The 57,148-nt window shown below is 64.8% G+C and carries 50 protein-coding genes, 1 tRNA gene and 1 pseudogene (1 of these 52 cut by a window edge); 29 read left to right on the top strand and 23 right to left on the bottom strand.

Translation table 11 applies throughout. The features are described from left to right. From VQ044_RS11005 to VQ044_RS10995, 3 genes are all read left to right on the top strand, one after another. Window positions 1-119, top strand: the final stretch of a protein-coding gene (locus VQ044_RS11005) for a hypothetical protein (RefSeq protein WP_327647168.1). It extends 721 nt beyond the left edge of the window; only the last 119 of its 840 coding nucleotides appear in the window; its start codon lies beyond the left edge, outside the window; its stop codon occupies window positions 117-119. Continuing rightward, window positions 116-490, top strand: coding sequence for a DUF2019 domain-containing protein (locus VQ044_RS11000; protein WP_327647169.1), 375 nt, complete (start codon window positions 116-118; stop codon window positions 488-490). Before VQ044_RS11005 ends, VQ044_RS11000 begins: the two co-directional genes overlap by 4 nt. An 83-nt stretch (window positions 491-573) precedes the next feature. Next, window positions 574-945 (top strand): DUF2019 domain-containing protein, encoded by a 372-nt coding sequence (locus VQ044_RS10995; protein WP_327647170.1) that lies wholly within the window; start codon window positions 574-576, stop codon window positions 943-945. Between the two features lie 5 nt (window positions 946-950). Here the strand turns inward: VQ044_RS10995 and VQ044_RS10990 are convergent, their stop codons facing one another. Beyond that, window positions 951-1,628, bottom strand: a complete 678-nt coding sequence (locus VQ044_RS10990) for a DNA-3-methyladenine glycosylase I (RefSeq protein WP_327650923.1) — start codon at window positions 1,626-1,628, stop codon at window positions 951-953. Window positions 1,629-1,840: 212 nt separating this feature from the next. On the opposite strand from VQ044_RS10990, the gene VQ044_RS10985 reads away from it, so the two are divergent. Then, entirely contained in the window at window positions 1,841-2,659 is an 819-nt protein-coding gene (locus VQ044_RS10985; protein WP_327647171.1) for a L,D-transpeptidase, read from the top strand. 126 nt (window positions 2,660-2,785) lie between these two features. Next, complete coding sequence (locus tag VQ044_RS10980) at window positions 2,786-3,508, top strand: L,D-transpeptidase (protein ID WP_327647172.1); 723 nt, start codon at window positions 2,786-2,788, stop codon at window positions 3,506-3,508. A 78-nt stretch (window positions 3,509-3,586) separates the two neighbouring features. Here the strand turns inward: VQ044_RS10980 and glcF are convergent, their stop codons facing one another. From glcF to VQ044_RS10955, 5 genes are all read right to left on the bottom strand, one after another. Continuing rightward, entirely contained in the window at window positions 3,587-4,930 is a 1,344-nt protein-coding gene (gene glcF, locus VQ044_RS10975; protein WP_327647174.1) for a glycolate oxidase subunit GlcF, read from the bottom strand. Window positions 4,931-4,932: 2 nt separating this feature from the next. Further along, entirely contained in the window at window positions 4,933-6,168 is a 1,236-nt protein-coding gene (glcE, locus tag VQ044_RS10970; protein ID WP_327647175.1) for a glycolate oxidase subunit GlcE, read from the bottom strand. Beyond that, window positions 6,165-6,755, bottom strand: a complete 591-nt coding sequence (locus tag VQ044_RS10965) for a Uma2 family endonuclease (RefSeq protein ID WP_327647177.1) — start codon at window positions 6,753-6,755, stop codon at window positions 6,165-6,167. Before VQ044_RS10965 ends, glcE begins: the two co-directional genes overlap by 4 nt. Window positions 6,756-6,757: 2 nt before the next feature. Next, window positions 6,758-8,251: an FAD-linked oxidase C-terminal domain-containing protein gene (locus VQ044_RS10960; protein ID WP_327647179.1), complete on the bottom strand. Its 1,494-nt coding sequence runs from the start codon at window positions 8,249-8,251 to the stop codon at window positions 6,758-6,760. An 83-nt stretch (window positions 8,252-8,334) separates the two neighbouring features. After that, entirely contained in the window at window positions 8,335-9,633 is a 1,299-nt protein-coding gene (locus VQ044_RS10955) for a DUF3422 family protein (RefSeq protein ID WP_327647181.1), read from the bottom strand. Between the two features lie 182 nt (window positions 9,634-9,815). Between VQ044_RS10955 and VQ044_RS10950 the strand changes: the two genes are divergently transcribed. The 3 genes from VQ044_RS10950 (at window position 9,816) to VQ044_RS10940 (ending at window position 12,828) form a co-directional block, all read left to right on the top strand. Continuing rightward, a complete protein-coding gene (locus VQ044_RS10950; RefSeq protein ID WP_327647183.1) occupies window positions 9,816-10,616 on the top strand; it encodes a (Fe-S)-binding protein in 801 nt (266 codons plus the stop codon). Window positions 10,617-10,723: 107 nt separating this feature from the next. Then, entirely contained in the window at window positions 10,724-12,157 is a 1,434-nt protein-coding gene (locus VQ044_RS10945) for a LutB/LldF family L-lactate oxidation iron-sulfur protein (RefSeq protein WP_327647185.1), read from the top strand. Continuing rightward, a complete protein-coding gene (locus tag VQ044_RS10940) occupies window positions 12,154-12,828 on the top strand; it encodes a LutC/YkgG family protein (protein ID WP_327647186.1) in 675 nt (224 codons plus the stop codon). The genes VQ044_RS10945 and VQ044_RS10940 overlap by 4 nt, the downstream gene beginning before the upstream one ends. Window positions 12,829-12,876: 48 nt before the next feature. Here VQ044_RS10940 and VQ044_RS10935 read toward each other — a convergent pair whose 3' ends face one another. After that, the gene (locus VQ044_RS10935) at window positions 12,877-13,458 is read right to left on the bottom strand and encodes a Uma2 family endonuclease (protein WP_327647188.1); all 582 of its coding nucleotides are present in this window, start codon (window positions 13,456-13,458) and stop codon (window positions 12,877-12,879) included. A 218-nt stretch (window positions 13,459-13,676) separates the two neighbouring features. On the opposite strand from VQ044_RS10935, the gene VQ044_RS10930 reads away from it, so the two are divergent. Beyond that, complete coding sequence (locus VQ044_RS10930) at window positions 13,677-14,309, top strand: LysE family translocator (RefSeq protein ID WP_327647189.1); 633 nt, start codon at window positions 13,677-13,679, stop codon at window positions 14,307-14,309. Between the two features lie 17 nt (window positions 14,310-14,326). After that, complete coding sequence (locus tag VQ044_RS10925; RefSeq protein ID WP_327647191.1) at window positions 14,327-15,073, top strand: 16S rRNA (uracil(1498)-N(3))-methyltransferase; 747 nt, start codon at window positions 14,327-14,329, stop codon at window positions 15,071-15,073. Between the two features lie 61 nt (window positions 15,074-15,134). On the opposite strand, the gene VQ044_RS10920 is transcribed toward VQ044_RS10925, so the two are convergent. Continuing rightward, window positions 15,135-15,461, bottom strand: coding sequence for a helix-turn-helix domain-containing protein (locus VQ044_RS10920; protein WP_327647193.1), 327 nt, complete (start codon window positions 15,459-15,461; stop codon window positions 15,135-15,137). Continuing rightward, entirely contained in the window at window positions 15,430-15,825 is a 396-nt protein-coding gene (locus VQ044_RS10915) for a type II toxin-antitoxin system RelE/ParE family toxin (RefSeq protein ID WP_327647194.1), read from the bottom strand. Before VQ044_RS10915 ends, VQ044_RS10920 begins: the two co-directional genes overlap by 32 nt. Before the next feature lie 310 nt (window positions 15,826-16,135). Here VQ044_RS10915 and VQ044_RS10910 point away from each other — a divergent pair, with 310 nt between their 5' ends. The 3 genes from VQ044_RS10910 (at window position 16,136) to VQ044_RS10900 (ending at window position 20,124) form a co-directional block, all read left to right on the top strand. Continuing rightward, complete coding sequence (locus VQ044_RS10910; RefSeq protein ID WP_327625418.1) at window positions 16,136-17,509, top strand: glutamate--cysteine ligase; 1,374 nt, start codon at window positions 16,136-16,138, stop codon at window positions 17,507-17,509. Window positions 17,510-17,658: 149 nt separating this feature from the next. Further along, the gene (locus VQ044_RS10905) at window positions 17,659-18,603 is read left to right on the top strand and encodes a hypothetical protein (RefSeq protein ID WP_327625419.1); all 945 of its coding nucleotides are present in this window, start codon (window positions 17,659-17,661) and stop codon (window positions 18,601-18,603) included. A 180-nt stretch (window positions 18,604-18,783) separates the two neighbouring features. Next, complete coding sequence (locus VQ044_RS10900) at window positions 18,784-20,124, top strand: hemolysin family protein (protein ID WP_327647195.1); 1,341 nt, start codon at window positions 18,784-18,786, stop codon at window positions 20,122-20,124. 104 nt (window positions 20,125-20,228) lie between these two features. Here VQ044_RS10900 and VQ044_RS10895 read toward each other — a convergent pair whose 3' ends face one another. Further along, the gene (locus VQ044_RS10895; protein WP_327647196.1) at window positions 20,229-20,711 is read right to left on the bottom strand and encodes a DUF1127 domain-containing protein; all 483 of its coding nucleotides are present in this window, start codon (window positions 20,709-20,711) and stop codon (window positions 20,229-20,231) included. On the opposite strand from VQ044_RS10895, the gene VQ044_RS10890 reads away from it, so the two are divergent. From VQ044_RS10890 to VQ044_RS10875, 4 genes are all read left to right on the top strand, one after another. Continuing rightward, window positions 20,685-21,635 carry a LysR family transcriptional regulator gene (locus VQ044_RS10890; RefSeq protein WP_327625422.1) on the top strand — a complete coding sequence of 317 codons (951 nt, stop codon included), beginning with the start codon at window positions 20,685-20,687 and terminating at the stop codon, window positions 21,633-21,635. The two genes, VQ044_RS10895 and VQ044_RS10890, sit on opposite strands and share 27 nt — an antisense overlap. A gap of 106 nt (window positions 21,636-21,741) precedes the next feature. Further along, window positions 21,742-22,248 carry a DUF6194 family protein gene (locus VQ044_RS10885; protein ID WP_327625423.1) on the top strand — a complete coding sequence of 169 codons (507 nt, stop codon included), beginning with the start codon at window positions 21,742-21,744 and terminating at the stop codon, window positions 22,246-22,248. 208 nt (window positions 22,249-22,456) lie between these two features. Then, window positions 22,457-22,669 (top strand): cold-shock protein, encoded by a 213-nt coding sequence (locus VQ044_RS10880; protein ID WP_206452965.1) that lies wholly within the window; start codon window positions 22,457-22,459, stop codon window positions 22,667-22,669. Between the two features lie 141 nt (window positions 22,670-22,810). Next, window positions 22,811-23,086, top strand: a complete 276-nt coding sequence (locus tag VQ044_RS10875; RefSeq protein WP_327625424.1) for a hypothetical protein — start codon at window positions 22,811-22,813, stop codon at window positions 23,084-23,086. Window positions 23,087-23,243: 157 nt separating this feature from the next. Here VQ044_RS10875 and VQ044_RS10870 read toward each other — a convergent pair whose 3' ends face one another. Beyond that, on the bottom strand, window positions 23,244-24,011 hold the full coding sequence (locus tag VQ044_RS10870; RefSeq protein ID WP_327647197.1) for a pentapeptide repeat-containing protein: 768 nt from the start codon (window positions 24,009-24,011) through the stop codon (window positions 23,244-23,246). A 153-nt stretch (window positions 24,012-24,164) separates the two neighbouring features. Between VQ044_RS10870 and xseA the strand changes: the two genes are divergently transcribed. Then, window positions 24,165-25,787, top strand: a complete 1,623-nt coding sequence (gene xseA, locus VQ044_RS10865; RefSeq protein WP_327647199.1) for an exodeoxyribonuclease VII large subunit — start codon at window positions 24,165-24,167, stop codon at window positions 25,785-25,787. A 20-nt stretch (window positions 25,788-25,807) separates the two neighbouring features. Here xseA and VQ044_RS10860 read toward each other — a convergent pair. Continuing rightward, window positions 25,808-25,884 (bottom strand) — tRNA-His (locus VQ044_RS10860). 171 nt (window positions 25,885-26,055) lie between these two features. Beyond that, entirely contained in the window at window positions 26,056-26,520 is a 465-nt protein-coding gene (locus VQ044_RS10855; protein WP_327625427.1) for a phasin, read from the bottom strand. Window positions 26,521-26,791: 271 nt separating this feature from the next. On the opposite strand from VQ044_RS10855, the gene VQ044_RS10850 reads away from it, so the two are divergent. From VQ044_RS10850 to VQ044_RS10840, 3 genes are all read left to right on the top strand, one after another. Then, window positions 26,792-30,634 carry a histidine kinase dimerization/phospho-acceptor domain-containing protein gene (locus VQ044_RS10850; protein WP_327647201.1) on the top strand — a complete coding sequence of 1,281 codons (3,843 nt, stop codon included), beginning with the start codon at window positions 26,792-26,794 and terminating at the stop codon, window positions 30,632-30,634. Between the two features lie 250 nt (window positions 30,635-30,884). Further along, the gene (locus VQ044_RS10845) at window positions 30,885-32,042 is read left to right on the top strand and encodes a Fe(3+) ABC transporter substrate-binding protein (protein ID WP_331827668.1); all 1,158 of its coding nucleotides are present in this window, start codon (window positions 30,885-30,887) and stop codon (window positions 32,040-32,042) included. Window positions 32,043-32,224: 182 nt separating this feature from the next. Further along, complete coding sequence (locus VQ044_RS10840) at window positions 32,225-33,916, top strand: ABC transporter permease (RefSeq protein ID WP_327647204.1); 1,692 nt, start codon at window positions 32,225-32,227, stop codon at window positions 33,914-33,916. A gap of 41 nt (window positions 33,917-33,957) precedes the next feature. Here VQ044_RS10840 and chrA read toward each other — a convergent pair whose 3' ends face one another. Then, the gene (chrA, locus tag VQ044_RS10835) at window positions 33,958-35,367 is read right to left on the bottom strand and encodes a chromate efflux transporter (protein WP_327647205.1); all 1,410 of its coding nucleotides are present in this window, start codon (window positions 35,365-35,367) and stop codon (window positions 33,958-33,960) included. 142 nt (window positions 35,368-35,509) lie between these two features. After that, window positions 35,510-37,462: an acetoacetate--CoA ligase gene (locus VQ044_RS10830; protein ID WP_327647207.1), complete on the bottom strand. Its 1,953-nt coding sequence runs from the start codon at window positions 37,460-37,462 to the stop codon at window positions 35,510-35,512. 162 nt (window positions 37,463-37,624) lie between these two features. Between VQ044_RS10830 and VQ044_RS10825 the strand changes: the two genes are divergently transcribed. Both VQ044_RS10825 and VQ044_RS10820 read left to right on the top strand, forming a co-directional pair. After that, window positions 37,625-39,448 carry an AsmA family protein gene (locus VQ044_RS10825; RefSeq protein ID WP_327647208.1) on the top strand — a complete coding sequence of 608 codons (1,824 nt, stop codon included), beginning with the start codon at window positions 37,625-37,627 and terminating at the stop codon, window positions 39,446-39,448. Window positions 39,449-39,541: 93 nt separating this feature from the next. After that, window positions 39,542-40,708: a hypothetical protein gene (locus tag VQ044_RS10820; protein WP_327647209.1), complete on the top strand. Its 1,167-nt coding sequence runs from the start codon at window positions 39,542-39,544 to the stop codon at window positions 40,706-40,708. Window positions 40,709-40,714: 6 nt separating this feature from the next. Here VQ044_RS10820 and VQ044_RS10815 read toward each other — a convergent pair whose 3' ends face one another. From VQ044_RS10815 to VQ044_RS10780, 8 genes are all read right to left on the bottom strand, one after another. After that, complete coding sequence (locus VQ044_RS10815; protein WP_327625834.1) at window positions 40,715-41,533, bottom strand: ABC transporter permease; 819 nt, start codon at window positions 41,531-41,533, stop codon at window positions 40,715-40,717. Beyond that, on the bottom strand, window positions 41,533-42,471 hold the full coding sequence (locus VQ044_RS10810) for an ABC transporter permease subunit (RefSeq protein ID WP_327625833.1): 939 nt from the start codon (window positions 42,469-42,471) through the stop codon (window positions 41,533-41,535). Before VQ044_RS10810 ends, VQ044_RS10815 begins: the two co-directional genes overlap by 1 nt. Window positions 42,472-42,475: 4 nt before the next feature. Continuing rightward, window positions 42,476-43,630 (bottom strand): ABC transporter ATP-binding protein, encoded by a 1,155-nt coding sequence (locus VQ044_RS10805; protein WP_327625832.1) that lies wholly within the window; start codon window positions 43,628-43,630, stop codon window positions 42,476-42,478. Window positions 43,631-43,688: 58 nt separating this feature from the next. Beyond that, the gene (locus VQ044_RS10800; RefSeq protein ID WP_327647210.1) at window positions 43,689-44,792 is read right to left on the bottom strand and encodes a polyamine ABC transporter substrate-binding protein; all 1,104 of its coding nucleotides are present in this window, start codon (window positions 44,790-44,792) and stop codon (window positions 43,689-43,691) included. 144 nt (window positions 44,793-44,936) lie between these two features. After that, on the bottom strand, window positions 44,937-45,413 hold the full coding sequence (locus VQ044_RS10795; protein ID WP_327647212.1) for a GNAT family N-acetyltransferase: 477 nt from the start codon (window positions 45,411-45,413) through the stop codon (window positions 44,937-44,939). A 490-nt stretch (window positions 45,414-45,903) separates the two neighbouring features. Continuing rightward, the gene (locus VQ044_RS10790; RefSeq protein ID WP_327647214.1) at window positions 45,904-46,698 is read right to left on the bottom strand and encodes an aspartyl/asparaginyl beta-hydroxylase domain-containing protein; all 795 of its coding nucleotides are present in this window, start codon (window positions 46,696-46,698) and stop codon (window positions 45,904-45,906) included. A 119-nt stretch (window positions 46,699-46,817) separates the two neighbouring features. Next, complete coding sequence (locus VQ044_RS10785) at window positions 46,818-48,239, bottom strand: helix-turn-helix domain-containing protein (protein ID WP_327647216.1); 1,422 nt, start codon at window positions 48,237-48,239, stop codon at window positions 46,818-46,820. A gap of 88 nt (window positions 48,240-48,327) precedes the next feature. Further along, window positions 48,328-48,477 (bottom strand): hypothetical protein, encoded by a 150-nt coding sequence (locus tag VQ044_RS10780; RefSeq protein WP_327647218.1) that lies wholly within the window; start codon window positions 48,475-48,477, stop codon window positions 48,328-48,330. 391 nt (window positions 48,478-48,868) lie between these two features. On the opposite strand from VQ044_RS10780, the pseudogene aceA reads away from it, so the two are divergent. The 6 genes and pseudogenes from aceA to VQ044_RS10750 all read left to right on the top strand — a co-directional run bounded on the left by aceA (window position 48,869) and on the right by VQ044_RS10750 (window position 56,376). Further along, window positions 48,869-50,174, top strand: a pseudogene (gene aceA, locus VQ044_RS10775) (isocitrate lyase). A 114-nt stretch (window positions 50,175-50,288) separates the two neighbouring features. Beyond that, entirely contained in the window at window positions 50,289-50,549 is a 261-nt protein-coding gene (locus VQ044_RS10770) for an SMc00767 family acetate metabolism repressor (RefSeq protein ID WP_253962678.1), read from the top strand. 234 nt (window positions 50,550-50,783) lie between these two features. After that, window positions 50,784-52,106: a phenylacetate--CoA ligase family protein gene (locus VQ044_RS10765; protein WP_327625824.1), complete on the top strand. Its 1,323-nt coding sequence runs from the start codon at window positions 50,784-50,786 to the stop codon at window positions 52,104-52,106. A gap of 193 nt (window positions 52,107-52,299) precedes the next feature. Then, window positions 52,300-53,403 (top strand): hypothetical protein, encoded by a 1,104-nt coding sequence (locus tag VQ044_RS10760; protein WP_327647220.1) that lies wholly within the window; start codon window positions 52,300-52,302, stop codon window positions 53,401-53,403. Window positions 53,404-53,659: 256 nt separating this feature from the next. Further along, window positions 53,660-55,090: a glutamine synthetase family protein gene (locus VQ044_RS10755; protein ID WP_327625839.1), complete on the top strand. Its 1,431-nt coding sequence runs from the start codon at window positions 53,660-53,662 to the stop codon at window positions 55,088-55,090. Window positions 55,091-55,092: 2 nt separating this feature from the next. Continuing rightward, a complete protein-coding gene (locus VQ044_RS10750) occupies window positions 55,093-56,376 on the top strand; it encodes an NAD(P)/FAD-dependent oxidoreductase (protein WP_327647222.1) in 1,284 nt (427 codons plus the stop codon). The last annotated feature ends 772 nt before the right edge of the window (window positions 56,377-57,148 follow it).

Below are 57,148 nucleotides of genomic sequence, written 5' to 3'. Positions count from 1 at the left end.
AACGGATCAATCCGAAATTCGGCCAACAGTCTCCGCGCCAGTATCTTCGGGGCAAGAGCTGGGAGGAAAGGCTACAGTTTGGCATCGACGCGCTACGAAATGCGAAGGCTCTGAAATGACGATCGTCCCCCAACTTACCGAACTCACGGTCGACGAAATCGTCCGAGAGTACATCGCGATCGGCCTCGCCCAGGACAAGGCGATAGAAGCGGACGACACCAGCACGTTCAATCGGCTGGCGCGCCGCCAGTTCGCGTATGAGAAAGAACTGAAACGCCGCGAAGGCGATCAGCGACGGGCGCTGGTTCCGCTGCTCGAACATTCCAACGCGCAAATCCGGTTGAACGCGGCCCATGCGACGCTCGTTGTGGCACCGCTCCTGGCGCGCGAGACGCTGGAAGCCGTCGCGGAATGGGAGTCCGGCCCCCAGGCTCTCGATGCGGGAATGGCAATTCAGATGCTCGACGATGGACGGTTCGTTCCGGAGTAAGGCTCGCAATGCGCAATGGGAGCTGACAGACGCGATTTGTGGATCGGCCTCGCCAGGCTCTGGAACGAAGGGATTCTCAAGCCGTGAGACCGATCAATCTGACGACCGCGAGCGTCGCCGATCTCGTCGCCTATTTTGCCGAGCTGGGAGTGGCGGAGGACGAGGCGGAGTTGCGAGCCGCCCAAACGACGATCAACCGGCTGGTGCGGCGGCGATTTGCCGTGGAGAACGAATTGAAGGCGCGCGCCGGCGACCAGCGGCGCCAGCTCAGCCGCTATTTCAACCATCCGAATATTCAGGTGCAGCTGAACGCGGCGACCGCGACGCTCGCATTGTTTCCGGCGGAGGCGCGGCGCAAGATCGAGGAGATCGCGAGTTGGAAGGTCGGACCCTATGAGCTGGAGGCTGGCATGCGATTGGCCGCTTTGGACGACGGAACCTTCATCCCGCAGTAGCGATCCTACGTTCGCACCTGCCGCGCGAAGGCGGCGCGCTCGGCCGCGCAGGCGTCGCGAACGCAACAGCCCTCGACATGGTCGTTGACGAAGCCCATCGACTGCATGAAGGCATAGACCGTGGTCGGGCCGACGAAGCTGAAGCCGGCCTTCTTCAGAGCCTTGGACAGACGCGTCGAAGCCAGCGTCACCGGGTTGGCGGCAAGCCAGGCGCCGGTCAGTGCGCCCGGCCGTTCGTCGGAACCGGGTTCATGCGCCCACAGGAAGGCCGCGAGCGAGCCGTGTTCGGCGCGGATCGCGGCAGCCCGCTGGGCGTTGTTGATCGCCGAGACGATCTTGCCGCGATGCCGGATGATGCGGGCATCGAGAACCAGGCGTTCGACGTCGGTCTCGGTCATTGCCGCGACCCGGTCGATGGAAAAGCCGTGAAAGACCTCGCGAAAGGCATCGCGCTTTCTGAGGATGGTCAGCCAGGAGAGCCCCGCCTGAAACCCTTCCAGGCAAAGCTTTTCGTAAAGCCGGTCGTCGTCGGCCGAGGGGCGGCCCCATTCGCGGTCGTGATAGGCGCGATAGGCCGGGTCGCCGCCGTGCCAGGCGCAGCGCAAGAGGCCATCCTCGCCGCGGATCAGGCCGGCGGGAACGGGTGCGTCGAGGGCGGACGGCTGCGAAACGGTGGCGTTCATCGGGGCAGTCATCGCAGCCCTCATTGTGGGGGGCAAGTACGCTCTTGTGCGCTCCTGCCAACCTACGGCGATAAGGAAGCATTAACCCTACCGCGATCTTGCTGAGCGTCCGCATTCGATCCGTCCGCGAATTTACGGTTTTCTCGTTCTTTCCCGCCAGTCTGGGCATCAAGGGGCCTCGTGCCCCGCGACCGATCAACGGAACGAGTCCCATGAAGCGAACGAAAGCCTGCTTGATTCTCGCGGCCTTGGTGGGGGCGTTGGCGGCCCCTTCGACCACCCTGGCCCATGACAGCTATCACGATCTGGCCGCCGTGCCGCTGCCGCCGCATCTCAGCGCCGAGCGGGTGTTGCAGCTAACGCCGGGCAGCGGCGTCGTACCGGGCTATTATGGCGCCGCCGTGCGACGCCCGGACGTCGCCCGCTCCGGCGTCATTCTTGCGACGACGCCGGTGCTGATCGAACAGCCGGTGCGGATACCTACCGTCTACGCCGCGCCGGGGGCGGTCGCCGCTCCGCAGGGAGTGGTTCTAGCGCACGCCCAAGGTCGACCCGTGGCGCCGCAGCGCGCGCTCGACCCCGTGTATTTGCCGCAGGACGTCGCCTATGGCGGCAAGGAGGCGCCCGGCACGATCGTCATCGATACAAAATCGAAATTTCTCTATCACGTCGGCAAGAACGGCAAGGCCCGCCGCTACGGCGTCGGCGTCGGCAAGCAGGGCTTTAGCTGGCGCGGCACCGAAAAGATCAGCCGCAGGGCCGAATGGCCGAGTTGGACGCCGCCGAAGGAAATGATCACCCGCGAACGCAAGAAGGGCCGCATCCTGCCGGCGCGCATGGAAGGCGGCGAGGCCAATCCGCTCGGCGCCCGCGCGCTCTATCTCGGCTCGACGCTTTACCGCATCCACGGCACCAACCAGCCCTGGACGATCGGCAAGGCCGTCTCCTCCGGCTGCATCCGCATGCGCAACCAGGACGTAGTGGAGCTCTACAGCAAGGTAAAGGTCGGCACCAAGGTCATCGTCCGCTGACCGGACGGCCGGCGCGCAGGCACGGATCCGTGTAGCGCTCTTTCCGAAACAGCACCGAATAACATAACGTAGCGGCAGGGATCCGCTTGGGACGCGGCATCCGCGCTGGAAGAGGGAACGCAAGCAATGAACAAATGGACGCAATGGGCGGCAGCCGGCCTGGGAGCGGCCTTGGCGCTGGTGCTGACCGTCGAGGCCGGCGCACAGGAAACCCGGCGCTACGATTACGCCACCAACTCCTGGGTGACGGCAAGCGCTGCCACGCCCCAGGGCCGGCGACTTTCCCAGCGCCGCCCGGCGGCCAAGTTCGAGCGGACGCAAGTGCGCATCGAAACCAAGGAAAAGCCCGGCACGGTGATCGTCGATTCGAGCAAGAAGTATCTGTATTTCGTCGAGGGCAACGGCATGGCGACCCGCTACGGCGTCGGCGTCGGCAAGGAAGGCTTCGGCTGGTCCGGCCGCATGAGCGTTGGCCGCAAGGCGGAATGGCCGGGCTGGACACCGCCCGCCACGATGATCGCGCGTGAGCGCAAGAAGGGGCGCATCCTGCCTGCCTACATGAAGGGCGGCCCGGCCAATCCGCTCGGCGCGCGGGCTCTGTATCTTTATCGCGGCGGCCGCGATTCGCTATTCCGCATCCATGGCACCAACCAGCCGTGGACCATCGGCCAGAACATGTCGTCGGGCTGTATCCGGATGATGAACGAGGATGTCGAACACCTCTACAGCCGGGTGCCGAGCGGCTCCAAGGTGGTCGTCATCGGCCCTCGCGGCGAGGGATCGAAGGGCGTTTATGCCGAGCGCGGCGCGGTCAAGACCGACGTCCTCTCGGCGCTGTTCGGCGGCTGATCGCCGGACCCGATCCCGGTCGGAATATCTCGGCCCGCCGGCGACGGCGGGCCGTTTCGCGTTCGGCGACAACGTTTCTTATTCAGCGGCCTGCAGAGCGGGCTCGACGCGTGGCTCGACGCCGGCAAGGCTGACCGGTTTCTCGCCGCCGAACGCCCAGTCCAGCAGTTCGACCGTGTGCAGGATCGGGATTGGCGTCGCTGATCCGATCTGCGTCATGCAACCGATATTGCCGGTCGCGATCGCTTGCGGTGCGAGACTCTCGATGTTCTTCACCTTGCGGTCGCGCAACGTGGCGGCGATCTCCGGCTGCAGGATGTTGTAGGTGCCGGCCGAGCCACAGCACAGGTGCCCTTCCGGGACATCGCGAACCGTGAAGCCGGCTTGGGCGAGCAGCACCTTGGGCGCCTGGGTGATCTTCTGGCCATGCTGCATCGAGCAGGCCGAGTGGTAGGCGACGACGAGGTCGGTCGCGTTCACCGGCAGCGGCAATGCGAGGTCCGACAGAAATTCGGTGACGTCCTTGGCCAGCGCCGAGACCTTCGCGGCCTTTTCGGCATAGGCGGGGTCGAGTCGCAGCATGTGGCCGTAATCCTTGATCGTCGTGCCGCAACCGGACGCCGTGATCAGCACCGCGTCGAGCCCGTCTTCCTCCGCGGTGCGCGTCCAGACATCGACATTGCGACGGGCGAAGCCGAGCGCTTCGTCCTCCTGGCCCATGTGATGGACGAGGGCGCCGCAACAACCCTCCCCCTTCGGCACCACGACCTCGACGCCGAACCGGTTGAGCAGCCGCACCGTCGCCTCGTTGATCTTCGGGTCGAGCACCGACTGAGCGCAGCCGGTGAGCAGCGCGACGCGTTTTTGCCGGGGTCCCTCGGCGGTGTGGACGGCCGGATCGTTGATCGCCGCTTTCGCCGGCACGCTGGATGGCGCGAGCCTGAGCATCGCGGCGAAGGGTTTTAGCGGCTTGATCGCGGCAAAGACCGGCGCGAGCGGGCGGCCGAGCCGCGCCATCGTCAGGCTGGCGCGGAAGCGCGCCGGATAGGGCAGCGTCATCGCCAGGACGCGGCGGATCATCCGGTCCATGAACGGCCGGCGATAGGTCTTGGCGATATGCACGCGGGCATGATCGACCAGATGCATGTAGTTCACATCGGCCGGGCAGGTGGTCATGCAGGCAAGGCAGGACAGGCACCGGTCGATATGGGTGACGGTCTTTGCGTCCGCCGGCCGGTCGTTCTCCAGCATCTCCTTGATCAGGTAGATGCGGCCGCGCGGGCTATCGAGCTCGTTGCCGAGCGTGACATAGGTCGGGCAGGTCGCGGTGCAGAAGCCGCAATGCACGCATTTGCGAATGATCTGTTCGGAATGCGCGACGTCGGGATTGTCGAGCTGGGCGGGTGTGAAGGTGGTTTGCATGGTTATCCCATCTTGCCCGGATTGAGCACGCCCATCGGGTCGAACTGCTCCTTCAGCCGGCGCGACAGCGCGGCGAGCGGACCGGGCTGCGGCTGGAACACCTCTGTCGCGGTCCTGACGCTGTCGGATGCGCGCACCAGCGTCGCGTGACCGCCACCAAAGCGGGCGATTGTCTCGCGCACCAGCGCCGCTGCGGGCTCGCCCTCCAAGCGCATCCAGACGAGACCGCCCTGCCAGTCGTAATAGGCGTCGATGCCAGTTTGCATCCGTAGGCTCATGACGATCTCATGGCCGCGCGTCGGCATGACCGACAGGCGCCAGACCGGCTTGGTCGTGCCGTCGACGAAGGGCCGCACGTCCCGGACGTCGCGCCAGACCGCGCGGGATGCCTCGGCCTCGAGCGTCTCCAACGGCGCCACCTTGGCAAGCGCCGCGCCGAGATAGGCGGCGCGCGCCTTGACCGAAGGGCCGAAGCCCTCGAGCCGGATCAGCGTCGCCGCGTCCTTGCCGAGCGCCCCGCCCGCGACGCGCCCCGCCACATAGGCCGGCAGATGCGCGGCCCCCGATGCCTCGGCGGAGGAGCCCATCGCCGCCGCCATCGCTCCGGCCGCCGCGTCGTCGTCGAGACCGCGCAGCATCAGCGTCGTCTCTGTCTCGGTTTTCGGCAGCACCTTGATCGTCACGTCGGTCAGCACCGCGAGCGTGCCGTAGGAGCCCGTCAGCCCCTTGGACAGATCGTAGCCGGTGACGTTCTTGACCACCCGGCCGCCGGACTTGAACATTTCGGCGCGACCGGAGACCGCGTGAACGCCAAGGATGTGGTCCCGCGCCGCGCCCTGTTTCAGGCGGCGGGGACCGGCAAGATTGCAGGCAATGACGCCGCCGATCGTCCCCTGCCCCGGCTCCAACCCGTGCAGCGGGCCGTAGTCCATCGGCTCGAATTCGAGGCGCTGGTTGTTGTCGTCGAGCAGGCGCTCGATCTCGGCCAGCGGCGTGCCGGCCCTGGCCGACAGCACCAGTTCCTCGGGCTCGTACAAGGTGACGCCGGTCATCCTGGCCAGCGACAGCGTGCGCGCCGCCTGCACGGGACGGCCGAGGCCGCGCTTGGAGCCGGTACCCTCGACGACGAGAGGCGCTTCGGCCGACACCGCCGCGGCGACGATGTCGCGGAGATCGCCGGGCGTTTCGGGGCGCAGAACCCGCTCGTCGGATTGGGAGGCGGATTTCATCTTGCTCATCGGATCGAGGTCCGGGCGTAGAGATCGCCAACGGCGCAGGAAAAGCCGAACTCGGGCAGTTCGATACGATCGTCGGGCGAGCGGAAGATGCGGCCGCGCCAGTCGTCGGACCGAGACCAGACTTCGACGGCCATGTCCGTCTGCGAGAGGATCAGGATGTGCAGACAGTCAGGATGGTCGGCATAGCGCAGGCGCTTCGTGTGGATGTATTCATGTGTATTGGAATCCGACAAGACTTCTGCCACCAAGTGAAAGCGCTCGGCGAAATAGGGGTTGGCGCCGATGTCGTCGATCACCGCTACGTCGGCCTGTGGGCGAAAATTGGGATGCCCCTCGACCGCCAGGCCAATTTCACGGATGGCGAAAAGCTTCGAGCCCTTCGCCTCAAGAGCATCGTTGAGCCGCCGCTCGAGGTTTTGCCCGATCACCTGATGCTTCAAACTCGGCGGATGCATCATCTGGATCGGCTCCCCATCGATCAACTCCCATCGTTCGTCCTCCGAACGTGCCTCCAGAAATCTGAGGAAGCGCGCCTCTTCCATCGGCGGGTCGTCTTTCAGCGACGGCAGCATTTCGATCGCGCCCATGATCAGAACCTCGGCAGGTCGGGGAAAGCGACCTGCCCCTTGTGAACATGCATGCGGCCGAGTTCGGCGCAGCGGTGAAGAACGGGGAACATCTTGCCCGGGTTGAGCAGGTGCTTGTTGTCGAAGGCGCATTTGACCCGCTGCTGGTGCTTCAGATCGTCCTCGGAGAACATCTCCGGCATCAGATCGCGCTTTTCGACCCCGACCCCATGCTCACCGGTCAAGACGCCGCCGACTTCCACACAGAGCCGCAAGATGTCGTTGCCGAATTCCTCGGCCCGGTGCAGTTCGCCCTCCTTGTTGGCGTCGTAGAGGATTAGCGGATGGAGGTTACCGTCGCCGGCGTGGAAGACGTTGGCGACACGCAGATCGTATTTTTCCGACAGCGCCTTCATGCCGGCGAGCACCCTCGGCAGCTGCTTGCGGGGGATGGTGCCGTCCATGCAGTAATAATCCGGCGAAATCCGCCCGACCGCCGGGAAGGCCGCCTTGCGCCCGGCCCAGAAGGCCGTGCGTTCTTCTTCCGACTGCGAGACCTTGGCGGTGACCGCACCATTGGCCTTGGCGATCGCCTCGACCTCGACAAGCAGATGGTCGACCTCGGCGGCGGGACCGTCGAGCTCGACGATCAAGAGCGCCTCGACATCGCGCGGGTAGCCGGCATGAACGAAGTCTTCCGCCGCATTGATGGCGAGGCGGTCCATCATCTCCATGCCACCGGGGATGATGCCCTTGGCGATGATCGCGGCAACGCATTCGCCGGCCTGTTCGGAGGTCGGGAAGCCCAGCAGCACGGCACGCGCCGTCTCCGGGCTTTGCAGGATGCGCACGGTCACCTCGGTGACGACGCCGAGCAGGCCTTCCGAGCCGGTCATCAGGCCGAGCAGATCGTAGCCTTCAGCGTCGAGATGCTTGCCGCCGAGGCGCATCACTTCGCCCTCGATGGTGACCAGTTCCACCCCGATCACGTTGTTAGCCGTCAGCCCGTATTTGAGGCAGTGGACGCCGCCGGAGTTCTCCGCGACGTTGCCACCGATCGAACAGGCGATCTGCGAGGACGGATCGGGCGCGTAGTAAAAGCCCTGGCCCTCCACGGCCTTGGTGATGCCGAGATTGGTCACGCCCGGCTGCACGACCGCGCAGCGATTGTCGTAGTCGACCTCGAGGATACGGTTGAATTTCGACAGGACCAGCAGGACGCCGTCCTCGAGCGGCAGCGCGCCGCCGGAGAGCGACGTGCCGGAGCCGCGCGGCACCACCGGGATATCCTCGGCGTGACAATATTTCAGGACCCTGGCGACCTGATCGACCGTCTCCGGCAGCACCACGACCAGCGGCATCTGACGATAGGCGGTCAACCCGTCGCTTTCGAAAACGCGCATCTCGTTCGCGGCATCGACGACGCCTTCGCCGGGCACGATCGCCCTGAGCGACGTAACGATCGCGGCGCGGCGATCGAGGATCGCCTGGCTCGGCTTCGGCATCATGACCGACATGGACGGAACTCCCTAAACTGCGGCCCGAAGGTAAGCCCGCGGCGGCGCCTCGTCCACCGCGGCAGCCTTCCTGTCCCTCGTTCTCAATGATCAGCGGCGGAACGGTTCATATGCCGCTTGCGGATGCGGCGCACGACGAGCCAGACGCCGAGCAGCGCGACCGGCACGAAGGCGGCGATTAACACCGGCTGGGCGATCGGGAAACCTTCGTATTCCAGACCCTTGGCAACATAAGCGAAGAGGCCGACCACGTAATAGCCGATCGCTGCGACCGACAGGCCCTCGACCGTCTGCTGCAGGCGCAGCTGCAGCTGCGCGCGGTTGTCCATCGAGCGCAGGAGATCGCGATTCTGGTGCTCCAGTTCGACGTCGATGCGGGTGCGCAGGAGGTTGGCCGCCCGCGCCAGCTTTTTCGACAGCGTCGCCTGGCGCTCCTCAAGCGAACGGCAGGTACGCATCGCCGGCGCCATGCGTCGTTTGAGAAACGCCGACCAGCTTTCCTGTCCCGGGATCGGCTGTTCCACCAATGCGTTGAGCCTTTCGCGGACGATTTCGTCATAGGCCCGGCTCGCCCCGAATCGGTAGAGAACCGAGGCTGACGACGCTTCGACCTCGGCCGCGGCGAGAGTGATCTCCTGAAGCAGCGAGCGGCTGTCCTCGCCGCCCTCCCGCATCTCCTCGGTGATGCCGGCGAGCCGCGCCTCCAGCTGCGTGACCACCGGGCCGATGGATTGCGCCAGCGGCAGGCCAAGCAGCGCCAAGGTGCGGTAGATCTCGATTTCCACCAGCCGCATGGCGAGCGCGCCGGCACGTGCGGGCGGCAGGCCGTCGTCGAGCACCAGGATGCGGGTCAGTCCATCGCCGTCCTGACGAAAGTCGGTCGCGGCATGGGCCAGCCCGCCATCCATGATGGAATAGCAAAAGCTCGCCTTGTCGAAGCCGGCGAGCGAGGCCTCGCCGGCCTCGTCATGGGGTCGGATTTCCAGGCGAACGCCGGCGATGAAGGGACCGGGCGCGCGAAACTCGGCGCCGAAGGGATGCCCCTCGAACGGATCTCCGAAGCGCGCGGGCGGCGGCCCTTCCCAGGAATAGGTCGAAAACTCGGTGTGACGCTCCCAACGCAGCCGGCCCTTGCCGAAGTCGAAGGAGTGGGTTCGGGCACCGGAGGCGGGCGGCGCCACGCCTCGGCGCGTCGACATTTCGGAGAGGATCGCGATGTCGCGTTCGCCTTGATCTTCCATCATGAAAGCCAGAACGATCAGCGCGCCGGGCGTCTCGATCAGCGGGAACGGGCGCGCGTGCAGTTCACCGAGTACCGCCGCGCGGCGCGGATCAGGCTCGAACGTCTCGAAGGCGCTTTGCTTGAATGTCGTATTAGCCATCATCCCTTGCGCCTTTCGTGTCGCGAGCGTGCTAGCCGAAACGAGAGATGAACGGAAGCCGCCGAGCGCGGGAAGATATTGCAGCGCAGACGAAACGAGCCCAAAAGGAGCGGAATGGGCGTCGAGGCGCCGGGAGCTTGGCAGGCGGCTCATACGCCGCGGAAAATCATCTGGGAGAGGGCATGGCCGACATCGACCATACAACCAATCGCAACGAAGAGCGGTCCACCACGCCCGAGGTCGCGCTCTTCGTCACCTGCCTGGTCGATTTGTTCCGGCCGAGCGTCGGCTTCGCGGCGATCAAGCTGATCGAGGATTCCGGCTGCCGGGTGAGCGTACCGACGGCGCAGACTTGCTGCGGCCAGCCCGCTTATAATTCCGGCGACCGGGCCGATACGCGCGCGATCGCCGAGCAGGTGATCGCGACGTTCGAGGGCTTCGACTATGTCGTCGCGCCGTCCGGCTCCTGTTCGGCGATGCTGAAGAAGCACTATCCCGAACTCTTCGCCGGCGATGCGAAATGGGAAGCGCGGGCGGCGGCGTTTTCCGACAAGGTCCACGAGCTCGTCAGCTTCCTCGCCGACGTCCGCGGCGTCACCGCCGTCGAAGCCAAGGTCCAGGGCACGGCGACCTATCACGATTCCTGTTCGGGCCTACGCGAACTCGGCGTCAAGGCGCAGCCGCGAAAGCTGCTCGAATCGATCGAGGGGCTCCAACTGACCGAACTGAAGGAAGCCGAGGTCTGCTGCGGCTTCGGCGGGACCTTCTGCGTGAAATACCCCGACATCTCCAACGCCATCGTCACCAAGAAGGCCAAGCATGTCGCCGCCAGCGGCGCCGACATGCTGCTGGCCGGCGATCTCGGCTGCCTGATGAACATGGACGGCAAACTGAAGCGCGAAGGCATCGCCGTGGAAGTGCGCCATGTGGCCGAGGTACTGGCCGGCATGACCGACACGCCGCCGATCGGCGGCAAGCTGTGACACGGATCGTCAACGGCGAAGCCCGCCTGCCCCTTTCCAAATGTCCCGCCGAATGCCCCTATACGATCGAGCAATCGCGCGATCACGACTGGATGTCCGAGTAACCGATGCAGATCACCTCCCAGACCTTCAAGGCCAATTCCGTCAAGGCGCTCGCCGATGTCGAGCTGCAGCGCGCCCTCGGCAATGTCGAGCGCGGCTTCATTGCCAAGCGACAAAAGGCCGTCGACGCTCTTCCCGAGTTTGACGCGCTGCGCGACAAAGCGCGCGAGATCAAGAACCACACGCTGAAGCACCTCGATCTCTACATCGAGGCCTATGTGGCGAAGGTCGAGGCATCCGGCGGCATTGTGCATTTCGCCGAGGATTCCGAGCACGCCCGGCGGATCTTCCTCGACATCGCCAAGCGGCGGAAGGCGAAGACCGTCACCAAGGGCAAGACGATGATCTCCGAGGAGATCGGCCTGAACGAGTTTCTCGAAGCCAATGGCATCACTCCGGTCGAGACCGATCTCGGCGAATACATCATCCAGCTTCGCGGCGAGCATCCGAGCCACATCATCGCCCCCGCGGTTCACGTCAACCGCGACCAGGTCGAGGCGGATTTTCGCCGCGTCCATGTCGATCTGGACCCGAAACGCGACCTGACCGCGCCTGAGACGCTGCTCGGCGAAGCCCGGCAGATCCTGCGCCAGAAATACGGCGAGGCCGACGTCGGCGTCACCGGCGCGAACTTCCTGATCGCCGAAACCGGTTCCTCGGTGATCGTCACCAACGAGGGCAATGGCGACCTCACCCAGCTTCTGGGCAAATGCCACGTGGTGCTCGCCTCGATCGAGAAGCTGGTGCCGACGCTGGAAGACACCGCCCAGATTCTGCGCGTTCTCGCCCGCTCCGCCACCGGCCAAGACATGAGCGTCTACACCACCTTGTCGACCGGGCCGAAGCGGGCGGAAGACCCGGACGGGCCGGAGGAATACCACGTCATCCTGCTCGACAACGGCCGCTCCAACATGCTCGGCACCGAGTTCGAGGAGATGCTACGCTGCATTCGCTGCGGCGCCTGCATGAACCACTGCCCGGTCTATCACGCCGTCGGCGGCCACTCCTATGGCTGGGTCTATCCCGGCCCGATGGGCGCCGTGCTCACCCCGTCGCTGATCGGCGTCGACAAGGCCGGGCATCTGCCAAATGCCTCGACCTTCTGCGGCCGCTGCGAGAGCGTCTGCCCGATGCGGATTCCGCTGCCGAAGATGATGCGGCACTGGCGCGAGAAGGAATTCGAGAGCCATCTGCAGCCGACCACTCAGCGCGCCGGCCTTGGCGCCTGGGCGTTTTTGGCGCGGCGGCCGAAGCTCTACCGCGCCGCCGTCTCCGTCGCGATGCCGATGCTCAAAGCCCTCGGCGGCAAAAAGCGCCGCTTTACGTCGCTGCCGCTGGCCGGCGGCTGGACCAAATGGCGCGACCTTCCTGCTCCGGAGGGCCGCACCTTCATGCAGGAATACGCGCAACGAACGGGCGGAACGGAGGCAAACCGATGAGCGGCTCGACACGCGACGCGGTGCTCGGCCGCATCCGCCGGTCCAACGGCGCCCGGCCCGGCGACCCGGAGCGCCAACGCATCGTCGAGGAGCGGCTTGCCGGCGCGCCGAAAGGCATCGTGCCGCAGCGCGGGCAGTTGCCGCATGCGGATCAGGTGTCGCTGTTCGTCAAGATGGCCGAGAAGGCTGACGCCACGACGGCGCGGATCGCCAGCTATGGCGATCTGCCCGCCGAAGTCTCGCGCTGGCTGCGCGACAACAATTTTCCCGCAGATCTACGTCTCGCCGAGGATCCGCGCCTCGCCGGCGCCGATTTCGGCGCCACCGCGCTGACCCTGCGACGCGGCGCATCGGACGGCAACGACCTTAACGCCCTCTCCCATGCCGAAAGCGGCATCGCCGAGACCGGCACGCTGGTGCTCGTCTCCGGCGCGGAGAACCCGACCAGCCTCAACTTCCTGCCCGAGAACCACATCGTCGTCGTCAAGGCCGAGGACATCGCCGGCGACATGGAGGCGACCTTTCCCTCGGTCAGGCAGCGCTACGGCAAGGGCGAGATGCCGCGCTCGCTGAACTTCGTCACCGGGCCGTCGCGCTCCGGCGACATCGAGCAGACGCTGCTGCTCGGCGCGCATGGCCCGCGGGCACTGCACATCGTCGTGGTGGGGTGACGGAACAGCGGCCGGCGATCAAACGAAGCGATTCCGGCCGACATTTTCTCAGGCGAGATAAGGCCCGGTCGGAAATTCGACGCCGTCGAAAATCTCCGCCAGCGGCAGTTCGATGCCGAGCACCGGGACCAAAGCGGCCGTCTCCATTCCGGCGAGACGGCTCTCGATCCATTCGCCGTCTTCGTTTCGCTCGAAAACGAACACCTCCGGCCGGTTCGGCTCGACATAGAGGATCGTGCGGAGCGAGGCGACAGCCTTGTACTCTGTGAGCTTGCCGGCCGTGTCAAAATCCCGCGTCGTCGGCGAAAACACTTCGACGACCAGCACCGGGTCACTGGCAATGAGCCCGTCGGGATCACGAGGACCGCAATCAACGCCGGCGTCGGGGCGGCGTATCTGCCCCGGCAGCGTCTCGATGCACAGGTCGGCCGTAAAGGGTCGGCACGATTTTCCGCGTTGTCTCTGCCGGAGTTCCGCCAAGATATTCAGAACAATGTCATCATGCCGGATCGTAGCACCCGACATCAATTCGACCGGAAAACCGCCGACGAGCTCGAAACGCCCCGGCCGGCCCAACTGCCAGGCGAGAAATTCCTCCACCGACCAGTGACGCGCTGCCGCCTGGCTCATCGTTTCGATGTCTCCCGGGATCGTCGATCTAGGCGGGAAATGTATCACGAAACAAGCTTGCCGCCATAGAACGGGCAAAGCGCCCTGCCCGCATCGCACAGCGATATCGGTCGGCCCCGCCAAGTCGCACGACCGTCTTGGGCCGGAGTCCACCTCTGGACAAAGGCCCCGAAAGCAGGATTTGTGGCGCGGAAATCCATTCCCCGGAGTTTCTGGCCATGCCCGTCGATCCCACCGTCCTCGCCGCCTTCGTCCTCGCCTCGGCGATCCTTGTGGTCATTCCCGGCCCGACCATCGTCATGGTCGTCGGCCAAGCGCTTGCCCATGGCCGGCGCACGGCGCTCGCCAGCGTCGCCGGCGTCGGACTCGGCGATCTGATCGCGGCCAGCCTGTCGCTGGCCGGCGTCGGGGCGCTGCTCGCCACCTCGGCCGGCGCCTTCGCCGCGCTGAAATGGCTGGGCGCGGCCTATCTGATCACTATCGGCATCAGGATGTGGCGCTCCCCGGTGAGCTTTACCGCCGAAGCGGCGACTATCGTCGAGACGCGCCGACGCCTCGTCTTTCGCGACGCCTTCCTGGTCACCCTGTTCAACCCCAAGGGCATCGTGTTCTTCGTCGCCTTCGTGCCGCAGTTCATCGACCCGGCGAAGCCCTATGCGGCGCAGGCAATGGTCTTCATCGGCATATTCGTGCTGCTTGGCATTGTGAACGCGTATCTCTACGCGCTGCTGGCAACGACGGCCCGCGGCTTCATCCGGCGACCGCGCGTTCTACGGTCGGCGACGCGCACCGGCGCCGCCTGCCTCATCGGCGCGGGCGTTCTCTCCGCCTTCGCGCCCCGGCCGGCTTGAGAAAGGTCCGTCCGCAGATGCCGAGTCATGACTTCCGGAGCCCGCGGCTGTTTGTTGAGAGCGATTTGTCCGAAGGGCAGGCCGTGCCCGCAACGCCGGTGCAGGCGAACTATCTCCACAATGTCATGCGCCTCGGCGAAGGCGATACGGTGCTTGCCTTCAACAGCCGCGACGGCGAATGGCGCTGCGATCTCACCAAGCCGTCCAAGAAGAAGCTCGAACTTTTGCCGCGCGAACGGGTGCGCGACCAGACGCCGCCGGCGGGTCTGCATTATCTGTTCGCGCCGCTGAAGCACGCCCGCCTCGACTACACGGTGCAGAAGGCCGTCGAGATGGGCGCTGGCGTGTTACAGCCGGTAATGACGCAGCATGTGCAGGCCTCGCGGCTCAATATCGAGCGGATGCGAGCGAATGCCGTCGAGGCAGCGGAACAATGCGGCATCCTGTCGATCCCCGAATGCCGCGAGCCGGTGAAGTTCACCGACATGATCGCCGGTTGGGACCACGCCCGGAGTCTGGTCTTCTGCGACGAGCGCGAGGAGGCCGAGAGCCCGATCGATACGCTGCGGGCGATACCACAGGGGCCGCTGGCGCTGCTCATCGGCCCCGAGGGCGGCTTTTCGGCGAAGGAGCGCGCAACGCTCCAGACCGCCGAATTCGTCACCACGATCTCGCTCGGGCCGCGAATCCTGCGCGCCGACACAGCGGCGGTCGCCGCTCTGGCCGTGCTGCAGGCGAGCATCGGCGACTGGCGTGAGGGATGATGCCATCTGGAGCTGGCCGCCATTGAGCCACAGATGGCGACGCACAGGTCCGCCTCATTCCTCAGAGGATAGCTTCAATGCCCTTCTTCTGAGCCAGCGAGAGCAGCTTCAGGGAAGGACCACCAGGCCTCTTTTCCCCCTGTTCCCATTTGCTGACCACGGATTTGCTGACATTCAGCACCTGCGCAAAAACCGCCTGGCTCATCTGCGCGGTCTCTCGAATCCCTCGGATGTCGTCAGCCGCGAGTTCCTCGACTGTCGTCAGACAGGCGGCGTCAAAGCGCCTCTTGGTTTTTCGATCGACGGCGCCGACCTTGTAAAGTCCGGTGACAGCCTCGTGAGCGGAGCGAAGCGCATCACTCCGATAAGCCCGCTTGCTCTTTTCCATGGTCAATCTCTATCCATTCCTTGGTTTCGAGCAGGCGTTCGACTTGCTCGGGGGCGAGATCGGCAATGATCTTGGCAAGGTCCCGATAGGTCTCCAATTCCTCGCCGGTAAGGTTCGCTCTCGCGCTCTTTGCAAACAGGTGAACGAAAACGATACGGTCCCCATACTTGTGAACGATGATGGCGCGGTGGCCTCCCGTCCGGCCTCCTTCGCCCTGTGAAACTCTTTGCTTGACGAGGTGCGCTCCAAGATCGGCATCGATCTTTCCCGCCAAGATGCGGGCCACCGATTTCCCCAACTCGGCGTCTGCCACCCCCGCCTTCCGGGCACCGCGGTTAAATGTCTTCGTCTTGAAAACCCGCATTGTAGCCTCGCGATGAACTCGTGATCAAAAACATAGCGTTCTATCCGATTCCAAGGCGACCATTCAAAATGGGCCATTTGGTCGACTGCCCAACCAGCGCTAACCGCACCCCGAAATCTATATCACTTAGTCCTATATTTCAATCGCAATTTCCGAACCCAGGTCTAACTCGGTGCCGGAACCGCAAGCACTGGCCGCACCGTCAACCCGAATTATGTTGCGATCGGGCGAAAAACTGGGCACGTCCCCACCTGAACGATGAACTCGTCCGTGCGGGCGACTCCAGGCGAAGATTTTAGAGGGCTCCTGCATGGCGCGCGACACGACCGATCTGACGCCGGTCACCTCGGTCGAGGATTTGACCGCCTATCTGAAAGGCGGCGAAAAACCGGCGTCGCTCTTCCGGATCGGCACCGAGCACGAAAAGTTCGGCTATTATATCGACGACCTCTCGCCGGTGCCTTACGAGGGCGAGCGCGGCATCGGAAAGCTTCTGGAGAAGATGCAGGCGCTGTCCGGCTGGGAAGCGATCGTCGATGACGGCCGCATCATCGGCCTCTACGGCAGCGATGGCCAGGGCGCGATCTCGCTGGAGCCCGGCGGACAGTTCGAGCTGTCCGGCGCGCCGCTGGAGACCATCCACGCGACCTGTCAGGAATCCAACGGGCACCTGGCCCAGGTCCGCGCGGTCGCCAAGGATCTCGGCATCGGCTTTCTCGGTATCGGTTCCTCGCCGACATGGACGATCGACGAAACCCCGATCATGCCGAAATCGCGCTACGAGATCATGCGACGCTACATGCCGAAGGTCGGCACGCGCGGCCTCGACATGATGTTCCGCACGGCGACGATCCAGGTCAATCTCGACTTCGCGTCGGAAGCCGACATGCGCCGCAAGATGCAGATCGGCATGCGGCTGCAGCCGGTCGCCTCCGCGCTGTTCGCCCATTCGCCCTTCACCGAGGGCAAGCCCAATGGCCTGTGTTCCTGGCGCTCGGAGGTGTGGTCCGACGTCGACAACCAGCGCTCCGGCCTCCTGCCCTTCGTCTTCAAGGACGATTTCACCTACCGGGATTATGCCGAGTGGGCGCTCGACGTGCCGATGTATTTCGTCACCCGCGACGGCCGCTACACCGACGCGACCGACGTCACCTTCCGGCAATTCATGGACGGCGCCCTCAAGGGCCGGGTCAGCGACCCCGAGCCGCAGATGGGCGATTGGGTCAACCATCTGTCGACGCTGTTTCCGGACGTCCGCCTGAAGCGCTTCATCGAAATGCGCGGCGCCGACGGCGGTCCGTGGCGGCGGATCTGCGCCCTGCCCGCCTATTGGGTCGGCCTGCTCTATGACGAAGCGACGCTCGCCGCGGTCGAGGCGCTGACGCGCGACTGGAGCTTTGAAGAAGTGTCGGCCATGCGCGCAGAGGTCCCAAGGAGCGGCTTCCGCACACCGTTCAGGGACGGCACGGTGCTCGATCTCGCCCGCGAGACGCTGAAACTGTCGCGTCAGGGCCTCGTCGCCCGGCGTTGCCTGAACGAGGAAGGCAACGACGAGAGCCATTTTCTCGCGCCGCTCGAGGAAGTGGCCGCCCGTGGCACAACGTCGGGGGAAGAGCTGATCCGGCTTTACGAAGAGCAATGGGACCGTTCGATGGAACGTGTCTTCAAGCACCTCAGCTACTGAGCCGTCGGCGGCCGCGGTCGCACGAGACGCCGCCGGGTCCCGTTCGCGCGACGTTTTGCCGCTGATGGGAGAAGAACCGGTTGCTCCGCTTTGACAGGGAGCGCATGGTGTGCCCGGATGTGGACGGGCACGCTGCGATCGAGGTCACAATGACCGATTTCTTCGACTGGCTGACTGTAGGCGATTCCGGCCTTGGCGCCGATCGTCTGGCGGATGCTTTCAAGCTCAGCCATCGGGAGATGCGAGAGACGACCGAGGCGCTGGCCCCCGCCTTCACCCTGGCGCTGCAACGCGCGATGTTGGATCCCGCCGCCTGGACGGAGCTCTCGCACCGGTTCCTGCCGTTCATGGACGGCACCACCATGCCGGGACCGGAAACCGCCAGGAGCCCGGCTGCGAAGGATCTGGCCAACGCGCTGTTCGGCTCGCGCGACATTTCCAACGCGGTGGCGCGGAAGGTCTCGCTTGCCAGCGGAATCGCTCCGGACACGGTCGAGAAGCTGATGCGCAACCTCTCGATCATGACCATGCAGACCATGGTCAAGATGATGCTCGCCAATGTCGCGCGAAATCAGCCCGCGGGGCTGGCCGACGGCAATTATCCCGGGGCGATCGCGGAAATGATGCGGCGCGGCGCCAATGCGATGGAAGCCATGGGGCGCCCATCCGACAGTCCGCAGCGCCGGCAGCCGAGCTTCCCGGGCGCGGCCGGATCGGATTATCTCGCCGGTCTTTTCGCCGATGCGCTGAATGGCAAGCTGCCCCTCATGCCGCCGGTCGCCGAGGCAACCGAGCGCCCGCCTTCGGCAAGCCGGCGCACAAGCGACGACGCCCCGCCAGCGTCAGATTTCATCCCCTTCCAGCCCTTCGAGGCTATGATGGAAGGCTTCGCGCGCGGGCTGCAATCCGGCGACGGTGCCGCGACGGACGAACCCGAAAGTCAGGCGCCCGCTCCGGAGCCCGAAGCCACCGCCGCCAGTACCTTCGACGATCTGGCCCGCGCCGGCCAGAAAATGCAGGACGACTACGCCCGCCAGATGACCGAGCTGTTCCAGCGCTTCCAGGGTGGGCTCGGAAACGACAAGGACCACTGATCGTCCGCGCTCGGGCCGGGACGAGCGCCAGTATCGTGATGCGGCAACGGGGGACGGGCGCCATGCCCGTTTGCGAACCGCGCCTCGCGCCGAGCGGCGGCTGAATGCCTTGCCGCTTGCTTCGGGTCGTCGCGCCTCCATCTTCAAGCGCCGGTCCCGCATCCACCTCAAGGTCGCCTTTTGCTCCTCACCAAATTCCTGATCATCCTCCTGCTCATCGTCCTCAACGGCTTCTTCGCCATGTCGGAGATCGCCATCGTATCGGCACGCAAATCGCGGCTGGAACAGATGCGGAAGGAAGGGCGACGCGGCGCGGCCAGCGCCATCCGTCTGATGGAGGACCCGACGGGCTTCCTGTCGACCGTCCAGATCGGCATCACCCTCGTCGGCATCTTCGCCGGCGCTTACGGCGGATCGGTTTTCGCCGCGCCGTTGGCCGAAATGATACGGGACTGGCCGGTGGTCGGCCCCTATGCGGGCACCGTCGCCTTCGTCCTTGTCGTCGTCGTCATCACCTATCTGTCGCTAATTGTCGGCGAGCTGGCGCCCAAGCGCTTCGCGCTGAGCCGTGCCGAGGCGATCGCCGTCAAGGTCGCGCCGGTGATGGCGCTGATCGCAAAGGCCGGGGCACCACTGGTCTGGTTGCTGCGGGTCTCGACCAACGCGGTGATCCTGCTGCTGGGCGGCGATCGCGAGGAGGGCGACGGCGTTACTGAAGAAGACGTCCGGGCGATGATCGCCGAGGGGACACAGACCGGCGTGTTCAAGCCGAAGGAACGGGAGATGCTGGAAGGCGTCATCCGAATCGCCGATCGCACCGTTCGCTCGATCATGGTGCCGCGTCCGGACACGACATGGCTCGACCGGCGGGACGACGCCGACACACTTTTCGACAAGATCCTGAAGTCCGGCCATTCGCGCTATCCGGTCATCGACACCGACACCGACACCGTCGTTGGCATCGTCCAGACCAAGGATCTGCTCGAACAACAGCGCCGCACTGGCACGATCGACCTAGCCGAGGCGATGCGCGAGCCGCTCTACGTCCATGAGACGATGCCGATCCTCAAACTGCTGGAGCGGTTTCGCACCGCCGCGATTCATATCGCGATCGTGCTCGACGAATACGGCTCCTTCGAGGGCGTTGCGACACCGACAGACATTCTGAAAGGCATCGCCGGAGCCTTGCCGGAAGGCGAGGATGACGATCCGCGCGTGATCTCGCGCGACGACGGCTCCTGGCTGATCGACGCGGCGATGCCGATCGACGCTGTTGGAAACGCCGTGCCCGGCCTACTCTTTCCCTCCGAGCGAGATTACGAGACCGCCGCCGGTTTCATCCTCAATCATCTGGGACATATTCCCGGTGTCGGCGAACGCTTCCGTTGGCAACGCTGGGACTTTGAAATCATGGATATGGACGGCCAGCGGATCGACAAGCTGCTCGTCACGGAGGCGCCGGCGGAACCCGCTGCGGGACCGGGAAGCGTTGCTCCGCGTGACGCGCGATACGACGGCTGACGTCGGGATTTTATCCGCCACAACGCGAACGACCGAATGTCTGGACCTTCGGTCGTTCGCTCCGATATCACGATGGGAACGCGGGGTTGAGGCCGCTTCGGTCGTCAGTAGCAGCGGGAGTTGCGACGGCGCGCCGCGGTGAGCGCCAACCGATAGGTCGGGTCCTGGCGCCAATCGCCGCGCAGGGCGTCGTCGATGTCGCCGCGGCGAATGCCGATGTCTTTCAGCATATAATCGGGCAACTCGGTCATGGCGCGCGCATGGCGGCGATTGGCCATGGTTTTGACCATCGCACGGGCCGCTACGAGCGAAAGACGGATCGCCTGGAGGGGATGGGCGAGCGGTGTGCCGAGCCGGGGCTTGCTGATGATCGTCATGGCTGTTGTCCTTTCATAGCCATCGGTTTCAGGAAAAAATGGGAGCGCCGACGCAACGCTGTTTGCGACAGTGCCGAAACGCTCCCGAGTGGTTCCTGACACGATGAAAGCTATGCGATCCGAATTGATCATTCCAACGAATGTTGGTAATGTCTCGCATCGCTTTCGTTGATGGACAATCTGATGAACACACCCCTCGATCTCGATCATCTGCGGACCTTCGTCGCCATCGTCGATGCCGGCAGCTTCACCCGCGCGGCGGAGGACGTATTCAAGACCCAATCTGCGGTGTCTATGCAGATGCGGCGACTGGAGGATCGGCTCGGCGCAACGCTGTTCGAGCGCACGGGGCGGACAATCCGGATCACCGACGACGGCTCGCGGCTCCTGGCCTATGCGCGGCGTATGTTGGCACTCAGCCAAGAGACCCTGTCGGCCTTCGACGAGGAGGCGATGCAGGGCCATGTGCGGATCGGCCTACCGGACGACTATGCCGAACGCTTCTTGCCGGAAATCCTCGCCCGCTTCTCGCGCTCCAATCCGCTGGTCGAACTTCAGATCGCCTGCGAGCCTTCGTCCAACCTGGCCGAGCACATCGACAAGGGTCGGCTCGACGTCGCGTTGGTTTCCGACTGCTTTCCCGGCGCGACACTCAGCGAAGTGGTACGGCGCGAACCGTTGCATTTCGTCACGTCGGCCTCGCACGACGTCCACAATGAAGCGGTGCTGCCGCTGGCGCTCGGTCGGCCGGATTGCGTCTGGCGGACCGAAGGTTGCAAAGCACTCGACCGCATCGGGCGGCGCTACAAAGTGCTGTTCACCTCATGGTCGGCGCAGATCGTCACCTCGGCGGTACTGTCCGGACTGGCGGTGAGCGTCCTGCCGGAATGCGCGCTGCGGCCGGGCATGCGGGTGCTCGGCGAGTTCGACGATTTTCCGGTGCTGCAAGATACCGAGATCGGCGTGCTCAGATCGCGCAACGCCGACGGGCCGGTGGTCAGCGCGCTGGTCGAGCATATCCGCGACAGTTTGGCGAACCTGTCGCCGGCGACGCAGGCCGCGCCGACGCATCTGCCGGAGACCCGGACGCCGCGTCCGCAGCGGGTGCGCGGGGCAATGGTCGCGGCGGAGTAGACCGTCGGCAATCCATGCGACCGCATCGACCGGATGGAGGCTTGCGCCTCCACTGGGACGACCTTCACGCCCGAGCCGGGCAAGACCATTGAGGATTACCTGAAATTTGTCGCAACCCAAATGGATCGAGAGTGATGCTGTCCATGAGCATCTAATTTCTGAACTCGGTGGCGTCGTTCCGAGAGCTGCCTGGGGCGAGATGGCGTACTTTTACAATCCTGGTTCTCGGTTCTCACGGGGCACCTATTTCGCTACGATCAAGGATCGGAACGGCGAGAATGATCGCGCCTCCGATCTTGATCGAACCGAGGTTTGGCGGCTTAATATCGGAGTTTCAAAAAAGACCTATCAGAGCCTCTTCGGCCCGCCTCCGCCGCGTCCTGACAAGGGCGGCATAATCGATGGTCCTTGGGACTTTATCGAGCGCGATGTCTTGATGCCGCATCCCATCTACGGATGGATGTCATGGATCGCTGTATTGTCCCCGTCCGAAAAGACATGGATGCAATGCATCCCGCTTCTGGCCGACGCGCACGGGCGAGCGCAAGAGACATTCACCAAGAGATTGCGGCACAGGAACGCCGCCCGTTCCGGCGCGATCGATACCGCCTGAAAGTTCTGAATTGTGACCGCCCAGCAAGTAAATTCCCCCGGCTTGCAATACGAGCGTGTTGATCCCATATATTCCGAGTTGGCAATAATTTATGCGCGCTAGGGTTTTCAGGATTTTTTCTCGCAATCTTTAGTATTCGCCATCGACCACAAAATACCGTAGCGTTTAGCGTTGCGAGTTTCAGACTTCATTCTAGAAAGGTTTTCCCATGGCTACGGGAACAGTGAAATGGTTCAACGCTCAAAAGGGCTTTGGCTTCATCGCGCCGGATGACGGCGGCGCCGATGCATTCGTTCATATCAGCGCGGTCGAGCGCTCCGGTCTCAACGGATTGGACGAGGGCCAGAAGGTCAGCTTCGAGCTCATGTCCGATCAAAAGAGCGGCAAGATGTCGGCCGAAAATCTGAAGACGATCGCCTGATCATTAGAGCAGGATAAAACCGCAGGCCCGCCGCGAGGATTGAGTCTTCGCGGCGGGCCAGCAAGCGCAAGCGCCCGGAGGCTTTGGATACGGCGATATTTCGTCAGGCCGCCGAATGCCGCCGCGAAGGGGAAACCGAGCATGCCGATCATCAATTTCGATCTGCCGGCAGATCTTTTCTGGGCCAGATCCGCGCGTCGCGTGGTGCCGAAGGGTGGCGTGGCCCACCGGCGTTTCGAGACGCTCGCCGAGGGCATATGTTTCGTGGTCGAAGAGGATCAGGCCGAGCGCTACGGCGTATCGATCGACACGGACGAAAATTCTTTCTCCAAGGACGAAATCGAAGCCCTGTATCGAAGCGAGGGTTTTTCGGCCTATCGGGAGAAATCTCAGGGATCGCCGTCGGCGAAACCATAAGCCCCTCGCGGGCTCGCGCACGTCACCTGATGCCGAACGCCCTTGTGCCCCGTTCCTCAGGGGACACCTTCCTCGTCATTGAGCGGCCGCAGGAGTTCGGCAATGCCCCGCGCATCCGTCGGTGCGCCGACGCGTTGGACGCCCGGCGCTGACACCCCTATCGTTCCAAATTCTTCGCCGTGCCCTTGGCCTTGTCGAGCTTGGCGGACTGCAAGTCGGCGTCGGCGAAATCCGCCCCCTCGAGATTGGCGCCGTCGAAGCGGGCTCCCGCTGCCTCCATGCGCCGCATGTCCGCGCCTTCGAAATTGGCATCGGTGAAATTGGCGAACTCGCCGGCTGCGCGCGACAGGTTGGCGCCGGAAAAATCCGCGCCGCTCAGATCGGCCGAGTTCAAGACGCCGCGCATCATGCCCATCGACTGATTGCGCATGTCGGCGGAAAAATCCGCGCCGCTCATGTTCGCGCCGACCATCGAGGCGCGGGTGAAATCGCTGGCCAGCCGCGCGCCCGCCAGGTCGGCGCCATCGAAATTGGCGTCGATCATCTGCGCCTGAAACAGATTGGCCCCGGACAGATTCGCGTCGGTGAAGACGGCCTTCAGCCCCCAGGCCTGATCGAGCTTGGCGCCAACGAGACTGGCGTCGGACAAATCCGTGCCGTTGAGATAGGCGCTGGTCATGTCGGCGCCGTCGAAATTCAGCCCCGAGAGATCGAGGCCGTTCAGCGCCTTGCGGTTGAGATCGGCGGGCTTGTCGGGCGTCGCCTGGCTCAGCAGTGCCTCGACCTCGGCCCGGCTCATCTCCGCTTCGGTCATGCGCGGCGAGGTCAGGTCGAGCCCGCTCATCATGTCCTGCGCCGCCGCCGGCGCGGCGAGCAGCATCAAGGCCAGCAACGTGAAACCAAGCGTTCCCACGAATTTCCGCATGGACATCCTCCTGGATGGTCCGGCGCCCACCTCCAACTTGCACTCGAAAGGCGCGCGGTCAAAACGCATCCGATTGATCAGCATCGCTTGGCATCGCTTGGCATCGCCGGGTTTCGCCTTGACCCGTGCGCGCGGCTCACCAAGATTGCGGCCATGAGCCGTCTCGACGAATCCCCCGCCGCCTCGAATGTCGCCGAATACAGCGTCTCGGAAATCTCCGGCGCGCTGAAGCGAACCGTCGAGGACGCCTTCGGCCATGTCCGGGTGCGCGGCGAGGTGTCCGGTTATCGGGGTCCGCATTCCTCCGGCCACGCCTATTTCTGCCTCAAGGATGACAGGGCCCGCATCGACGCCGTGGTCTGGCGTACCGCCTTCGCCAAGCTCGCCTTCAAGCCAGAGGAAGGGCTGGAGGTGATCGCCACCGGCAAGCTGACCACCTATCCCGGCTCGTCGAAATACCAGATCGTCATCGAGACCATCGAGCCGGCCGGCGCCGGGGCGCTGATGGCGCTTTTGAACGAGCGCAAGCGCAAGCTGGAGGCCGAAGGGCTGTTTTCGCCCGACCGCAAGCAGCGCCTGCCCTACCTGCCGCGCGTCATCGGCATCGTCACCTCACCGACCGGCGCGGTCATCCGCGACATCCATCACCGCATCGCCGACCGCTTTCCGGTGCGGCTGATCGTCTGGCCGGTGCGGGTCCAGGGCGAGACGTCGGGAGACGAGGTCGCGCGCGGCATCGACGGCTTCAACGCGCTGGAGCCGGACGGCGCGATACCCCGCCCGGACCTGATCATCGTCGCGCGCGGCGGCGGTAGCCTGGAAGATCTGTGGGGCTTCAACGACGAGGCGGTGGTGCGCGCGGCCGCCAGCTCGGCGATTCCGCTGATCTCGGCGGTCGGACACGAGACCGACTGGACGCTGCTCGACCATGCCGCCGACCGGCGGGCGCCGACGCCGACTGGCGCCGCCGAGATCGCCGTGCCGGTGCGGGCCGAGCTTCTGGCCAATCTGGCCGGTCTGCACGCCCGGCAGGCCGGAGCGATCTCGCGGCAGCTCGAACAGGAGCGCAAATCCGTCGTCGCGACCGCCCGCGCCCTGCCCTCGCCCGACATGCTGCTGGCGCTGCCCCGGCGCCGGCTCGACGAGGCCACCACCGCGCTCGGCCAATGCCTGCGCGTAGCGATTTCGGAGAAGCGTAGGCAATATGGGGACATCGCGAGCCGGCTGTCGCCGTCGCGCCTCGACAGCCTGGTTCGGGACAGGCGGGCGGACCTGCGCCATCACGAGACCCGTGCCGCCCATGCCTTGGAGATCAAGCTTCATGATCTGCGGCAGCGTTTCGAGCGGACGGCAGCGGGGCTGCAGCCGCATCAGATCAAGGCACGCAGCGAAGCCGCGCGGCTGCGGCTGGACACGCTCGGCGAGCGGCTGTCGACGGCGCAGGCACAGGCGACGGAAGCGCGCCGCCAGCGGATCGCTGCGGCCTGGCGCATGGCGGACAGTCTCAATCCGCTGCGGGTGCTGGAACGCGGCTATACGATCATTCGCGGCGACGACGACCAGCCGATCATCCGCGCCGCCGGCCTGACGCCCGGCATGGCCTTCACGGTCCAGTTTGCTGAAAACGAGCGGCGCTCGGCCGTCGCGACGGAGGACGGCGATTGGGGCGCGAGACCCGCGGCCGCGACGAGCAGCGCGATGCTCCAGGACAAGCCGAGCCCGCGCCGCCGCGCCGCGGCGAAAAAGCCCGCCGAGGGCCAAGGCTCGCTATTTTGACATTCGTATCAGGGAAGAAATGGTACGGTTGGGTGGTCTCGAACCACCGACCTCCGGAGCCACAATCCGACGCTCTAACCAACTGAGCTACAACCGCACGGCGGACTCTCGTCCGCGCCAAGGTGCAGATAAAATCTTTCGCCGTCCTACGCAAGCCCGATCGTCGATCGATCACGGCAAAACCCGGCTGCCGAGACAGGCCGGGTCTTCCTCGTGCGCATGGCGGCGGCGGGGCGACAGGCGTCCCGCCAGCATTTCGGCGGCCTGATTACTTGGCGTTCTTCTGCGCCTTCTGGAAGGCGTCGCGACCAGGCTTCATCATGTCCTGCGCGACCGACTGGGTCAGCGCCTGCATGTCCTTGCTCTGATCCGTGGCCAGTTCGATCTGCTTGCGGACGTAAGCCGTCTGCATCTCGATGACCTCGGCGAACGACTTGGCCGACATCATCTTGTCGAGATGCTGGAAGCCCGTCTCGGCGTTGCTGCGCAGGGCGTCGATGGCCTTTTTCGACAGCTGGAGCGAACCCTGATGGGCGTTCTCCATCGTCGATTCCAAAGCCTTGGTCGCTTCGTCCGCGGCGGACTTCATGCGGCTGTAGGCTTCCTTGGACTGCTCCATCGACTTCTGCGTCATGGCGCGGAAGGTTTCGGACATCTGCGACGGGTCCATGCCCATCATCGACTGGGTGTTCGGCATCGCGAACGGATCCTGGTTGGTTTTCGAGTCGGCCATGTGACAGTCTCCTGTTGTTGGGTGTCGCCCGAAAGAGTGCCGGCGACTGCTCAATCATATAACATCTGAATTTGTGCAGTGCAACATAAACGCCTAAACTTTTTCGCATTTGCGAAGACATTAACCCTTAAACACGACGAACGACCCCAAAAGCCGGAAGATTCTGGATTCGGCGGGAAGGCCCTATTATGAATCCTTTCTTAAGATCGGCTCTGGAACCGTGCATTATGCGTTAAGGCGTGGAGGCGCGGCAAGCTTGAAAGCGTTGCCCATGGCGACATCGATAGTGCCCGTCGCGATAGCGATCATGGCGCATCCGCATGTCCGCGAAGCCAATATTGCTTCGACGGCTCTGGCCGTCTTCTCGTCCGATCTCACGCAACTCCTTTGGGTCAATACCGCCGGGGCGCGCCTCCTGCAACTCGACGCGGCCGGGCCGCAGCCGGCGGATACGCCGTTGAACACCGCGCCGATCCGCCAAATTCGCGCCGCGGGCCGCATGCTGGCAGCCGCTGGCCGCGCCAAGGCGCTGGTTCGTCAGCCCGGCGGCGGGCTGGGCCCCCCGGCGACCGCCGAACTCCAGTCGATCTCCGGCGGTGACACGCTCGGCGATGTCGTTCTCGTCACCGTGGCGGGCCCGCAAGACCAGACGGAGGCGGCCGAAGCGGCCAACCGGCGGCTCCTCGCCGAAGCTGGCCCCGGGATTGTCGCGATTCACTCCCCGAACGGCGATCTGACCGTTGACGACGCCGCAGAATCTGCGGGCGAAACGCCCGATCCGGAGACGCTCGCCGCCTTCCGCGCCTCGGGAGAGGCGCATCGCGTGGTCGCCCGCGAGAACGGCGGCGTCCTGATTCTGGCGAAGCTCGCCGACGAGCGTGTGCTGGTTTGGGCCGGCACCGGACCGGAACGGCAGGAGACGGTGGCCGATGCGCGAACCGGCGATGACGCGCCGGACACTGGCGTGGCGGAGAAATCCTCATCTCCGACCCCCGCACCTGAGCCTGCGCCTCAGGCCGATCCCGAGAACGACCGATCCCATCAGATCGGCAAGACGGGGATGAGCGCGCTGCTCCAGCGCTGGTACTTCAGGAACCGCGATGGCGAAGCGTCGTCGCCGGAGCCGGAAACGGCGGCGGAACCGAGCGAAGTCGACATCGCCGAAAATACTATCGACGCGGCGGCAGAAGAAGGCGAAGACACCGCCGGACAGGCCGGTGATGAGCGCATTATCGCGACCTCCGATGCCGATGGCCCGACGACAGAGCAAAAGGACGAGCCCACCGCCACCGATGGCTACTCCTCCCAAGATGGGAATGCCCAGACCGCCACTAGCGAAAGCACGCTCATGCCATCGCCGGGTCCGCAGCAGCCCTACGACGCCCATGCGGCGGCGGCTTCCGCTCCCCACCCGCTGCGATCCAGCTGGGGCACGCGGGTGCTCCCGGAACCGGAAGCGGCGTCGACGGATCAGGCACCGAAGAGCGACAGTGGCGTCGATGAAGGACAATTGTCCCCGCCCGAACCGGTGACCGACACCACCGGATCGCCGCGCCGTGAGCTGACAGGATCGATGCCATTCGGCGACGGACCGGAAAGCCGACCTGTTGCCTTGACCGGTGAACTGGAGGGGCCGGACCACCGCGATGCGGAAGCGCCGTTCGTGCCCCGCCTCGATGTCGTTTCGGTCCGCTTCGTCTGGCGCATCGACAGTGACGGGCGGTTCCGCTCCCTGTCGCCGGAATTTGCCGCCGCCGTCGGCCCGCGTTCCTCCGACGTCATCGACCGCAGCTTTCACGACGTTGCCGCGGCCTACCGGATGGATGCCGATGGCGAGGTCCGACGGCTCCTCGATCGCCGCGACACCTGGTCCGGCCGCACCGTCTTCTGGCCGCTGGAAAACACCGACAAGCGGGTTCCTATCGATCTCGCGGCGCTTCCCGTCTATGCTCGCGACCGCAGCTTCGACGGCTTCCGCGGCTTCGGCATTGCCCGCCTGGCCGACTCCGTCGAGGATCCCGAAGCGATTGGACTGCGTCTGGGCGCCGTCTCCGGTCTGGCCGACGAAGCACTTGAGGAATCACTCGCCGACGAAGCCGTCGGCAGATCGCGCGAGATCGGCGGGGGCGCCCTGCTGAAACGGTTTCCGTCGGAGGAGCGTGATGTCTCCTTCGGGCGCCGCGATCCGGCCGATCGACCGGACGCGGCCGCCGAACGCGATGTGCCGAAGATCATCCGCCTGGAGGAGCGCCGGCGCCCCAAGGACGGCGATCTCAGCCAGGACGAAGAGGCGGCGTTCCGCGCGATCGGCCAGACCCTGGCCCACGAAGACGCGCCCAATCGACTCGAGCAGGCGATCCAGACGGCAACACGGCGCATCGACGAGTTGGAGAATGCTCGCGCCAACGGGCAGGCATCCGCCGAGGCGGCAAACGATGCCGGCGGAGCGTCCGATCCCGAAGACACGATGATGTCCCCGATCCCGAAGGCGCCGGTCGAGGACGCAGGCGATCCAGGCCAGACGCCGGTCGAGGCGGTCGTCGATCCCAGCGGTGACGACGGTGACGATCCCGACTCCGCCGATATGCTGCCGTCGGACAAATCCGCCCTGCTCGCGGAACTGGCCACCGTCTATGCCGAGCTGCCGCTGCCTGTCCTGGTGCAGGTCCGCGAGGACCTCATCTATGGGAACCGCGAATTCCTTGATCTGACCGGCTACGAAACCGTCACGGCGCTTGGCGACGCCGGCGGGCTCGCTCATCTGTTTACCGATAGCCCGGAGCCGGACTCGGAGAATGAGGCGCTCACGATCCGGCGCGCGAGCGGAGAGACGATCGCCGTTCGCACGCACATGCAGCGCATGACGATCACCGGGCGCTCCTGTCTGGTGATGTCCTTTTTCACCTCACAGCGCGTCAGCGCGGCCACCATGCGGCACGATTCCGCCGGGGTGATCGAGCCGGACAAGGCGACTGACGACCGCGAACGCGAGACGCTGCGCCAGGAGGTCGAGGACCTGAAGGCCGTCATCGACACGGCGGCGGACGGGTTGGTCCTGCTCGATATCGCGGGCAACATCCGCTCCATGAACGGCTCCGCCCATAAGCTCTTCGCGATCGCCGAGGGTGACAGCGCCGGACGCCCCTTCATCACGCTCTTCGCCCACAAGAGCCAGAAGGCGACCAACGATTATCTGGAGAATCTGCGGCACGACGAGACTCCGTCTGCCGACGACGAAGGTCGCGAGGTCATCGGCCGCGTCGCGGAGGGTGGCTTCGTTCCGCTGCTGCTGCACTTCGGCCAACTACCGGGCGGACGCGGCTGGTACGCCGTCGTTCGGGACATCTCGCATCGCAAGCGGGTCGAGGAGGAATTGACCAACGCCCGGCGCGAAGCCGAGGCAGCGAGCCTCCAGAAGAGCCAGTTCCTCGCCAATATCAGCCATGAGCTGCGCACGCCGCTCAACGCCATCATCGGCTTTGCCGACGTCATGGCGACGGAGTGTTTCGGCCCGATCGGCAATGAGCGCTATCTGGAATATCTCGACGACATCAAGCGGTCCGGCCACCATGTGCTCGATCTCGTCAACGATCTGCTCGACATCACCAAGATCGAGGCCGGCAAGCTCGATCTCGCCTTCGAGGCGGTCTCGCTGACCGAAGTGATCTCCGATGTCGTGGCGCTGATGCAGCCGCAGGCGAACCGCGAGCGCGTCATCGTGCGCTCCAACCTGCCCTCGTCGGTGCCGCCGGTGGTCGCCGACAACCGCTCGATCCGCCAGATCGCCATGAACCTCGTCTCGAATGCTATCCACTTCACCCCGGCCGGCGGTCAGATCATCGTGTCGACCAGCTATTCGCCGGGCGGCGACGTCGCCCTCAGGTTCCGCGACAGCGGGATCGGCATGAGCGAACGCGAGATCGAAATCGCCATGATGCCATTCCGGCAGGTCAATCCGGGCGCGCGCCGACGCGGGGAAGGCACCGGCCTCGGCCTGCCGCTGACCAAGGCGTTGGTCGAAGCCAACCGCGCCGCATTCGCGATTTCCTCGACCCCAGGCGAAGGGACTCTGGTCGAAATTCTGTTTCCGCCACAAAGAGTTCTGACCGACTGAGCCGCTTCACGACCCTCCCGCTTTAGAATGATTCAACATTAGAATACTTCTAAACCATTGATTTTATTCATTATTTTTACCCGAACCTCTTGTGTTGACCAAGCCCATGCGGCATGAGTGCGCCGGGTCGCATCCCCAGGCGGCTCTTTCACCGCAAACGGGCGGGTCCGGTCGCGTCGATAGGATCTGCCCGTTCCGACCAGCCCAAGCCGCGTGAGGCGATCGCCTCCGCGGATCGAGGAGAGTTTTGATGACGAAGCGTTGTTTGCCGCGACTCGCGCGCGCCCTGACCCTGTCCGCCGGCTTCATCGCCGTGTCCTTCGCCGCGGCGACCGCCAACGCTGCGGACGTCAACATCTATACCGCGCGCCAGCCGGAGCTGATCCAGCCGTTGCTCGACGCCTTCACCGAGGAGACGGGCCTGACGACGGCGACGATCTTTCTCGACAAGGGTCTGGAAGAGCGCATCGCCGCCGAGGGGGCCAATTCCCCGGCCGATCTCATCATGACCGTCGACATCGGCCGGCTCGACGCCGCCAAGCAGGCCGGCGTGGTGCAGCCGGTGGACGACGCGGCGCTGGCTGAGAACATTCCGGCCGAATTCCGCGACGCCGGGAACGAATGGTTCGGGCTCACCGCCCGCGGCCGGGTCGTCTATGCCTCGAAGGAGCGGGTCGACGTAGACCAGATCACCTACAAGGACCTCGCCGATCCGAAGTGGAAGGGACGGCTGTGCGTGCGCTCGGGCCAGCACCCCTACAATGTCGCGCTGATCGCCGCCTATGTCGCCCATTACGGCGAGGACGCGGCGCGCGAATGGGCCGCCGGCCTGCGTGACAACCTGGCCCGCCGCCCCGAGGGTGGTGACCGCGACCAGGCCAAGGCGATCTTCGCCGGCGAATGCGACATCGCGCTCGGCAACACCTATTACGTCGGCAAGATGATGACCAACGACAAGGAGCCGGAGCAGAAGGATTGGGCCAACGCCATTAAGGTGATCATGCCGACCTTCGACAACGGCCTGACCCATGTGAACCTATCCGGCGTCGCGCTGGCCAAGAACGCGCCGAACAAGGACAACGCCCTGAAGTTGATGGAATTCCTGTCGGGCGACGAGGCGCAGCAGATCTATGCCGAGCTCAACTACGAATATCCGGTCAAGCCGGGCATCGCGACCTCCGAGCTGGTCACGTCCTTCGGCGACATGAAGCCGGACGACATGTCGCTCGCCGAGATCGCCAAATTCCGGGCCAAGGCATCCGAGATCGTNATCGCGACCTCCGAGCTGGTCACGTCCTTCGGCGACATGAAGCCGGACGACATGTCGCTCGCCGAGATCGCCAAATTCCGGGCCAAGGCATCCGAGATCGTCGACGAGGTTGGCTTCGACAACGGACCGCAGAGCTAAACGCGAAGCTAAAAACTCGTCACAACGAGCACCCGGCGCCCGGGCGGATTTCCGCTCCGGGCGCCGAGCCGTTTCATCGCCGGCGGCCGCCTGCTAAGCCCTGTGGCCAGTCGCGATCGATTCCGGTTTTGCCGGGCCGATCGCGTTTCGATCATTCATCGCAGGATTGACCTTCCCGCCGCATGTCAAACGCCGCGCCACTTTTAAAGCCGATCATCCGGAACCGCCTGCGTCTCAAGCGCGGGCGCGACCGAGGTTACCTCGTCGGCGCGACGGCGGTGGCGCTGACGGTGATCCTGCCGCTGGTCGCGCTGGCGTTCATCGCGCTGTCGGGAACATCGACCAACTGGCGGCATCTGGCCGAGACGATCCTTCCGGAGGCTAGTCGGATAACGCTGCTCCTGATGCTGGGAATCGCCCTCGTCGCCGGCTCGATCGGTGTGGTGACGGCCTGGCTCGTCGCCAGCTTCCAGTTTCCCGGAAGGCGGATTTTCGCCTGGGCGCTGGTGCTGCCGTTGGCGGTGCCGACCTATATCGCCGCCTACAGCGTCGTCGAGTTTCTACATTTCGCCGGCCCGGTGCAGACCGCGATCCGCGACATCTTCGGCTTTCAAAGCTCGCGGGAATACTGGTTCCCGGAGATCCGCTCGCTCGGCGGCGCGATCCTGATCCTGTCCTCGGTGCTCTACCCTTACATCTTTCTGACCGTGCGGCTGGTGTTCGTCATGCAGGGCCGCAAGGCCGGCGACGTGGCCCGCACCCTCGGCGCCTCGCGGGCCGCCGTGTTCGTCAAGATCCTGCTGCCGATGGCGCGGCCGGCGATCGCGATCGGCGTCGCGCTAGCGCTGATGGAAGCGGTCAACGACATCGGCGCGGTGGAGTTTCTCGGCGTCCGCACGCTGACCTTCGCCGTCTATTCGACCTGGCTCAACCGCGGCGATCTCTATGGTGCGACGCAGATCGCGCTGTTCATGCTCGCCGTCATCGTCTTCCTCGTCCTGGTCGAGCGCTTCGCCCGGCGTCAGCAGCGCTTCACCATTCATCGCGGTGACCGTCCGCAGGAAGGCCATGAGCCATTGCGCGGCTGGCGCGGCGCGCTCGCCGCCCTCGCCTGCGCCGTCCCCATCGCGGTCGGCTTCGGTATTCCGATTCTGGTCCTCGGCGGCTTCGCCTTGCGGCGGCTCGATCAACTGGCCGATCCACAGCTGTGGCGGGCGCTCCAGCATACCGTCGTCATCGCCACGGCGGCGGGGCTGGCGACTGTCGGCGCGGGTTTCGCGATGGCCTACGGCATCCGCCTCACCGGCAGCCGGCGGCTGGCGGCGCTGGTGCGGGTCGCCGCCCTCGGCTACGCGGTGCCGGGCACCGTGCTTGCCATCGGCATCCTGATCCCGCTCGCCGCCTTCGACAACGCCGTCGACGCCGTGATGCGCGACTGGTTCGGCATCTCGACCGGGCTGCTGCTATCGGGCTCGGGCTTTGCCATCGTCTATGCCTGTTTCGTGCGGTTCATGGCGATGGGCCACGGCGCCATCGAGAGCGGCTTTTCCAAGCTGTCGCCACATCTCGACATGGCCGCGCGCACGCTCGGACGCGGCCCCGGCGGGACGCTTCGGCAGATCCTGCTGCCGCTGATGCAGCCGGCGCTGCTGACCGCGTTCCTCCTGGTCTTCGTCGATGCGACCAAGGAACTGTCGGCGACGATCCTCCTGCGCCCCTTCGACTTCGAGACGCTGGCGACCTTCGTCTACGCGCAGACCTCGCGCGCGGCCTTCGAGGACGGCGCCTTGGCGGCGCTGATGATCGTCATGGTCGGGATCGTGCCGGTGGTGCTCTTGACCCGCTCGATCCTGAAGGAGACCGTGCGGGCGTGAGGGGGCGGCCGATCGGTGGCGTCGAGCCGCGCAGGTTGGTATTATCCAAGGCCGAACAGAAGATACCACGCGACACCCGCGACGGAGGATGCGGCGAGCACCTTGATCATCCCGATCCGAAAGCCAAGGACGGCAATGGCGGCGGTCAGCGAGAAGATGAGGGCCGGGCCGTTCACGCTGCTCCATACCGGCAGATCGATCGTCCCGCCCAGGAGGGATATCTCGCGCACCTTGCCGAACAGGACATGCAGGCCGAACCATACGGCGAGGTTGAGGATCACGCCGACGACGGCCGCGGTGACGGCGGCCAGCGCCGCCGAGAGCGCCCGGTTGCTCCGCAGCTTTTCGATGAACGGCGCGCCGAGGAAGATCCACAGGAAGCAGGGAACGAAGGTGACCCAGGTGGTCAGAAGGCCGCCCAACGTTCCCGCGACGAACGGATTCAGCCCTCCGGGGTCGCGAAAGGCGCCGAGGAAGCCGACGAACTGCGTCACCATGATCAGCGGCCCCGGCGTCGTCTCCGCGAGGCCTAATCCGTCGAGCATTTCGCCGGGCGCCAGCCAGCCATAACCGTCGACGGCCTGCTGGGCTACGTAGGCGAGAACCGCATAGGCGCCGCCGAAGGTCACGACCGCCATCTGTGAGAAGAACAGGGCGATGTCGGTGAAGACGTTGCCGGCGCCGAGGGTGAAAAAGAGCAAGGCGACCGGCGCGAGCCAGAGCGCCAGGAGCACGCCGGAAACGCGGATCGCCCAGGCCAGGCTCGGCCGGGCGTGAAGCGGAATCGTCTCGCCCAGCGCAGAGTCCGCATCGGCAAGCGGTGCTCCCTTGGACGTCCCGTGTCCTCCGCCAACGAGGAAGGAATGATGCCCGGCGCGACCGCCGGCATAGCCGATCGCGCCAGCCGACAGGATGATCAGCGGAAACGGTACGTCGAAGTAAAAAATCGCGACGAATGCCGCCATGGCGATGCCGAGCATCCACCGGTTCTTCAGCGCCCGCCTGCCGATCCTGACCACTGCCTCGATGACGATCGTCAGCACGGCCGCCTTCAGCCCGAAGAACAGCGCGCCGACGATACCGACATTGCCGAAGGCGGCGTAGACCCAGCTCAACGCCATGATGCTGACGAGGCCGGGCAGCACGAACAGCGTGCCGGCGACGAGGCCGCCTTTGGTCCCGTGCAGCAGCCAGCCGACATAGGTGGCCAGCTGCTGCGCCTCGGGACCCGGCAGAAGCATGCAATAGTTCAGCGCGTGCAGGAACCGGTTCTCGCCGATCCACCGCTTCTCCTCGACCAGAATGCGGTGCATCACGGCGATCTGCCCCGCGGGGCCGCCGAAGGAGAGCGCGGCGATGCGCGTCCAGACCCGTGTGGCCTCGGCGAAGGAAATGCCGTGGCCCTGCCCCAATGCCGGAGAAGGCGGCTCGCCGCGGAGACTGTCCATCATCTTATGTGTTCCGATCGGCGATTGGCGGGAAGCCGCCACTTTGAGCGCCGGGCTTCCATTGAGAGGCACAAGGGACGCTCTGGCACTTTGATTGTGCACCGGAATGATCCAAAAATCGGATTCCACTTTTTGATCCGATGCTCTAGCTCGCCAATTCCTCCCGTCCGGCGAAGTCGTCCAGCGCTTCTGGGTTGGCCAGCGCCTCCTTGTTCTTGACCTCCCGGCCCTCGACCACCTCGCGCACGGCGAGTTCGACGATTTTGCCGGACTTGGTCCGGGGAATGTCCGAAACCTCCAGGATTTTCGCCGGCACATGGCGCGGCGAGGCTCCGGCGCGGATCCCCGACTTGATGCGCTGGGTCAGTTCCTCGGTCAGCGCGACGCCATCGGCGAGCCGCACGAACAGGACGACGCGCACGTCGCCGTCCCAGGGCTGGCCGATGCAGATCGCCTCCTGCACCTCGTCCATCTGCTCGACGATGTTGTAGATCTCGGCAGTGCCGATCCTGACCCCTTGCGGGTTGAGCGTGGCGTCCGAGCGGCCGTGGATGATGATGCCGCCATGCTCGGTCCACTCGGCGAAGTCGCCATGACACCACACGCCCGGAAACTGGTCGAAATAGGCATTCTGGTAGCGCTCGCCGGTCGGATCGTTCCAGAAGCCGACCGGCATCGCGGGAAACGCCTCGGTGCAGACGAGATCGCCCTTTTCGCCGCGTACCGGCTGGCCCGCCGCGTCCCACACGTCGACCGCCATGCCGAGGCCCGGCCCCTGGATCTCGCCCTCATAGACGGGGCGCCATGGAACCCCGAGGACGAAGCAGGAGACAATGTCGGTGCCGCCCGAGACCGAGGCGAGATGCACGTCGGCCTTGATGCCCGCATAGACGTAGTCGAAGCTCTCCGGCGACAGCGGCGAGCCGGTCGAGGCCAGCATCTCGACCGCCGACAGATCGTGCGTGTCGATCGGCGTCAGCCCCTCCTTGCGGGCGGTATCGATGAATTTGGCACTGGTGCCGAAGAACGTCGCCTTCTCCTCCGCCATGTAGTCGAAGATGACGTTCGGGCCGGGGTGGAAGGGCGAGCCGTCATAGAGCAGCAGCGTCGCGCCGGTGGCGAGCGCCGAGACCAGCCAGTTCCACATCATCCAGCCGCAGGTAGTGAAATAGAACACCCGGGAACCCGGGCCGGCCCCGCAATGCAGGCGGTGCTCCTTCAGGTGCTGGAGCAGCGTGCCGCCGGCCGAGTGGACGATGCATTTGGGGATGCCCGTCGTGCCGGAGGAAAACAGGATGTAGAGCGGATGGGCGAAGGGCAGCCGCTCGAAGGCGATCGTCGCCGGCGCGAAAGGGGCGAGGAAGGCGCCGAGGGCGACGCCGTTGGTCACCTTGGACGCGACCGCTTCGGCCTGGCCGAGATAGGGAACGACGACGGTTCGCAAGGGCCGCAGTTCCGCGGTGATCGGGCCGAGCTTGTCGGCGATCTCGATGGCCTTGCCGGCGTAATAATAGCCGTCGACCGTCACGAACAGCTTCGGCTCGATCTGGCCGAAGCGATCGAGCACCCCGCGTTCGCCGAAATCCGGCGAGCAGGACGACCACACAGCACCGATCGACGCACAGGCGAGCATGGCCGCGATGGTTTCCGGCATGTTCGGCATCATCGCCGCGATCCGGTCGCCCGCAACGACGCCCTCGGCGCGAAAGGCCTGCGCCAGGCGCGAGACGAGGTCGGTGAGCTCAGCCCAAATCATCCGCCGCTGCACCTTGTCCTCGCCGCGAAAGACGATGGCGTCGGCGTCCGAAGGTCGGGCCAATAGGTTTTCCGCGAAGTTCAGCCGCGCGTCCGGGAAGAAGCGATCCTGGCGCATCGAATCACCCTCGGCGAGGATGGTGTCTCCCCGATCGCCGACGACGCCGCAAAAGTCCCAGACCGCCTCCCAGAACGCCGGCCTGTTGTCCACAGACCATTGATGCAGCGCCTCGTAGTCGGCGAAGTCGCGGCCCTCGCGCTCGCCGGCCATGACCGCGAACGCCGTCATCGGATGGCGCGCGACGCGCGCTTCGCCGGGTGTCCAGAGCAGTTTGCCGCCCATCGTCCATCCTCTTCGTGACCGCCCTTGCTGGTGCCATAGCGCTTCCTCGATGGCAACGATCAGCGCGGTATCGATCCTTGGCCCGATGGACCGCGACCAGGGCGGCCTTGGCTTTGCGCCGCGCCGGGGTCTAGAAGGGTCGGAGTTGAAGAAGGAAGCTTCGTGACGCGCATTTCTCCCCGGGACCGGCTCGAATCGCGGCCCGAACCCTCGGGCGAAAGACCCCGGTTCAAGCGCCTTTCGCGTATTGTGGCCGCGATCGCGATCCTGCTTGTCCTGATCGCGCTTGCGGCCACGCTTCCCGGCCTTGCGCTGGGTTCCGACGCGGCCCGTCAAGCCGTCATCGCCCGGCTGGAACGCATGACCGGCGAACCCGTCACCATCGAGGGTGACATTGCGTTCTCGCTGCTTCCCAGAACCCGGATGGTTCTGGACCGCGTGCGCATCGGAAGCGGGGGCTCGCTCACCGTCGGCCAGATCGTCGCCGATCTCGACGCCATGAGTGCGTTGACAGGGACGGCGAACATCTCGAGTCTGGTGCTGATCCGGCCCGACATCAAATTGGTGGCAGACCGGCCGGAGGCTGATGCGGCGCGGTCACAAAGCGACCCCAAGCCGCGGCAACTCGCCAAGATGCTCCTCGGTCGGATCGAGGGATTGCGGCGCATCGAGATCCGCGACGGGATCGTCCGCCCCCATCCGCGGATGCCCGGCGGAGACGTCAGCGATATCGACATGATCGTGGCTCGCGCGTCCGCCGGGGCCGCGCTGCGCCTGTCCGGTTCGTTCTTCTGGAATGGGCAGCCGGCGGATGTTGATATCGATATCGGCGCCCCGGACGCGCTCATGGCCGGCGGATCGAGCGACGTCGACATCAACCTGGCCTCGCCGCCCTTGTCCGCGAACTTCGACGGAACCGCGAGCCTCGACAGCAACGCCACGATCAACGGCAAGATCAAGCTGACGGCCGCTTCGCTGCGCAGCGGCATCGGGTGGTTTGCCGACCCCGACTTGCGAATACCGGATGTCGGGCCGTTTTCGCTGAACGGCGACTTGCTGCTCGCCGGCCTCCAGGCCAATCTGCAGCAGGCCGACATATCGATTGCCGGCAGCCAGGGGCATGGCGCGCTGGAGGCGAGTTTCGCCTCGGCGACGCCTGTCGTCGGGGGCACACTGGCCTTTGCGAGCCTCGACTTCAGCCCGTTTGCCCGTGCGGTCCTGCCGCTGCCCGACGATCCCTTCGACCTCAAACGGCCGATCGACATCGCATTCGCCAAGGCAGTGAAGCTCGATATCCGTCTGTCGGCCGCGCAGGCGAATGTGGGTCCGGTGCCGCTGACCGATGTCGCGGCGATCGTCAGGCTGGGCGAGGGTCGGGCTGAACTCGATATCGGCGACGCGGCCGTCTTCGGCGGCCGCAGCCAGGCCAACCTCGTCTTCGACGCCAATCCGGCGACGCCCTCAGCGGCAGGTCATCTTTCCGCCACCGGGGTCGATACCGCCAGCTTGCTGAAGGCCCTGAAGGTCGAAACGCTCGCCATGACCGGGCGCTCCAACCTTTCCGCCGACGTGACAGCCCCCTTCCGCGACTGGGCATCCATTCTTGGTGGCGCCCGTATCGACGCCGAATTTGTGTCACGCGACGGGACGATCCGCGGTTTTTCTCCAAAGGTTTTCGCCTCATCCGGGACGCGGCCACTCGCCGACGGTCTGACCGGGACCACGGTTCCCTACACGGCACTTGAGGCAAAAATCGCGACGGCCGGCGCCAACGTCCGTTTGAATGGCCTGACGATTGAAGGCGGCCCCGGCGTCCTCGCAGCCTCCGGAGACCTGTCGCTCGTCGATGGCGGCGTCGCCATCCGCGGGCGGTACGATTCCCAGGCGGCCAAGACCGCCTCCTCCCAAGCCGCGTTCACCACATCGAAACCGATTGCGTTCACCATCGGGGGCAAATGGCCCAACCCGGACGTGACGACGCAATAGGCTGACGATCCGGTCTGACACGTATCGAACGTGATGACCTGACGATCGATCGAGCTTGCCGCCGGCGTCCGACAATCGGATCGAAAACGTCGCATGTCTGGCAAATCCCTCACCGACGCTCTACACCGCGCCCGCCGCCGGATCGCGCCGATGCTCGCCGGAACGGTTGTGCTCGCCGGAGCGGTTGTGCTGACGGCGAGCGGGTGGGCGTTCGCCGCACCGCCAACGGCCGAGGCAAGCGCGGATCCGAGCGCATGCGTCGGCCGCTATCACGCAGCGCTCGTCGCGATCGGACAATCCGAATACCCGAAGATCAAGGCGGCCCGCACGATCGCTTTCAAGGGCGACGACAACTTGGCCGGGGCGTTGATTTTCGCGCCACTTTCCCGGCCCCGCAACTCAGATGAGATGGCGGCGCTGCGGCAGGCCACCGCCCAGGCCCGCGCCCGCGGCCGCGCCACCTGGCTCGCCAGTTCCGACAAGCGGTGGATCGCCGATCGGATCGTAACCGAGCTCGGCGAATATCTCACCCAGGACGAATCCCCCTATCTGTGCGGCGGCGTGCCCGACTATCTCGCCACGGTGCGGAGCTATGCGAGCCGCGTCGCCTCCGTGCCGGCGGAACCGGCCGAGTCCCTGACAATTCAGCGCGAGGCGGCCCGGCGCGCGATCCGCCAGGCTTACGCGGCGATGCTGCCGGTGCCGGTGCCACGTTTCGCTCCAACGGCGAGAGGCGACGACCTCATTGCCGGGCTTCGCCCCTCCAAGGGCGCCGAGCGTATGGCGGCGTTCCTCACCCCGGCCGCCCATTCGATCAGGAAGCGGGTTTACGGGCCGGAGATCGATCCCGATCTGCCGCCGCTCGCGATGGCCGAGGTAACGCCGCTGGCGAGCGACCGCGACCGACTCGCCGCGCTCGACGGCCTTGTCGCCGCTGCACGGGCCGGCGGATTCACGAGCCCGCCAAAACGCGACGTGGCGGCAACCGGCTCCGTCGGCGAAAAGCGCGATGCTGAAGACGCCCACGCGCGCCCGGTGCTGGCACGGCTGGCCGCGTTGAAATCCCTGGTTGTCGGCAAGCAGGCCGCGATCGGCGACCCGCTGGTCCGGCGCGCGCTCCTCGCGGCGTTCGCCGAGATCGAGGCGCTCGACTATCTCGCCCACCGTCCGACCGGCGGCGACCCGATGCTCGCGGCGATCGAAGCGACGCTTAGCGAGATCGAAGCCGCCCATGCGAAAGCCTGCGACTGCGCCGACTGACCAACATCAGCCGCCCGCGGCCAAACGCTCGTCCCGGCGTCTGCGTACCTCGCGGCGTTTGGTGACCAGCGCGGCGGCGATGACGCCCACGGCAACGACCGCGACGAGGAGCGTGCTGACGGCGTTGATTTTCGGCGTGACGCCGAGACGGACCTGGCTGTAGATCTTCATCGGCAGGGTCGTGGCGCCGGGTCCCGAGGTGAAGCTGGCAATGACCAGATCGTCCAGCGACAGCGTGAAGGCGAGCATCCAGCCGGCGGCGACGGCCGGCCAGATCACCGGCAGGGTGATCAGGAAGAACGCCTTCCAGGGCGGGCAGCCGAGATCCTGCGCCGCTTCCTCAAGGCTGCGGTCGAAGGTCACCAGCCGCGACTGGACGACCACGGCGACGAAGCACATGGAAAAGGTGACATGGGCGATCGTCACGGTCCAAAAGCCCCGGTCGAAATCGAGCGCCACGAACAACAGTAGTAGCGAAAGTCCGGTGATCACCTCCGGCATCACCAGCGGCGCATAGACCATGCCGGTGAACAGCAGCCGGCCGCGAAAATCGAAGAATCGCACCAGCGCCGTCGCAGCGAGGGTGCCGAGGATCGTCGCCAGGCTCGCCGACAGGAGCGCCACCCGAATGGTGACCCAGGCGGCGTCGAGGAGCGCCTGATCGTTCCACAATTCCCGGTACCAGACGGTCGAGAAGCCCGCCCAGACCGTGACCAGCCGCGAGGCGTTGAAGGAGTAGATGATCAAGAGGACGATCGGCAGATAGAGGAACGCGAAGCCGAGCACCACCGAGACGATATTGAACGGGCTCCAGCTCTTCGACATCAGGCGTTCCCGGTGGCTTTTGCCTGCGCCCGCTGAAACCAGACGATCGGCAGCACCAGGGCGAGCAAGAGGAGGATCGCCACCGCCGAGGACACCGGCCAGTCGCGGTTGGAGAAGAACTCGTTCCACAAGGTCTTGCCGATCATCAGCGTGCGCGAGCCGCCGAGAAGGTCCGGGATGACGAACTCGCCGACGGCCGGAATGAACACCAGCATGATGCCGGCGATGACGCCCGGTCGCGACAGTGGAAAGGTGATCGCCCAGAACGCCTTGACCGGCGGACAGCCGAGATCGTTGGCCGCCTCGACCAGGCGATGATCCATACGCTCCAGCGAGGCATAGATCGGCAGCACCATGAACGGCAGGTAGGAATAGACGATGCCGATATAGACGGCGAGGTTGGTGTTCATGATGACCAGCGGCGAGGAGATCAGGCCGAGCCACATCAGGAACTGGTTGAGCAGCCCGTCGGTCTTCAGGATGCCGATCCAGGCGTAGACCCGGATCAGGAAGCTCGTCCAGAACGGCAGGATCGTCAACAGCACCAGGATTGGCCGCAGGCCGCGTGGCGCCTTCGCCATGCCGTAAGCGAGCGGATAACCGACCAGCAACGTGACGGCGGTCGCGATGGCGGCGATCCTCAGGCTGGACAGATAGGAATTGATGTAGAGCGGATCGCCGGCCAGCCACCGGTAATTGTCCAGCGAGAACTGTCTTAGATTGCTCCAGAATTCGGGCAAGCTTTCCAGTGGAAAGGCCGGCAGATAGGGCGGCTGCGCCAGCGCGATCTGCGACAGCGAAATCTTGAAGACGATGAAGAACGGCGCCAGGAAGAAGACCAGCAGCCAGAGAAACGGGAGGCCGATGACCAGCTTGCGGTAGAGCCGGCCGGTCTTCTTCGGAAACGGCTTCGTCGCGGGTGCTGCCTCGGCCGCCATCGCTCTAATTGCCCAGCACGATGCCGGCGTCGGCCGGAAAGGTGAGCCACACCTCCTCGTCATAGCCGATCGGCTCGTCCGAGCCGCGCGCCGCGTTGAGCGTCGCGGTGCGGACGATGTCGCCGCTTGCCAGCTTGACGTTGAACAGGGTCATGTCGCCGAGATAAGCGATGTCCCAGACCTCGCCGCGAAGGGCATTGAGGCTCCGGTCGGCCGGCGCATGACGGGACAGGCGAAGCTTTTCCGGCCGGATCGCGAAATAGACCATCTCGCCGGGTGTCACGTCGAGGCTGCTTTCGGCTTCGATCGTCGCACCGGTCTTCGCTGCGATGCGGGTCAACCCGTTGCGGCTATGCTCGACCTCGCCTTCCATGATGTTCACGCTGCCAATGAAATCGGCGACGTAGCGTGTCGCCGGCGCCTCGTAGATGATCTCGGGCGTTGCGACCTGCACGATCTTGCCGTCGCGCATCACGGAAATGCGGTCGGCCATGGTCATCGCCTCCTCCTGATCGTGAGTAACGATCAGGAAGGTCAGATGCATCTCCTGCTGAAGGTCCATCAGCTCGAACTGGGTCTCCTCGCGCAGCTTCTTGTCGAGCGCGCCGAGCGGCTCGTCGAGCAGGAGCACCTTCGGCCGCTTGGCCAGCGAGCGGGCCAGCGCCACCCGCTGCTGCTGGCCACCCGAAAGCTGCTGCGGCTTGCGGCCGGCAAAGCCGTCGAGCTTGACCAGCTTCAGCATCTCGGCGACGCGGTCGTCCCGCTCCGACTTCGCCATGCCGTCCTGTTTCAGGCCAAAGGCGATGTTGGCGGCGACGTCCATATGCGGAAACAGCGCATAGCTCTGGAACATCATGTTCACCGGCCGGCGGTGCGGCGGCATGCCGATGAGGCTCTGGCCGTCGAGGCGGACATCGCCCTGGCTCGGTTCCTCGAAGCCCGCCATGATCCGCAGGAGCGTCGACTTGCCGCAGCCGGATGGCCCGAGCAGCGCGTGGAATTCGCGCCGGTAGATCGTCAGCGAGAGATCGTCGACCGCCTTGAATTCGCCGAACCGCTTGGTGACGCCGTCGAACTCGATCAGCGGCGTTGCGGACGGCTCGTTCCAGGGCTCGAAGCTGCGGCGAATATTGCCAAGGGATTTTTGCGCGCTCGCCATCACCGTCCGAACCAAAGCCTCATGTGCCCCCGGCGGCGAGCGCCGGGAGCGGCCATTATCACTGACCGGTGGTGACCGTCGTGAACGCGCGATTGACCAGACGCTGGGTCCCCGCGTCGTAGGCCTCCTTTGTATAGAGCTTGGCCAGGGTGTCGTCGTCGGGATAGACGGCCTTGTCGTTCAGAATGGCCGGATCGACGAACTCCTGACTAGCCTTGTTGCCATTGGCGTAGACGACGTAATTCGTCGCCTTGGCGATCACTTCGGGCCGCATCAGATAGTTGATGAAGATGTGGGCGTTGACGGGATGCGGCGCGTCGGCCGGAATCGCCAGCTGGTCGAACCACATGCGGGCGCCCTCCTTCGGGATCGAATACTTGATCTCGACCCCCTGCCCGGCTTCCGCCGCCCGGTCCCGCGCCTGGAAGATGTCGCCGGAATAGCCGTAGGCCACGCAAATATCGCCGTTAGCCAAGGCGTTGATATATTCCGAGGAATGGAATTTGCGCACATAAGGACGGACCTTGAGCAGTGCGTCTTCGGCAGCCTGAATATCCTCGGGCTTGGTCGAATCCGGATCGAGGCCGAGATAGTTCAGGGCGGCCGGGATCACTTCGGTCGCCCCGTCCAGCATCATGATGCCGCAATCGACAAGCTTCGCGGCATATTGCGGGTCGAAGATCAGGTCCCAAGAGTCGGTCGGCGCGTTCGGAAGGCGTTCATCAACCATTTTTTGGTTATACCCGATTCCCGTAGTCCCCCACATGTAATTAACTGAATAATCGTTTACCTTGTCATACTCGGCAACGCGTTCGGAAATGACATCCCACATATTGCCGAGATTGTTCAGCTTCGACTTGTCGAGCGGCTGCATCAACCCGGCCTCGATCTGGCGCACCAGAAACTCGGTCGATGGCACCACGACGTCATAGCCGCTGCCGCCGGCGAACAGTTTGGTGTCGAGAATGTCGTTGGAATCATAGACGTCGTAGACGACCTTGATCCCGGTCTCCTTGGTGAACTCTTCGAGAATCGAATCGTCGATATAGTCCGACCAATTGTAGACGTTGACGACCTTTTCCTCCTGTGCGGAGGCCGCGCCGATTCCGGCGGCGCCCATGGCAAGCACGGTCGCTCCGATCACTGCGATGGTTCGTCTCATCTGGTCCGACTCCCTATCCGAATTGAAAGACCGGTCATGCCGTCGGCAGGACCCGGTTCGCATCCTGATCGAGAGTTAAGAACATCGGCGAGCCGATTCCTAGAGGCTTGCATCGGGAGCAGCGGAAGAATTGCGGGGCAGCTATTATCGCCTCGCTCGCATCATGAACCGCGCATCCGCCCCATAGGCGCCGAGGGCGCCGGGTGGCAGCGTCTCGCTGGCATCACGAAAGCCGAAACGCGACCAGAACGGCACGGTGCCATAGACGGACACCAAGGTCGCGCAGCGATAGGAGGCGGCAAGTTCGAGAAGCTGTTCCACGACAACGCGCGAATGGCCGGTTTTGCGGGCTTCCGGCGCGACGACGACATCATGGATATAGAAGCAGGCGCCCGGCTCGGGCAAGACGCCGAGAACGCTGTCGAGCTTCGGCGGCGGACCGTCCAGCCAGGGATGACCGACGGCATAACCGGCAATCGGACCCTGCGCCCCGTCGGCGAGAACCAGGCAGCCGCGCGGGTAAAGCCGCAGGCGGTCATGGAATACGGCCGCGTCCTCCGGCAGGTCGGGATGGACACGCTCGGCCAAGACGACGACCTCGGCGAGATCGCCCGTGAGCATGGGCCGCCAGATGAGCTTCATCCGAGCATGGCAACGGAAACGCGCAAACTGGTGACGAACAGTGCGCGCGAGGCGTGGCGCAACGACAGCCAGCGCCTCACGCGTGATGCTTGGCGTACCAAGCAAGTACCAGGGCGGAGCCCAACATGAGGGCTGGCGCGCCGAAATATGCGAAAAGCTCGAAATTCGTCATCGGTCGAGCCTCCTCAAGAGCGATCGTCCCGCTGAATGTAGGAGATAACCTACGGCCAGGCAAATGAGCGAGCCCAGTAATCCTCCCGCCAAACTGACGACGGATGTCTGGAAGATGGCCGCAACGAGCGGAGCAACGCCGCCCGTGATGACAGTGCCGGCGGCCAGAATATTCAGGAAATTCGCGGTGAGCTTGAGACGCTCCCGATCACCCACGGTCATTGCGTTCCGAGACCTTCCCTAAAACCGTTCTCACATCGTCAATGACCGGATGGAAGGCCTCGATATTTGCTCGCCCTCACCGGTGTTTCTGGCCCTCCCCGTAGAACAGCTTTTCCCAGGCCTTGTGCGCCTTGTAGCCCTCGCGGATGAACGGCGTGAACACCGCCATGTTCAAAACCGCCTTGTTGGTCAGATTGGCCGGAAAGCGCGTCGGCTTCTCGAAGTCGACGAACAGAACCACCCGCACCTGATCGGAATGGTTCCAGGCCTCGTGCTCATAGGCGTCGTCGAAGATCAGCGCCTCGCCCTCGCGCCAGTGGCGTGTCTGATCGTCGATACGGATACCGACCTTGTCGGGCGCGTCCGGCACGATCAATCCCAGATGGAAGCGCAGCACACCGTTGTAGGGTCCACGATGCGGCGGCAAATGCTTGCCGGGCTCGAAGATCGAGAACATCGCCGATTTCAACCCCGGGATCTTTTGCAGGATCCGCCAGGTTTCCGGGCATTGCCGGATCGCCTCCTCCGACTTAATGCCGTACCCGCACAGGAAGAACGTCTTCCAGTTCTGGTCCGACGAGATCGAACGCACCTCGGAGGAGATTTCGTGAAAGGCGGGAAGCTCGCCCTTGCGCACCAGGATTGTGTCGAGCTCGGCGCGGATCAGCCGCCACTCCGCTTCAACCTCCCGCGCCCAGGGAAAATCGTCGGTGGGAAACACCGGCGGGTTGCCGACCGCCGAATGCTTGAGGTTGAGCTTTTCCGCGCCGTCGACGAGGCGCTGGACCGATCGGGCGACGAACCCGTCCCCTCCCATCGTGTCCTCGAGCCCTTCGGTCTTCTGTTGCTGCTGGCTGACGCTCTTGTCCATCGGTTCCTGCTTTGCATTCATCGGCCAGGGCCGCGATTCCGGTTCCGGCGGCCGACTTCGACAAGCCGCGTGACGATCGTGTGACCGCCCGACGTGGCTCGCAGGCATTTGGGCGCTTGCTACTGAAAATCAAACGCGCTCAGTCCGGTGACCATCTCATCGAGGCCGAGCGGCCGGGTCAGCGGCGGCTCGGCGCGGGCAAGGCAGCCCTGCCGTTCGCACAGCCGGCACGCCGGCCCGATCTTCGTCGCCACGGATTTCGAGCCGAGATGCCGGCCATAAACCGTCTCATCCTTGAAGCCGATGTCGCAGCCGATCAGGATCGCGGTCCGCCGGGGGCGTTCCTCGAAACCCGCCTGCAGGCCCTCCAGGGTTCGCGCGAACAGCAGAAACTCCGCACCGTCCGGCATTTCGGCGGTCTCGACCAAAATCTGCCCCGGCTGGGCGAAGGCGGCGTGGATCGGTAGCTTGGGACAGCCGCCGCCGAAACGCTGGACCGGAAAGCCCCGCGCGCCGGCGCGGCGGAAGCGATTGCCGGCATTGTCGACCTCCAGCATGAAGAAGGGCACCCCCGGCGCGCCCTGCCGCTGCAACATGGTCAGCCGGTTCGCCACCTGCTCGAACGAGACCTGGAAGCGCCCGCGCAGGACGTCGATGTCGTAGGCCGCGCGCTCGGCCGCGGACTGAAAGGCGCCGTAAGGCATCATCAGCGCGTGCGCGGCATAGCGCAAAAGCTCGAAACGGCCGAGCCGCCGGGCCTCGTCGCTGGAAAAGCCGAAGGTCTCGGTCTCGGTGGCGATGACGTCGCCGAATGCGAGCTGACAGGCCTCCAGGGCGGTCTCGCGAATACGGTCGGCCGGCGCCAGCCGCTCGGAGAGGAACAGCCGGCGAGAATGGCGGTCGAAGCGGCGGCGCCAGTTCGGCATGGTCTGCACCGGCAGCACGCGCACGGCGACGTCGTGCTCCTTGCGCATCCACGCTTTCAACGCGGCCATCAGATCGTCACCGGGAGAGAGAGCCTGATGAAAGCCTTCGGCCGCTGTCTCGATCGCCGCCAAATAGTTCGGCCGGGTTTCGAAGACCTCGCGCACCTCGTCGATCGGCAGCCGCGCGCCGGAAAGCCGCGTCTCGCGGCCCTCGCGCGCCAAAAGCTCGGACAGATCGGTGAGCCGTCCCTGCTGCTCGCGGTAGGCCCGATGCAGCTTGACGATGCCGGCGGCGGCGTTCGGAGCCGCGTCGGCGATCTCCAGAAGCTCCTGTTCGCCCGGCAATTCCCCCACCAGCAGCGGATCGGAGAAGACCGCCTTCAATTCGTTGACCGAACCCCGCGATTCACCGCTCTGAAGATCGCTCAGGTCGATGTCGTAGGATCCCGACAGGCGCAGGATGAGCTGCACCGTCAGCGGCCGCTGGTTGCGTTCGATGAGGTTGAGATAGGAGGGCGAAATGCCGAGCCCTTCGGCCATCGCCGTCTGGGTCAGGCCGAGTCCGTTGCGAATGCGCCGGATGCGCGGCCCGGCGAAGATCTTGTTCTCGGCCATCAGCGGCGGCCGTCGACAGACGGCGCGGCCCAGGCGCCGCCGGCCCTACAGTATCCGCTCCCTCGCCGACGCCGAAGCGCAGCGTGGCTCAGCCGCCGGTCCGCAGACCTCCGCCGCCCATACGCTTGACGCAGGCTGGGCCGGGACCGCGCATGTAATAGCGCTCGGGGTGATAGCTCGGCCGCAGCAAGCCGCGAACCACCTCGACGTAACGCACCAACACCGAAACCGTATTCATTTTCCGCTCCACCGGTCGATCGACCGTGTCTCGTGACAGAGTTGGAGGATCGCAGGAAAAGATTGAGATTCATGGAATCCGTGGCGAATTTATGTGGCGGTCGAGGAGCTTAGGGGCAGGAGGCGCGCAATTCCGAGGCCCCGTTGCGCGGCGGACACAGATGTAAGAGCCGCGCTGGAGGCACCGAGCCTGCCACCATAGCGCTATTACACTTTTTACAATTTTACAAGATCGCTTTGTGAAAGCTCTGACAAGACGACCAGAATTGCATTCATCCCGTGCAGATGCTTGTAGACGCGGATTTGCTACGGTGCGATCCCAATCGTTAGATGCTGTCAAGATCATGTCAAAGATCTCTATCGGCAGCGATCGAGCAAAGAGGACACTCGCAATGACTGATTTTTACAATCTCGTTCCGTCCGCTCCGGAAGGCCGTTTCGACGACATCACGCGGGATTACTCGGTCGAGGACGTGCAGCGCCTGCGCGGGTCGGTGCAGATCAAGTACACGCTCGCCGAGCGTGGCGCCAATCGGCTCTGGCAACTGATCCATTCGGATGACTTCGTCAATTCGCTCGGGGCGATGACCGGCAACCAGGCGATGCAGCAGGTGCGCGCCGGCCTCAAGGCGATCTATCTCTCCGGCTGGCAGGTCGCGGCCGATTCCAACACCGCCTTCCTCGATGTATCCCGATCAGTCGCTCTATCCGGCCAACGCCGCGCCGGAACTTTGCCGACGCATCAACCGCACCCTGCAACGCGCCGACCAGATCGAGCACGCCGAAGGCGAGATGTCGGTCGACACCTGGTTCGCGCCGATCGTCGCCGACGCGGAAGCTGGCTTCGGCGGCCCGCTCAACGCCTTCGAGATCATGAAGGCCTTCATCGAGGCGGGTGCCGCCGGCGTCCACTACGAGGACCAACTCGCCTCGGAAAAGAAGTGCGGCCATCTCGGCGGCAAGGTGCTGATCCCGACCAAGGCGCATATTCGTAACCTCTCCGCCGCGCGCCTTGCCGCCGACGTCATGGGCGTGCCCTCGCTGGTCATCGCCCGCACCGACGCCGAGGCCGCCAAGCTTCTCACCTCCGACATCGATGAGCGCGACCGGATGTTCGTCGATTACGACGCCGGCCGCACGGCTGAGGGCTTTTATCGGGTGAAGAATGGGCTCGAGCCCTGCATCGCCCGCGCCATCGCCTATGCGGACTATTCCGACCTGATCTGGTGCGAGACGTCCAAGCCCGATCTCGATCAGGCCCGGCGCTTCGCCGAAGCGGTGAAGAAAGAGCATCCGAACCAGATGCTGGCCTATAATTGCTCGCCCTCCTTCAACTGGAAGAAGCACCTCGACGACGCCACGATCGCCAAGTTCCAGCGCGAACTCGGGGCGATGGGCTACAAGTTCCAGTTCATCACGCTGGCCGGCTTCCATCAGCTGAACCACGGCATGTTCGAACTCGCCCGCGGCTACAAGGATCGGCAGATGGCGGCCTATTCGGAGCTGCAGGAGGCCGAATTCGCGTCGGAGGCGGACGGCTATACCGCCACCAAACACCAGCGCGAGGTTGGCACCGGCTATTTCGACGCCGTGTCGATGGCGATCAGCGGCGGACTGTCCTCGACGACCGCCATGGGCGAGTCGACCGAGAGCGACCAGTTCAAGCCGGTAACGCCGGTCCGCGAAGCCGCGGAATAAACATCAGACGGGCCGGATCGCCGTCGCCGGCATCCGGCCCCCTCCACCCAGAAGCTTGGATCATCGAAGGCTGGCCCGCCTGACCGGCAACCCGCCGAACCTTGGAGAAGAACGATGAGCGCAGTTGCAAACGACCAGGAACGCCCGCGGACCCGCGTCAAGGAGCGCGCCGAGGAGCAGTCGTCGGCCATGGACGACGCCCAGCAGACGGCGATCCGGATGCTGGCCAACGATCTGCACCGGCTGAATCAGTCGGTGATGAAGGCGGTCGAATCCGGCGTGTCGGTCGAGCTGGTCCGCTCCGCCCGCCACCACTCCGGCAACGGCAATTGGGGCGATCTCCTGATCCCGGTGGTCGTCAAGACGGAGGGGTGAGGTCAGACGGTTTTGCCGTCATGAGTGAGACCGGGCCGCGGCATGACTGCGGTCCGGCATCGCCTGCCTGACCCGATCTCCTTTTCTCTCCTCGACCGGCCGGCTATGCTTCGTGGCCCACAAGCCCGTGGCGGAGGACCGGATGCCCGACACGATACGGACGCGCCTGTTTTCTCAGCCGCGCCGGATGGCTGAATCCCAAGGCCAGCGGCTGGCGTGCCACGCCCCGGTGTCATGACCGGACCGATCGCCGAATTCATGGCGCTGATGGCCCGCTGCGAGCGCATGGCGCCCAGCCAATTGCGCCAGCATCAGCAATCGCTTCTCGCCGCGATGCTGGCCCAGGCACGCCGCGACGTTCCCGGTTATGCCACCCGCCTCGATCGCGTCTTTGCCGGGGACAGCGTCCGCTTCGAGCGCTGGTCGGAGCTTCCCGTCCTCACCCGTGACGAACTCCTCGGCAACGACAAGGAGCATTTCATGTCGCAGCGGGTGCCCGAGCACCTGAAGCCGCTGTCTTGGAGCACCACCTCCGGCACCAGCGGCCAGCCGCTGCTGGTCGCCAAGACCCGGCTGGCCCAACTCGTCTCCGCCTGCCTGAACGAACGCATGCTGCGCTGGCACAACCTCGATCCGCGCAAGCCCCTCGCGCTGATCTGCCATACGACGGACAAGGCCGCAGCCTATCCTGACGGTCGGCTGACCCATGGATGGGCGCTTTCCGCCCCCAAGGGGCCGCAGCACATCCTGGCGGTCGCCACGCCGATCTCCGAACAGATCGACTGGCTCCGCCGCCGCCGCCCCGCCTATCTCTCGGCCTATCCGAGCATCGCGGCCGAAATCGCGGCGACGCTCGGCGACGCCGGCCCGTCGCTCGGCATCGAAACGGTCCTGACCTATGGCGAGGCGCTGTCGCGCGATCAGCGCGCGACGATCGAGGCCGGCTTCGCGGCCAAGGTCGTCGATGCCTATTCAGCGCAGGAGATCGGTTTCATCGCGATCGAATGCCCCGCTTCGGGCGACTACCATATCCCGTCGGAAACCCTACTCGTCGAGATCGTCGACGATCGCGGCCGTCCTCTGCCGGCTGGCGAGATGGGCGACGTGCTGGTGACGCCGATCTACAACACGGTGATGCCGCTGATCCGCTATCGGATCGGCGATCACGGGAGGATGGCGAAGGGGCGCTGTGCGTGCGGGCGCACCCTGCCTCGGCTGAGCGCCATCGGCGGCCGCTCGCGCGATCTGTTCCGTTTCAGCGATGGCAGCACGCGTTTCGCCAATCTCCATACCGGCACATTGCGCGCCTGCGTGCCCTATCGGCAATTCCAACTCGTCCAGCATTCTCCCACTCGCGTCGAGCTGATCTTCATTCCCGCCGACGCTGGCGCCGAAGTCGACACGGCAGGGCTACAGGAGTTGGCGCGTCGCGACCTGTTTCCCGACGTGACCATTTTCGCCACACCCGTCGCCGACATTCCACGCACTGCGGGCCACAAATTCCAGCGTACCGTTTCCCTCTCAACGTCAACGGCTGGGAACGAAAAACAACCGTGATGCATCCACGCATTTATAAAACAATCTTATAATAATAGCCGCACAGTAATCCTGTTGCATAGGAGCAACTGCAATGGAAAGGCGGCCGTCTGGACGGATAATTCTGTTGCTTGACTCGCTATACGCCGACAACCTGCAATTCATGCCGCAGGGGAATTCGATGAGGAAGCGGCGAGTGAGGGGCACGAAGATTATGGCAAAAAACCCAACCTACGCATTGGCGGCAACGACGGTGTTGGCAGGAATTCTGGCAGCTGAGCCGGCCTTCGCCCATCATTTCAGCGGCTTCGATGCGGACACCAACGAGATCTTCACATATTTCGACATCGGCTATGTCGAGGGGCCAAGCATCACCGTGAATGGATTTGCCTTCGAGTTTCCGACGGGAACGCTGCGAAACCCGCTCGAATCCTTTGAGGTCGACACGAATGGCATGCGCGCGGCCGCGGGGATCGACCTCGGTCCCTTATTCGGCGATGCCTTCGGTGGATTGGGTCGCTCCGTCCTACACAGCTTGGTTCTCGAAGCCGAAATCATCGACGTCGAAGGGCGCGCCTCGTTTACCGGAAACGAGCGGGTCCGGCTTGCCAATTTCGGCGTGCCTGGGGTGGGTGAAAATCCCGGCTTCTTCGTCGGCTGGCCGACGGACTACAAGTCCCGCGCCGAGATCGGGGGCACCCAGTGGGGAACGAAGCTGGAAGCCGTCTTCAATCCCTTCGCGACCTTCGGCAAGGGGCTGCCCGGCGACCCGGACGCGCTGGCCTTCAGTTTCGTCGCCGGACTCCACTACAGCTATACGGATACCGAGATCGGCCATTCGGCGAAATTCAGGACGCCGATCTTTCCCAATCCCCGGACGATGGTCCAATACTACAGTACGATCGAGGAGCATGCCTTTACCCCCTACGCGGGAATCGTGGTCAACGGCGCGGTGAATCTCGATCCGATTCGGGTGACCTACGACTTCGGCGGACGCATCGGCCCCTCTTTCGTGAACGCGGATCTGCGCGACAGTCTTTTCGCCACCGGACTGGCCAACGTGAAACAGCACATCGCGGTCGAGACCGACGAAACGCTGACTTATGGTTCGCTGTCGGGCAGTATCGGCGTCGAAAACGGTCCGGTTCGGCTGGCGCTGACGGGCAATGCCGATTACGGAAAATTCCGCGATACGGAACTGTTCCGCCGCGACACGGTCCAGGTCTCTCCCGGCAATTTCCAGGCTGTGCCGACCGAGATCAGGCTGCAGGAGGAGTGGACCTACGGATTCGGCGTGAAGATTTCCACGCGGTTCTAGATGCGGTCGATGGGCACGGACTGACAAGGCGACCGCCGCGGGCCTTGCCGCCCGCGATGGTCGGTCCGTCGCGCACCTTCCCACGTCTGCGCCGCAAGGTTATGCTGAACGCCCCAGCCGCATGGCGCCGAAGGACTGCATGGCCGATACCTCCAGCACAAAACCACCGCGTAGCGGCGTTCCCGCGCGCATCGATCGCCACAAGACGAAAGCCAAATCGGGCGGCAACGAGGCCAGTCCGATTCGCGGCCCGAAGATGCCGGTCAAGCGCGACCTCGGTCCGCTGCATTTGGCGCCCGACGAGCACCCCGCCTTTCTGCAAAGCAAGCGTGGGGTTGCGTCGATGTCCGAGGCCGGCGACTGGCTCCGCGCCCGCGGCATCGACGATCTGGAATGCATCACGCCCGACCTCGCCGGGGTTGCCCGCGGCAAGATGATGCCGGCGAAGAAATTCGTCGCCAACACCTCGCTCGCCCTGCCCTCGGCCCTGTTCATGCACACCATCTCCGGCGAATATCCGGAAGAGAGTGGCGAGTTTCGCTATTCGCCCAATGACGGCGACCTGAAGCTGGTCCCGGATCTGTCGACGCTGTCGCTGGTTCCCTGGGAGAGCGACCCGACCGCGCAGGTGATCTGCGATCTCGTCGACCAGAGCGGCGCGGCCGTCGCCTATACGCCGCGCAACGTGCTGAAACGGGTCATGGCGCTCTACGAGGCGCGCGGCTGGAAGCCGGTGGTAGCACCCGAAATCGAGTTCTACCTGGTTTCCAAGAATGTCGACCCCGACTATCCGCTGGTGCCGCCGATCGGCCGCTCCGGCCGCCAGATCCAGAGCGGGCAGTCCTACTCCATCGCCGGCGTCAACGAATTCGACGAGCTCATCGACGACATCTACGACTTCTCCGACGCGCAGGGGTTGGAGATCGACACGCTGATCCACGAGGAGGGCGCCGCCCAGCTCGAGATCAATCTGCGCCATGGCGATCCGCTCGAGCTCGCCGATCAGGTGTTCATGTTCAAGCGCACCATCCGCGAGGCGGCGCTCGGCCAGGACATCTACGCCACCTTCATGGCCAAGCCGATCCAGGGTCAGCCGGGCTCCGCTATGCACATCCACCAGTCGGTGATCGACCGCGCGACCGGCCGCAACGTGTTTTCGAACGCGGACGGCTCGGCATCGGAGCTGTTCTTTTCCTTCATCGGCGGGATGCAGCAATACGTCCCCTGCGCGCTGATCATGATGGCGCCCTACGTCAATTCCTACCGCCGCCTAACCTACGGCATGAGCGCGCCGACCAACAATGCCTGGGGCTACGACAACCGCACGACGGCGTTTCGCGTCCCGACCTCGGACCCGGCCGGGCGGCGGGTCGAGAACCGGCTGCCCTCCTCCGACGCCAATCCCTATCTCGCCCTCGCGGCCTCGCTCGCCTGCGGCTATCTCGGCATGGTCAAGGGACTTCGGCCCGACGAGCCGACGGACCGCACGGTCAACGAGGGCGGCGGCATCTCACTGCCGCGCGGCCTGCTCGAAGCCGTCGCCGCCTTCGAGGCGGAGGAGGCGTTCCACGAGGTGTTCAGCCGCGAATTCGTCGGCACCTATGCCGGCATCAAGCGCGGCGAACACGAAACCTTCATGCAGGTGATCAGCCCTTGGGAACGCGAGTTCCTGCTTTTGCAGGTCTGAGCGTGGATGCCTATCAGTCTCCGATTGCGCCGGGTCGCTCATGGTACGAGGACAGCGTCGCACGGCCAGCCTATCCGAGCTTGAGCGAAAGCCTCGCCGTGGACGTCCTGGTCGTCGGCGGCGGCTTCACGGGCTTGTCGGCAGCCTTTCATCTGGCACGTAGCGGCGTTCGCGTCGCCGTTCTCGAGGCGCATCGCTTCGGCGACGGAGCCTCCGGCCGCAATGGCGGCCAGATCGGCACCGGCCAACGGCTGGCGCCGTCGGAGATCGAGGCGACTTACGGCTTCGAACGGTCGAAGACCCTGTTCGACCTCGCCGAGGCGGCAAAGGCGCATCTCATCGATTTCGTCGCGGCCAACGGCATCGACGTCGACTATCGCCCCGGCCAGTTATCTGTCGTCCACAAGCGCCGCTATCTCGACGAGTACCGCGCCGAGGTCGACGAGTTGGCGACCCGCTACGACTACCCGTACATGCGCTACATGGACGCCGAGGAGACCGCCGAGCGGCTGGGCTCGCGCCGCTATTTCGGCGGCATCCGCGACACCGGCACCGGCCACATCAACCCGATGAAACTGGTCGTTGGCAGCGCCCGCGTCGCCGCCGAAGCCGGAGCACTGCTGTTCGAGGGAACCAAGGTCGAGCGACTGGAACGCCGCGGCGGCAAGGTCGTAGCAACGACGGCCGCCGGCACCGTGACCGCCGAGCGCGCGCTGATCGCCACCAACGCCTATGGCACGGGGCTGCATCGCGCGATCGACGCCCATGTGATGCCGATCGGCTCGTTTATCGGGGCCACCGAACCGCTCGCCGCCCCCGACGCCATTTTGCCGGGCGGCGAGGCCTGCAACGATTCACGCTTCGTCGTGCGCTATTTCCGCAAGAGCCGCGACGGCCGGCTGCTGTTCGGGGGCCGCGAAGCCTATACGTCGGCGACCGGCGATATCGCGCGGCACATCGTCAAGCAGATCGCCGAAGTCTATCCGCAGATGGCCGATGTCCGCCTCACCCATGCCTGGGGTGGCACCGTCGGCATTACGATGCAACGGCTGCCCTATGTCCGGACCCTGGAGCCGGGCATCACCACCATCGGCGGCTTTTCCGGCCATGGCGTGATGCTGGCGAATTTCGCCGGCCGGCTCTATGCCGAGCGGGTGACGGGCAAGCAGGACCGGCTCGCCGAATTCGAAGCGCTACGGATTCCGGCGTTTCCGGGCGGCCGGCATGTCCGCGCGCCGCTGCTGTTCCTGGCGATGACCTGGTTTTCGCTGCGCGACCGGATCTGACGCCCCGGGCAGCTTGAAAAGCCGTTCCACGGCGGCAGGTTCGTTGCCCGATCCGGGACCGGATCGTCTCCGCTGATTGGGCATGTCCTTCATGGACAAATGACCGCGTGGCGGAAGGCTGTTTCTGCTACACTGCGGAGGCAGCCGAGCCGATGAGGGCTCGCTTCTCAATCAGCGGGGAAAAGGTCGATGAAGGAAAGCAAGGGAAAGTCGAAGAAGGAGCAGGCGCCGAAGCCGAACGCCTCCCAGCCCAGTCAGAAGGGAAATATCGCAACGCCGCCCAAACCGAAGAAGTAGTCAGCTTCCACGCGTCTACCGAATAGTCCCATGGACACCCTCGCGGGCAATCCACGCGCAGCCGTCGATCCTCGGCTGCGCATGGCTTGCATCGACACAGACGTCACGGTCGCGCACCGAGCGTCATCATAACCGTTGTCTATGCCGACGTTTCTGCAGCGCGCGGCGGCGCCGTATTCATTCAGAATACCGGCCTGATTGTCGTTTCAAAGTGGGAATGGTGCACCCGACAGGATCCGAACCTCTGTCGCCAGATTCGTAGTCTGGTTCAGGCCTTTACGAGATAGGCGTTACAGTCGTTTATGTCGCGTTCATGTTGCGTTGGTGTCAGGCTAGGAATGCGCGTTAGAGCGTCAGGCGATTAATCTGCAACATAGCCAGCGACCTTGAGGTAGTTCCAACATTCTTCGGGCTCGAACAGGTCGCAGATGTTGCCGACTGCACGCCAGAGATCGTCGAGGGTTCGCGCGGCGGC

It is taken from the genome of Aurantimonas sp. C2-5-R2 (genome assembly GCF_036549495.1).
GTDB classification, from domain to species: Bacteria; Pseudomonadota; Alphaproteobacteria; order Rhizobiales; family Rhizobiaceae; genus Aurantimonas; species Aurantimonas coralicida_A.
The sequence above is the reverse complement of the archived record's forward strand: the minus strand, read 5'-3'. Positions and strand labels throughout refer to the sequence as shown.

Excerpts from the sequence above, each read along its gene's own strand:
- VQ044_RS10925 (WP_327647191.1), top strand. The coding sequence starts at position 14,327 with ATGCCGAGTCATGACTTCCGGAGCCCGCGGCTGTTTGTTGAGAGCGAT.
- VQ044_RS10850 (WP_327647201.1), top strand. The coding sequence starts at position 26,792 with ATGGCGACATCGATAGTGCCCGTCGCGATAGCGATCATGGCGCATCCG.
- glcE (WP_327647175.1), bottom strand. The coding sequence starts at position 6,168 with ATGAGCAAGATGAAATCCGCCTCCCAATCCGACGAGCGGGTTCTGCGC.
- VQ044_RS10915 (WP_327647194.1), bottom strand. The coding sequence starts at position 15,825 with ATGCGGGTTTTCAAGACGAAGACATTTAACCGCGGTGCCCGGAAGGCG.
- VQ044_RS10830 (WP_327647207.1), bottom strand. The coding sequence starts at position 37,462 with ATGGGCGGCAAACTGCTCTGGACACCCGGCGAAGCGCGCGTCGCGCGC.
- VQ044_RS10920 (WP_327647193.1), bottom strand. The coding sequence starts at position 15,461 with ATGGAAAAGAGCAAGCGGGCTTATCGGAGTGATGCGCTTCGCTCCGCT.
- VQ044_RS10795 (WP_327647212.1), bottom strand. The coding sequence starts at position 45,413 with ATGCTCACGGGCGATCTCGCCGAGGTCGTCGTCTTGGCCGAGCGTGTC.
- VQ044_RS10945 (WP_327647185.1), top strand. The coding sequence starts at position 10,724 with ATGCAGATCACCTCCCAGACCTTCAAGGCCAATTCCGTCAAGGCGCTC.
- VQ044_RS10930 (WP_327647189.1), top strand. The coding sequence starts at position 13,677 with ATGCCCGTCGATCCCACCGTCCTCGCCGCCTTCGTCCTCGCCTCGGCG.
- VQ044_RS10950 (WP_327647183.1), top strand. The coding sequence starts at position 9,816 with ATGGCCGACATCGACCATACAACCAATCGCAACGAAGAGCGGTCCACC.
- VQ044_RS10895 (WP_327647196.1), bottom strand. The coding sequence starts at position 20,711 with ATGATCGAGATCGAGGGGTGTGTTCATCAGATTGTCCATCAACGAAAG.
- VQ044_RS10990 (WP_327650923.1), bottom strand. The coding sequence starts at position 1,628 with ATGAACGCCACCGTTTCGCAGCCGTCCGCCCTCGACGCACCCGTTCCC.
- VQ044_RS10780 (WP_327647218.1), bottom strand. The coding sequence starts at position 48,477 with ATGAATACGGTTTCGGTGTTGGTGCGTTACGTCGAGGTGGTTCGCGGC.
- VQ044_RS10985 (WP_327647171.1), top strand. The coding sequence starts at position 1,841 with ATGAAGCGAACGAAAGCCTGCTTGATTCTCGCGGCCTTGGTGGGGGCG.
- VQ044_RS10940 (WP_327647186.1), top strand. The coding sequence starts at position 12,154 with ATGAGCGGCTCGACACGCGACGCGGTGCTCGGCCGCATCCGCCGGTCC.
- VQ044_RS10805 (WP_327625832.1), bottom strand. The coding sequence starts at position 43,630 with ATGGCGAGCGCGCAAAAATCCCTTGGCAATATTCGCCGCAGCTTCGAG.
- VQ044_RS10910 (WP_327625418.1), top strand. The coding sequence starts at position 16,136 with ATGGCGCGCGACACGACCGATCTGACGCCGGTCACCTCGGTCGAGGAT.
- VQ044_RS10855 (WP_327625427.1), bottom strand. The coding sequence starts at position 26,520 with ATGGCCGACTCGAAAACCAACCAGGATCCGTTCGCGATGCCGAACACC.
- VQ044_RS10870 (WP_327647197.1), bottom strand. The coding sequence starts at position 24,011 with ATGCGGAAATTCGTGGGAACGCTTGGTTTCACGTTGCTGGCCTTGATG.
- VQ044_RS10800 (WP_327647210.1), bottom strand. The coding sequence starts at position 44,792 with ATGAGACGAACCATCGCAGTGATCGGAGCGACCGTGCTTGCCATGGGC.
- VQ044_RS10905 (WP_327625419.1), top strand. The coding sequence starts at position 17,659 with ATGACCGATTTCTTCGACTGGCTGACTGTAGGCGATTCCGGCCTTGGC.
- VQ044_RS10935 (WP_327647188.1), bottom strand. The coding sequence starts at position 13,458 with ATGAGCCAGGCGGCAGCGCGTCACTGGTCGGTGGAGGAATTTCTCGCC.
- VQ044_RS10755 (WP_327625839.1), top strand. The coding sequence starts at position 53,660 with ATGCCGGTCAAGCGCGACCTCGGTCCGCTGCATTTGGCGCCCGACGAG.
- VQ044_RS10810 (WP_327625833.1), bottom strand. The coding sequence starts at position 42,471 with ATGGCGGCCGAGGCAGCACCCGCGACGAAGCCGTTTCCGAAGAAGACC.
- VQ044_RS10785 (WP_327647216.1), bottom strand. The coding sequence starts at position 48,239 with ATGGCCGAGAACAAGATCTTCGCCGGGCCGCGCATCCGGCGCATTCGC.
- VQ044_RS10880 (WP_206452965.1), top strand. The coding sequence starts at position 22,457 with ATGGCTACGGGAACAGTGAAATGGTTCAACGCTCAAAAGGGCTTTGGC.
- chrA (WP_327647205.1), bottom strand. The coding sequence starts at position 35,367 with ATGATGGACAGTCTCCGCGGCGAGCCGCCTTCTCCGGCATTGGGGCAG.
- xseA (WP_327647199.1), top strand. The coding sequence starts at position 24,165 with ATGAGCCGTCTCGACGAATCCCCCGCCGCCTCGAATGTCGCCGAATAC.
- VQ044_RS10955 (WP_327647181.1), bottom strand. The coding sequence starts at position 9,633 with ATGGCTAATACGACATTCAAGCAAAGCGCCTTCGAGACGTTCGAGCCT.
- VQ044_RS10960 (WP_327647179.1), bottom strand. The coding sequence starts at position 8,251 with ATGTCGGTCATGATGCCGAAGCCGAGCCAGGCGATCCTCGATCGCCGC.
- VQ044_RS10980 (WP_327647172.1), top strand. The coding sequence starts at position 2,786 with ATGAACAAATGGACGCAATGGGCGGCAGCCGGCCTGGGAGCGGCCTTG.
- VQ044_RS10875 (WP_327625424.1), top strand. The coding sequence starts at position 22,811 with ATGCCGATCATCAATTTCGATCTGCCGGCAGATCTTTTCTGGGCCAGA.
- VQ044_RS10765 (WP_327625824.1), top strand. The coding sequence starts at position 50,784 with ATGACCGGACCGATCGCCGAATTCATGGCGCTGATGGCCCGCTGCGAG.
- VQ044_RS10770 (WP_253962678.1), top strand. The coding sequence starts at position 50,289 with ATGAGCGCAGTTGCAAACGACCAGGAACGCCCGCGGACCCGCGTCAAG.
- VQ044_RS10790 (WP_327647214.1), bottom strand. The coding sequence starts at position 46,698 with ATGGACAAGAGCGTCAGCCAGCAGCAACAGAAGACCGAAGGGCTCGAG.
- VQ044_RS10760 (WP_327647220.1), top strand. The coding sequence starts at position 52,300 with ATGGCAAAAAACCCAACCTACGCATTGGCGGCAACGACGGTGTTGGCA.
- glcF (WP_327647174.1), bottom strand. The coding sequence starts at position 4,930 with ATGCAAACCACCTTCACACCCGCCCAGCTCGACAATCCCGACGTCGCG.
- VQ044_RS11000 (WP_327647169.1), top strand. The coding sequence starts at position 116 with ATGACGATCGTCCCCCAACTTACCGAACTCACGGTCGACGAAATCGTC.
- VQ044_RS10965 (WP_327647177.1), bottom strand. The coding sequence starts at position 6,755 with ATGGGCGCGATCGAAATGCTGCCGTCGCTGAAAGACGACCCGCCGATG.
- VQ044_RS10820 (WP_327647209.1), top strand. The coding sequence starts at position 39,542 with ATGTCTGGCAAATCCCTCACCGACGCTCTACACCGCGCCCGCCGCCGG.
- VQ044_RS10815 (WP_327625834.1), bottom strand. The coding sequence starts at position 41,533 with ATGTCGAAGAGCTGGAGCCCGTTCAATATCGTCTCGGTGGTGCTCGGC.
- VQ044_RS10890 (WP_327625422.1), top strand. The coding sequence starts at position 20,685 with ATGAACACACCCCTCGATCTCGATCATCTGCGGACCTTCGTCGCCATC.
- VQ044_RS10840 (WP_327647204.1), top strand. The coding sequence starts at position 32,225 with ATGTCAAACGCCGCGCCACTTTTAAAGCCGATCATCCGGAACCGCCTG.